At 40.4% G+C, this 57,671-nt stretch carries 48 protein-coding genes (1 of these 48 running past the window's edge); 8 read left to right on the top strand and 40 right to left on the bottom strand.

Annotated elements, in window-relative coordinates; translation table 11 throughout:
* The 15 genes from AAEZ00_RS13890 to AAEZ00_RS13820 all read right to left on the bottom strand — a co-directional run.
* On the bottom strand, positions 1 to 444 hold the 5' portion of the coding sequence (locus AAEZ00_RS13890; protein ID WP_101032186.1) for a tyrosine-protein phosphatase. It extends 291 nt beyond the left edge of the window; the window shows 444 of its 735 coding nt (coding positions 1–444); it begins with the start codon at positions 442 to 444; the stop codon falls past the left edge of the window.
* On the bottom strand, positions 441 to 2,708 hold the full coding sequence (locus AAEZ00_RS13885; protein WP_351078419.1) for a GumC family protein: 2,268 nt from the start codon (positions 2,706 to 2,708) through the stop codon (positions 441 to 443). The genes AAEZ00_RS13890 and AAEZ00_RS13885 overlap by 4 nt, the downstream gene beginning before the upstream one ends.
* Positions 2,708 to 3,244, bottom strand: coding sequence for a polysaccharide biosynthesis/export family protein (locus AAEZ00_RS13880; protein ID WP_351078416.1), 537 nt, complete (start codon positions 3,242 to 3,244; stop codon positions 2,708 to 2,710). Before AAEZ00_RS13880 ends, AAEZ00_RS13885 begins: the two co-directional genes overlap by 1 nt.
* A 7-nt stretch (positions 3,245 to 3,251) precedes the next feature.
* On the bottom strand, positions 3,252 to 4,457 hold the full coding sequence (locus AAEZ00_RS13875; protein ID WP_351078413.1) for an outer membrane beta-barrel protein: 1,206 nt from the start codon (positions 4,455 to 4,457) through the stop codon (positions 3,252 to 3,254).
* A 311-nt stretch (positions 4,458 to 4,768) separates the two neighbouring features.
* Complete coding sequence (locus AAEZ00_RS13870; protein WP_351078410.1) at positions 4,769 to 6,169, bottom strand: undecaprenyl-phosphate glucose phosphotransferase; 1,401 nt, start codon at positions 6,167 to 6,169, stop codon at positions 4,769 to 4,771.
* Between the two features lie 13 nt (positions 6,170 to 6,182).
* Positions 6,183 to 7,619: a phosphomannomutase gene (locus AAEZ00_RS13865; protein ID WP_351078407.1), complete on the bottom strand. Its 1,437-nt coding sequence runs from the start codon at positions 7,617 to 7,619 to the stop codon at positions 6,183 to 6,185.
* Positions 7,612 to 9,045, bottom strand: a complete 1,434-nt coding sequence (locus AAEZ00_RS13860) for a mannose-1-phosphate guanylyltransferase/mannose-6-phosphate isomerase (protein WP_351078404.1) — start codon at positions 9,043 to 9,045, stop codon at positions 7,612 to 7,614. Before AAEZ00_RS13860 ends, AAEZ00_RS13865 begins: the two co-directional genes overlap by 8 nt.
* Positions 9,046 to 9,506: 461 nt before the next feature.
* Entirely contained in the window at positions 9,507 to 10,244 is a 738-nt protein-coding gene (locus AAEZ00_RS13855; RefSeq protein ID WP_351078401.1) for a WecB/TagA/CpsF family glycosyltransferase, read from the bottom strand.
* Entirely contained in the window at positions 10,245 to 10,808 is a 564-nt protein-coding gene (locus tag AAEZ00_RS13850) for a glycosyltransferase family 2 protein (protein WP_124011823.1), read from the bottom strand.
* A gap of 227 nt (positions 10,809 to 11,035) precedes the next feature.
* Positions 11,036 to 12,274: an EpsG family protein gene (locus tag AAEZ00_RS13845; protein WP_351078398.1), complete on the bottom strand. Its 1,239-nt coding sequence runs from the start codon at positions 12,272 to 12,274 to the stop codon at positions 11,036 to 11,038.
* Complete coding sequence (locus tag AAEZ00_RS13840) at positions 12,275 to 13,243, bottom strand: glycosyltransferase family 2 protein (protein ID WP_164839499.1); 969 nt, start codon at positions 13,241 to 13,243, stop codon at positions 12,275 to 12,277.
* Between the two features lie 21 nt (positions 13,244 to 13,264).
* Complete coding sequence (locus AAEZ00_RS13835; protein WP_351078394.1) at positions 13,265 to 14,206, bottom strand: acyltransferase family protein; 942 nt, start codon at positions 14,204 to 14,206, stop codon at positions 13,265 to 13,267.
* A 301-nt stretch (positions 14,207 to 14,507) separates the two neighbouring features.
* Positions 14,508 to 15,827, bottom strand: coding sequence for a lipopolysaccharide biosynthesis protein (locus tag AAEZ00_RS13830; RefSeq protein WP_351088802.1), 1,320 nt, complete (start codon positions 15,825 to 15,827; stop codon positions 14,508 to 14,510).
* Positions 15,828 to 16,740: 913 nt separating this feature from the next.
* Positions 16,741 to 17,700 (bottom strand): phosphoribosyltransferase family protein, encoded by a 960-nt coding sequence (locus AAEZ00_RS13825; RefSeq protein WP_351088800.1) that lies wholly within the window; start codon positions 17,698 to 17,700, stop codon positions 16,741 to 16,743.
* A gap of 177 nt (positions 17,701 to 17,877) precedes the next feature.
* Positions 17,878 to 19,044, bottom strand: a complete 1,167-nt coding sequence (locus tag AAEZ00_RS13820) for a nucleotide sugar dehydrogenase (RefSeq protein ID WP_101032198.1) — start codon at positions 19,042 to 19,044, stop codon at positions 17,878 to 17,880.
* Positions 19,045 to 20,593: 1,549 nt separating this feature from the next.
* Between AAEZ00_RS13820 and AAEZ00_RS13815 the strand changes: the two genes are divergently transcribed.
* The 3 genes from AAEZ00_RS13815 to AAEZ00_RS13805 are packed head-to-tail and all read left to right on the top strand — an operon-like array spanning position 20,594 to position 23,781.
* Complete coding sequence (locus AAEZ00_RS13815; RefSeq protein ID WP_351088797.1) at positions 20,594 to 21,211, top strand: transglutaminase-like cysteine peptidase; 618 nt, start codon at positions 20,594 to 20,596, stop codon at positions 21,209 to 21,211.
* A 27-nt stretch (positions 21,212 to 21,238) separates the two neighbouring features.
* Entirely contained in the window at positions 21,239 to 23,329 is a 2,091-nt protein-coding gene (locus AAEZ00_RS13810; protein WP_351088795.1) for a bifunctional diguanylate cyclase/phosphodiesterase, read from the top strand.
* On the top strand, positions 23,329 to 23,781 hold the full coding sequence (locus tag AAEZ00_RS13805) for a hypothetical protein (RefSeq protein WP_164839501.1): 453 nt from the start codon (positions 23,329 to 23,331) through the stop codon (positions 23,779 to 23,781). The genes AAEZ00_RS13810 and AAEZ00_RS13805 overlap by 1 nt, the downstream gene beginning before the upstream one ends.
* A gap of 257 nt (positions 23,782 to 24,038) precedes the next feature.
* Here AAEZ00_RS13805 and megL read toward each other — a convergent pair whose 3' ends face one another.
* From megL to AAEZ00_RS13775, 6 genes are all read right to left on the bottom strand, one after another.
* Positions 24,039 to 25,223: a methionine gamma-lyase gene (megL, locus tag AAEZ00_RS13800; protein WP_124011831.1), complete on the bottom strand. Its 1,185-nt coding sequence runs from the start codon at positions 25,221 to 25,223 to the stop codon at positions 24,039 to 24,041.
* A gap of 397 nt (positions 25,224 to 25,620) precedes the next feature.
* Positions 25,621 to 26,670, bottom strand: a complete 1,050-nt coding sequence (gene oleD, locus AAEZ00_RS13795; RefSeq protein ID WP_124011832.1) for a 2-alkyl-3-oxoalkanoate reductase — start codon at positions 26,668 to 26,670, stop codon at positions 25,621 to 25,623.
* A 43-nt stretch (positions 26,671 to 26,713) separates the two neighbouring features.
* A complete protein-coding gene (oleC, locus tag AAEZ00_RS13790; RefSeq protein ID WP_124011833.1) occupies positions 26,714 to 28,411 on the bottom strand; it encodes an olefin beta-lactone synthetase in 1,698 nt (565 codons plus the stop codon).
* Positions 28,412 to 28,497: 86 nt separating this feature from the next.
* Positions 28,498 to 29,373 carry an alpha/beta fold hydrolase gene (locus AAEZ00_RS13785; protein WP_101032204.1) on the bottom strand — a complete coding sequence of 292 codons (876 nt, stop codon included), beginning with the start codon at positions 29,371 to 29,373 and terminating at the stop codon, positions 28,498 to 28,500.
* 59 nt (positions 29,374 to 29,432) lie between these two features.
* Entirely contained in the window at positions 29,433 to 30,482 is a 1,050-nt protein-coding gene (locus AAEZ00_RS13780) for a 3-oxoacyl-ACP synthase III (RefSeq protein WP_101032205.1), read from the bottom strand.
* A gap of 252 nt (positions 30,483 to 30,734) precedes the next feature.
* On the bottom strand, positions 30,735 to 32,054 hold the full coding sequence (locus tag AAEZ00_RS13775; protein ID WP_351088793.1) for a methyltransferase: 1,320 nt from the start codon (positions 32,052 to 32,054) through the stop codon (positions 30,735 to 30,737).
* A 79-nt stretch (positions 32,055 to 32,133) separates the two neighbouring features.
* On the opposite strand from AAEZ00_RS13775, the gene AAEZ00_RS13770 reads away from it, so the two are divergent.
* On the top strand, positions 32,134 to 32,385 hold the full coding sequence (locus tag AAEZ00_RS13770) for a DUF1289 domain-containing protein (protein ID WP_124011835.1): 252 nt from the start codon (positions 32,134 to 32,136) through the stop codon (positions 32,383 to 32,385).
* A gap of 956 nt (positions 32,386 to 33,341) precedes the next feature.
* On the opposite strand, the gene AAEZ00_RS13765 is transcribed toward AAEZ00_RS13770, so the two are convergent.
* The 6 genes from AAEZ00_RS13765 to AAEZ00_RS13740 all read right to left on the bottom strand — a co-directional run bounded on the left by AAEZ00_RS13765 (position 33,342) and on the right by AAEZ00_RS13740 (position 40,253).
* Positions 33,342 to 33,698, bottom strand: coding sequence for a YajD family HNH nuclease (locus AAEZ00_RS13765; RefSeq protein WP_101034699.1), 357 nt, complete (start codon positions 33,696 to 33,698; stop codon positions 33,342 to 33,344).
* A gap of 247 nt (positions 33,699 to 33,945) precedes the next feature.
* Entirely contained in the window at positions 33,946 to 34,533 is a 588-nt protein-coding gene (locus AAEZ00_RS13760; protein ID WP_124011836.1) for a DUF502 domain-containing protein, read from the bottom strand.
* Between the two features lie 144 nt (positions 34,534 to 34,677).
* A complete protein-coding gene (phoU, locus tag AAEZ00_RS13755) occupies positions 34,678 to 35,382 on the bottom strand; it encodes a phosphate signaling complex protein PhoU (RefSeq protein WP_101032209.1) in 705 nt (234 codons plus the stop codon).
* Between the two features lie 49 nt (positions 35,383 to 35,431).
* Positions 35,432 to 36,250, bottom strand: a complete 819-nt coding sequence (pstB, locus tag AAEZ00_RS13750) for a phosphate ABC transporter ATP-binding protein PstB (protein ID WP_101032210.1) — start codon at positions 36,248 to 36,250, stop codon at positions 35,432 to 35,434.
* Positions 36,251 to 36,277: 27 nt separating this feature from the next.
* Entirely contained in the window at positions 36,278 to 37,939 is a 1,662-nt protein-coding gene (gene pstA / locus AAEZ00_RS13745) for a phosphate ABC transporter permease PstA (protein ID WP_124011837.1), read from the bottom strand.
* 58 nt (positions 37,940 to 37,997) lie between these two features.
* On the bottom strand, positions 37,998 to 40,253 hold the full coding sequence (locus AAEZ00_RS13740; protein ID WP_124011838.1) for an ABC transporter permease subunit: 2,256 nt from the start codon (positions 40,251 to 40,253) through the stop codon (positions 37,998 to 38,000).
* A gap of 252 nt (positions 40,254 to 40,505) precedes the next feature.
* On the opposite strand from AAEZ00_RS13740, the gene AAEZ00_RS13735 reads away from it, so the two are divergent.
* The 4 genes from AAEZ00_RS13735 (at position 40,506) to AAEZ00_RS13720 (ending at position 43,383) form a co-directional block, all read left to right on the top strand.
* The gene (locus AAEZ00_RS13735; protein WP_124011839.1) at positions 40,506 to 41,012 is read left to right on the top strand and encodes a glycine cleavage system transcriptional repressor; all 507 of its coding nucleotides are present in this window, start codon (positions 40,506 to 40,508) and stop codon (positions 41,010 to 41,012) included.
* Positions 41,013 to 41,119: 107 nt separating this feature from the next.
* On the top strand, positions 41,120 to 41,938 hold the full coding sequence (locus AAEZ00_RS13730) for a DUF2797 domain-containing protein (RefSeq protein WP_101032214.1): 819 nt from the start codon (positions 41,120 to 41,122) through the stop codon (positions 41,936 to 41,938).
* A 267-nt stretch (positions 41,939 to 42,205) separates the two neighbouring features.
* Positions 42,206 to 42,811 carry a LysE family translocator gene (locus AAEZ00_RS13725; protein ID WP_101032215.1) on the top strand — a complete coding sequence of 202 codons (606 nt, stop codon included), beginning with the start codon at positions 42,206 to 42,208 and terminating at the stop codon, positions 42,809 to 42,811.
* Between the two features lie 29 nt (positions 42,812 to 42,840).
* Complete coding sequence (locus AAEZ00_RS13720) at positions 42,841 to 43,383, top strand: DUF1415 domain-containing protein (RefSeq protein ID WP_124011840.1); 543 nt, start codon at positions 42,841 to 42,843, stop codon at positions 43,381 to 43,383.
* A gap of 219 nt (positions 43,384 to 43,602) precedes the next feature.
* On the opposite strand, the gene AAEZ00_RS13715 is transcribed toward AAEZ00_RS13720, so the two are convergent.
* From AAEZ00_RS13715 to AAEZ00_RS13655, 13 genes are all read right to left on the bottom strand, one after another.
* A complete protein-coding gene (locus AAEZ00_RS13715) occupies positions 43,603 to 44,430 on the bottom strand; it encodes an alpha/beta fold hydrolase (RefSeq protein WP_124011841.1) in 828 nt (275 codons plus the stop codon).
* A gap of 27 nt (positions 44,431 to 44,457) precedes the next feature.
* The gene (locus AAEZ00_RS13710) at positions 44,458 to 44,823 is read right to left on the bottom strand and encodes a hypothetical protein (protein ID WP_164839502.1); all 366 of its coding nucleotides are present in this window, start codon (positions 44,821 to 44,823) and stop codon (positions 44,458 to 44,460) included.
* 159 nt (positions 44,824 to 44,982) lie between these two features.
* Complete coding sequence (locus AAEZ00_RS13705; protein WP_101032219.1) at positions 44,983 to 46,575, bottom strand: ABC-F family ATPase; 1,593 nt, start codon at positions 46,573 to 46,575, stop codon at positions 44,983 to 44,985.
* 629 nt (positions 46,576 to 47,204) lie between these two features.
* Positions 47,205 to 48,128, bottom strand: coding sequence for a M14 family metallopeptidase (locus AAEZ00_RS13700; RefSeq protein WP_124011842.1), 924 nt, complete (start codon positions 48,126 to 48,128; stop codon positions 47,205 to 47,207).
* A 38-nt stretch (positions 48,129 to 48,166) separates the two neighbouring features.
* Positions 48,167 to 49,102, bottom strand: coding sequence for a DMT family transporter (locus tag AAEZ00_RS13695; protein WP_206191816.1), 936 nt, complete (start codon positions 49,100 to 49,102; stop codon positions 48,167 to 48,169).
* A gap of 8 nt (positions 49,103 to 49,110) precedes the next feature.
* The gene (locus tag AAEZ00_RS13690) at positions 49,111 to 49,317 is read right to left on the bottom strand and encodes a hypothetical protein (RefSeq protein ID WP_101034701.1); all 207 of its coding nucleotides are present in this window, start codon (positions 49,315 to 49,317) and stop codon (positions 49,111 to 49,113) included.
* Positions 49,318 to 49,452: 135 nt separating this feature from the next.
* Positions 49,453 to 50,211, bottom strand: coding sequence for an SDR family oxidoreductase (locus AAEZ00_RS13685; RefSeq protein WP_101032221.1), 759 nt, complete (start codon positions 50,209 to 50,211; stop codon positions 49,453 to 49,455).
* 12 nt (positions 50,212 to 50,223) lie between these two features.
* Positions 50,224 to 51,123: a 3-hydroxyisobutyrate dehydrogenase gene (mmsB, locus tag AAEZ00_RS13680; RefSeq protein WP_101032222.1), complete on the bottom strand. Its 900-nt coding sequence runs from the start codon at positions 51,121 to 51,123 to the stop codon at positions 50,224 to 50,226.
* 14 nt (positions 51,124 to 51,137) lie between these two features.
* On the bottom strand, positions 51,138 to 52,256 hold the full coding sequence (locus AAEZ00_RS13675; RefSeq protein WP_351088791.1) for an enoyl-CoA hydratase/isomerase family protein: 1,119 nt from the start codon (positions 52,254 to 52,256) through the stop codon (positions 51,138 to 51,140).
* Positions 52,256 to 53,038 (bottom strand): enoyl-CoA hydratase, encoded by a 783-nt coding sequence (locus AAEZ00_RS13670; protein WP_351077059.1) that lies wholly within the window; start codon positions 53,036 to 53,038, stop codon positions 52,256 to 52,258. Before AAEZ00_RS13670 ends, AAEZ00_RS13675 begins: the two co-directional genes overlap by 1 nt.
* 74 nt (positions 53,039 to 53,112) lie before the next feature.
* A complete protein-coding gene (locus AAEZ00_RS13665) occupies positions 53,113 to 54,270 on the bottom strand; it encodes an acyl-CoA dehydrogenase family protein (protein WP_124011844.1) in 1,158 nt (385 codons plus the stop codon).
* Positions 54,271 to 54,481: 211 nt separating this feature from the next.
* The gene (locus AAEZ00_RS13660; protein ID WP_124011845.1) at positions 54,482 to 55,975 is read right to left on the bottom strand and encodes a CoA-acylating methylmalonate-semialdehyde dehydrogenase; all 1,494 of its coding nucleotides are present in this window, start codon (positions 55,973 to 55,975) and stop codon (positions 54,482 to 54,484) included.
* A gap of 181 nt (positions 55,976 to 56,156) precedes the next feature.
* Entirely contained in the window at positions 56,157 to 57,347 is a 1,191-nt protein-coding gene (locus AAEZ00_RS13655) for a thiolase family protein (protein ID WP_124011846.1), read from the bottom strand.
* Positions 57,348 to 57,671 lie beyond the last annotated feature (324 nt).

Raw genomic sequence — 57,671 nt, 5'->3', positions numbered from 1 at the left:
GGTTTGTAACTCGCGGTTACGCTCTGGGTGAGCAATCATGGGTAATACATTTTTTGCTAATAGCCAACTAATCAGCTTGTCTGTACCCGGTGGAATATGGCTGCTAGGCAGTTCTAGCAGCAACACATCTTTTTGCTGATAACGGCCTAAAAAAGGCAATTGCTGTTGCTCAATAAACAGCATGATTTCTGGCGAAATTCTTACTTCTGCGGCGGCGCGAACTTGTATTTCTAAATTTGTTAACGCCAACGCATCACACAATACACCATAGGCTGCGTTAATTGATTGTAGATTATTATCATAAATACCTAAATGAATATGAGGGGTCGCCACCATACGCGAGATCCCTTGCTCCACTGCTAGCGTAACTAAACCAATGGCTTCATCAATTGATTTAGCCCCATCATCAATATTGGGTAATATATGGCAATGCATATCAATCATGCCTTAGTGTTTTCCTTATGGTTGGCAGCAGGCTGTTTAATTGAAGAGTCTGCACCATAGGCTTGGTAGTAACCATAATCACCCTGATACCGTTGGGCATTTTTGGTATCAAAATAATTTAATACCACGCCAAACACTTTGCTCCGGGCTTGATTTAACTTTGCTAAGGTTAACTTAATGATTTCACTGCGAGTATGACCGGTTTTAACCACTAAGACCGTCGCATCGCATAATGAGGTAATAATCAGCGCATCGCTCACCGCATGAACCGGCGGTGTATCAATAATAATTTTACCGTATTGTGTCTTTAACACAGTCAACAATTCAGCAAACTGACTAGAGGTTAATAACTCTTGAGGATTTAACGGCACCGCGCCTGCGGGCATTACATCTACGTTGGGTTTGACCTCTTTGACGATACAGTTATGTATACTATCGGTACCCGATAACACATTGGCAAGCCCTGGCTGATAAGTGGCTAAACCAAAGCGCATTCCTAAGCTAGCTTTACGCAAGTCGGCATCAATAATTAACACTTTTTCCATGGTTGCGTAGGCAAATGCTATATTCATTGACGTAGAAGTTTTCCCCTCATTAGGAGTCGAGGATGTCACTTCTATGGTCGACAATTCACTGCCCATAGCCATAAGCGACATCGAAGTTCTGATGGTCCTCACGGCTTCTGCATGCAAGCGTAACTTAGGATTGTAAAAAGCAAAGTTAATATCGTCATAACTGGTGCCTCTTTTGGCTTTAGGCACATAACCTAATGCCCGTTGCGATAATAACTTTTCAACATCATCACTGGTTTTTATGGTGTCGTTTAATGTATCCAGCAACAACACCAACACCATGGAGAAACCCAAGCTGGCAATAAATGCCAAAATAATGATCACTTTCTTTTTTGGTTTTTCAGGTATTAACGGCACAACCGCGCGATCAGTAAAACGTGCTACCGGTGAGTCAAAGTCGCTGGTCACTTCGGTTTCTTTTTGGCGAGCTAAAAAGCTGTCAAATAACTGTCTATTGGTATCGACTTCACGTAGTAAGCGCTGGTAATCAGTGTCTTTGGTACTTAAGTTTTGATAAGCGCCTTTGGCTTGGCTAAATTGTGCTTCTAATGCTCTCAAGTTTTGCACCGCGGTTTGGGCTTCGTCTTCAATCCCTTGTACTAAACGGCTTACTTGCTTAAGTAGGTTTTGTTGCACCGCAGTTAATTCAGCCTGTGCGGCAATCATTTTGGGGTGTTTAGGGCCATAAACTTGCTGTAGTTCAGACACTTTTCGCTCAACTAACACCACCTCGCGCTTTACGTTTTGTACCGACTGATGCGACGTCACCTCAGGTAAGCTTTCTAGACGGCTAATGTCAGTGGCACCATAACGTCTCACTACTGCCATAAAGCTGTCAGCTTCGGCTTTACGCGATCTCGCTACAGTAATTTCATCACTTAAACGCTCTAGCTCTTTAGCATCTAATGCCGTAACCCCTTCTACGTCAATTAGGCCATTTTCAACCTTAAATAGCTCTAATTTATATTCAGACTTATCCAGATTTAGGCGTAAATCTTCTAAACGGCCACCTAACCACACATTGGCCTTTTGGGTCATGCCCATTTTGGCTTCTAACTGGCTTATAATGTAAGTATCACCCACAGCATTTGCTACCTGTGCGGCAAGCTGCGGATCTGAGTTTTCATAACTAATTTTTACTATTTGCGTTTTACGCACCGGGGAAATACTAATATTTTGGGCGAAGGTATTAATTAATAAATGTTTGGCAATATCTTGGTTAATTTGCCTATCAACTATAGCGAATTCTTGAGGGATAAAATTTAACTTTGATATAAGCTGTGACTTAAGCTCAGCAAACCAACTTGGCGGCTGGTTAAAAACCGGGTGGTTTATTAAATCCAGATGGTTAAATACCCGCTCGGCAATACTGCGCGATTTAATAATCTCAAACTGAGTTAAATAATATTCTTGCTGACCAGAATTAATACCATACACTTCATCGATTTTAATCGCTTTAGCTTGCTCAGATTCAATCAGTAACATCGATGAAGCCTTGTAAATCGGCGTCATGCTATACACCACAAACACGGTTAATGCAGTCACTAGTAACGCAAATGTAAAAATGCGCCACTTAAAAAGCAATATAGGTAGAAGCAGTTTTTTAACATCGATAAGTTGATCAATTTGCATTGCCGCAGGGCTAATTACATTGCCAGGGGAAGCACTTTGGCGTCTTTCTTGGAAGATCATTAAAAAAATCTCTGTTCAATAGTAATGGTGTCGCCGGCTAGAATCGGACTATTAATATTGCCGCGTTCAGACTCGACTTTGCTTCCCTCACGGGATATGGCAATTTTATCTTCCGAGGCTCTTTCGGTTAAACCACCTGCTAAGGCAATTGCTTGGTTAACCGTCATCCCAGGTTGATAAGGGTAACCACCAGGCTGTTTAACTTCACCATGGATATAAAATGGTCGGTATTCGACCATGCCGACAAACACACTTGGCTCAACAAAATAATCGCCTTTTAACCCCTTGTACACCAACTGCTCAACCTGTTTAATCGTGAAGCCATTTAATTTCAAAGCGCCCAAAAAAGGGTAATTAATGGTGCCACTATTGGTTATTTTGGTTTCTAGGGTTAAGGCGTCTTCACCATAAACTTTAATCACAATGGTATCCCCTGCTCCTAAACGGTAATTTTGGGTTTCAGCACTGGCCAACATAGGTTTTATCAGCAGAAACAATGTCATAACACAGAGACATAGATGAGCTACATACTTCATGGGAATCCTATAGGGTCATTTCTGCATTAATGAAATAGACGTTGCGATCAAACGTATATTGTCGATCAGTAGAATCAACTTGAGCAATATTGACACCAGTTTCTAAAGTTAACCAACGACTAACACTATAATTAACGGCAAATTGGTAAACTTTACTTTTGTCTTCGCGTTCAATACCAGTGTAATTATCGTTGACATGGCTAAAGCCAATTTTCGATCTGAATAACTCACTCCATTCATGATTCCACTTCACGCCATAGCTGGTTACCCTTACATAATCTCCTAAACCATTTGGATCGCGACTTTCGCGTCCCGTAGTGAAGTCAAATGCCGAATAAGTAAGAGGTTTCCAGGTAACTTTAGCATCCCAAGATAAGCCGCTAAAATCTTCCCGGTTTTCATTATCAAAACTTTTTTGCTGATAACCTACTTTTATACTGCCCTCTGTCGCAGCGGTAGCCTCCCACTCGACTCCCAGTCTTACTGTATTCGTTTTACTGTCACGGTCGCCTGTTGGATCAATCAAATCGTAGGTAGTGTCAACACTTTGCAAATCAATAAAAATACTGGTTGCTGAATGGGTATCATAATAAAGTGTAGTCCCTAAAGTAGTGTTTTCATAATTACGATATTGGGTAACTGTTTCAAAATTACTGTATTCCTTGCTAAAGTATTTAGCATTAACTCTTACCCTTGCTGGAGTCGTCTTTGCTCCATATTCATAATAGCCACCCGCACTGAGCACATCATAAGTATTAGGTTCATCTTGGCTGTTACCGCTATTACCCTCAAAAATACCTGTACCACGGTCTTCATGACCAGCAATGTACATTGCTTCAAGATTAAAACGATTTGATTGGTTTAGCTCAACCTCAGAACGCGCCCGAAGTAACACATCTAAATAATTGTCATCACTACTATCGAAATAATCAGCATATTCAATCCCAGCCTCTAAGGTATGGATATTGTTACCATCCAATAGCTGGGCTTGCACTGCTGGCGTAACCGTTAAAATCCAGCTGTCTTGAGTATCAGTTGTAGCACTACTGATATTATCATCATATTTCAGGCCGCTATTTAATCCTGGGATAAAATCAATTCCCGATTCAGTTTGAATCATGCCAGCGTTTTCATCTACGGCAACAGCTGGGTTAACAAGTACTATTGAAGTAACAACCGTGGCAATGCAACTTAATTTAAATGGTATTTTCATAACTTATATCCTTATAAAATAAATAGATGATTAACAGGGGAAAATGAAAAGGCTCTCATCTAGCCTGTCGATTTCAGTTTTAAACTTCTAACTAAATTGTTAATCTTTCGGCGCTCTTCTAATGGATAATCGAAAGATACAATCTAAGAACTTAGATGCTGGCTCAGATGCATTATGCAATAGCATATGATGTAGTCATCTCCGTATGCTTGTATCGGAGATCCAGCGTTTAATTTAACGTCTTATACAAGCAACAAATTACAGCTTTAAAGAGTTAGCGGAATGACGAAAATAGTAGACTTATAGAGTCATTAATAAACATTTTTACCAACAAAGCCCGTAAAGAAGGTCAAAAAGACAATTCTTACATCCCACCACAATGACCAATTACGGATATAGGCAAGATCAAATTCAACTCGTTTCTCCATCTTTTCTAAAGTATCGGTTTCACCTCGCCAGCCATTAACTTGCGCCCAACCGGTAATCCCAGGCAATACCTTATGACGTAACATGTAGTAACTCACTAACTTACGATATTCTTCATTGTGTGAAACAGCATGTGGCCTAGGACCCACTACCGACATTTCGCCTCTTAATACATTAAAGAACTGAGGTAATTCATCTAAAGACGTTTTACGAATAAATGCACCAACACGGGTAATGCGTACATCGCCTTTACGTGCTTGAGTCACTGTTTCATCATTTTCAGTCACTGTCATCGATCGAAACTTCCACACTTTAATTTTTCGACCATCTAAACCATATCGATCTTGCTTAAATAGAATCGTTCCAGGAGAGGACATATATACTGCAATTGCGACGGCAATTAACACCGGTGATATAACAATGATGGCGCATATACTGAATACAAGATCAAAACTACGTTTATAAAAACGTTTCATACCATGAACAGGTGACTCAAATACACTAATAGTATCGACCTCACCTACACTGCCAATATGAGCATGCATTAGATTTTTCAATAAGAAATCGGGCGTAATCAGTACATCTACAGTGCTGTCTCCTAAGGTAAGAATAATCCCCGCAATGCGCTTTTCGGCTAACATAGGCAAGCAAACATATAACTTTTGTATTTCCCCAGTGCGAGCAAGTTCGACAGCATCGTTTATAGAACCGGTAAGTAAAGATGCATCTAAATTTTCAATTCTGCTTGGTTCTCGATCATCGAAGAAACCAACACATTCAAAACCTAATTCATCATGTTTGATGATTTCGTCATATAAATTTTTACCGGTTTCAGTTAATCCCACAATGGCGATTTTCTGGACACTATAACCTTTTAAACGACGGACACGCTTAACCTCACGAACACAATAACGCCAACTGACTAATGCAAATACCGACAACAGATACCAAGCGGCCATGGTGAAGCGAGAATAAACTTCACTGTATTTAAATAAAAATAACACTAAGGTCATTAATAAGAATGCGATGGTAACATTAAAAAAAATCAACCAACACATGGTTGAAAAACGACCCAAGCGCCAAGATCTATATAGCCCAAGTGACTCCCCTATATAACTATAAAAAAACAGTACACCACTTAACACCAACAAATAATCTTTATTAAAGGTAATGTTATAACCGTGCATAATAATTAATAATGCACAATAAATAATGCAAATATCGATGATCCGTAACAAAAAATTATAACGGGCACCGACGAACTGAAATTTTGAAGACCGATCCATTTCATTCACCTAATTAGCTGTAAAAATTAATTATTGATAACTTGGTTAATACTTTATTAACTAATTTTTTGGCCTCAATTATTGAAACACTCTCGGCATAACATCTAAACTCAGGAGCATTTCCGGACGGACGTAAATGTATAATATTGCCATTAACAAAGATAAAGCGGAGTCCATCAATAACATTGACGCTCGACAATTCATCCCCCAAAAGGCCCAGTTGCCCTAACAGCACTTGCGAATTTTCTTGACCTATTGCAATGATTTTCTTACTGCGCTCTGTAGCAAACTCCGTCAAACGATCACTATGAGTATAACGTTGAGGTAAATCTGTCACTAAAGCGGCAACCGAACGAGAGCTTGATATTGCATGATATAACACCATCAACACAGGTAAAATCGCATCTCTCGTGGGTAGAGCTGACAATGTGTTGCCATCAACTTCAATCGTGGACCCCAATAAAAAGCCGCCATTGGCTTCAAAACCCGCGACACACTTATAAAAAGGGTTAAGTTCCTCAAAAGCCGCAATAACATAAGGTGAACCAATTTGAGTCCGAATCACGAACTGGAAAAAACCACTTTGTTCAATTGCTGTATTGCAGCTCACAGGCACTGCCAACGCTTCAATATTTAATGCTTTAGCACACAGTAATCCTAATATGTCACCACGCAACCAATGACCATTTTCATCAGCTAACATTGGTCGGTCACCGTCACCGTCAGTCGAAAACAATGCATCTAGCTGGTATCGCTGTGTCCATTCAATCGCTTTTTGGCAATCAGCTTCGGATACAGCTTCAGTATCGATTGCAACAAAAGTATCACTGCGACCAATTAAAATGATTTCAGCACCTAACTGTTGGAATAACCGCGGATATAAATCTCTCCCTGCACTGGAATGTTGATAAATACCAATACGTTTACCTGATAACCAAGGTCTGCTAAATAAGCTGCTATAACGAGTAATATAGTCATTACTAGCAGTATCATCGACACTAAGCTTTTGAAGCTGCTGGATCGGTTCATAGGTAAATTCGCCATTAATAATAGCGATTTCGTCTGATTTATTGATTTCTCCGTCGGGGCGATAAAACTTAAGTCCGTTTCGATCAAAAGGAATATGACTGCCCGTTACCATAATACAAGGAATACCTTGTGCCATCGCACAACTCGCTAACGCAGGAGTAGGAACCACGCCATAGAAAACAACATCTACATCACATTGCGCTGCTGCAGTTGCACATGCCTGAGCCATAGCCAAACTACTAGGTCGATTATCAATAGCAATCGCTATCATAGAGAAACTAAAAGAAGCTTTCATTACATGAATAAAAGACACCGTAAAAGCGCCGCACACATTGGAGGTAAAATCGCTGACTAATCCCCTTGCACCACTGGTGCCAAAACCAATATTGCTTATGGCGATAATGTTTCTCGAATCAAGCATTGGTTATGCCATTGGTATCAACGCGTCCATAACGATCATCAAAACGAACAATATCGTCTTCACCTAAATAAGAACCCGACTGCACTTCAATCAGTTCTAATGGCAATTTCCCGGGATTCTCTAAAGCATGGATTGCACCTACTGGAATATAAGTAGATTGGTTTTCTGTTAACAGTAATTCATTTTCGCCATTAGTCACTTTGGCAGTACCTGTAACAACGATCCAATGTTCTGCACGATGATGATGCATTTGAACCGATAATTTAGCGCCAGGCTTAACAGTAATTCGCTTAACTTGAAAACGACCTCCGTGGTCAATAGAATCGTATTTCCCCCATGGTCTATAAACTTCGCGGTGATGTTGCCATTCGTTTCGGTTCTCAGATTTTAACTGCTCGACCACTTGCTTAACTTGTTGAACTTCTGACTGCTTAGCAATCAAAATGGCATCTTTTGTTTCAACCACCACCACATCGTCTAAGCCGATAACGGTCACTAGTTTTTCAGTTGCGTTAACATAAGTATTTTGAGTATTGATACCAATCACATCTCCTTTAAAGACATTGCCATACTCATCTTTATCTTCAATTTCCCAGAGCGCAGTCCAACTACCTACATCACTCCAACCACAATCCATGGGTACAACAACCGCATGCCTAGTTTTCTCCATTACAGCATAGTCGATAGAATCATCTGGACATGCTTCAAAAGCTGAATTATCGATTCGAATAAAATCAGCATCATGAGTAGTATTAGTCATCGCAGCTTCACAAGCGGAAAAAATATCAGGACTATGCAAAGCAAGCTCTTGTAAATAAGCACTTGCTTTGAATAAGAACATGCCGCTATTCCAATAATATTGCCCTGTGGCAATATAGTCTTGTGCGGTTGACAAATTTGGTTTTTCAACGAAATGAGCTACATTAAAACCGAATTCGTTGGCTAATATGTCACCACGCTGAATATAACCATATCCGGTTTCGGGAGCCGTTGGCACTATTCCAAAGGTAACTAACTTGTTCTGCTCAGCTAAAGAAACAGCTTGCTTAACTGTTTCACAAAAAGCCGACTCATTTTTAATGACATGATCCGCAGCAAGCACTAACAATATAGGGTCATCACCGTCTTGAACCGCTAACATCGCAGCAAGCGCAATGGCAGGCGCAGTGTTACGTCCTACAGGTTCTAAAATTATACCGCTATTGTTTATATTTTTTAAACGAAACTGTTCAGCTACAGAAAAGCGGTGTTCTTCATTACAGATCACTAATGCGGGGGAGTGAGCAATACCTTGTAAACGATTTGCCGTCGTTTGCAACATTGAATGATTACCCAATAACGTTAGGAACTGTTTGGGAAATTGTTGTCGAGATAAAGGCCACAAACGAGATCCCGAACCACCAGCCATAATTATTGGTAAAATCATATTAAAAACCTTTAATTAAATTTAAGACATAATAATTTATAATAATCTACAAATTACGATAACTTATTTTATTTAACAAACTAGTCTGTCAAATAAAGATAAGATTAAATCAAACTGTGATCATCTAATAGACACTAAGAGTAGAGATATCGTTTTAACATTAAGATAGAGAAAACATACCCTAAAGAACGCATTAGACAGATAATTATCACTAATAAGATTGCGTTCATAAATAAGTAAGGACTACTATAAAACAGAAACAACACCAATAAAACAGTAAAAAATAACACCAACAAGATACGATTTAAAACCCTAATAATTCTAATAAAATCATGTGACGAAGTGAATATCACTTATGTAAAAAAAACCTAACAATAATGCAAAGTTAAGATAGCTACACAAAATCCAACAAAATTACATTAGATTATCAAATCATCTATGTATCAAGTACAACTCAGAAGCTAATTTTTATTTTTTATATAGCTTACAAAAATTGGAAATATTTTTACGCCGTCAATAATATAACGTTTAAACAATCTTTTCGGAGACTGGGATAACCTATAAAGCCACTCTAAAGATAAGTTTTGCAGAAAAACAGGTGCTCGTTTTTCTTCACCACTTAAAAACAAAAAAGATGCACCAACACATAAAGCCACACCAGTAGCACCTGATTCTTTTAATTTAGTAGATAATATTTCTTGTCTAGGGGACCCTACACAAATAAAAATTAATTTTGCCGGATTATCTAAAACAAAATTAACACATATATCAACTTCGTCGTCATTATCAATAAAACCCATAGGTGGATTATAATGATTCACTGAAGCCAATCTATACTTGTCAGTAACAAATCTGATTGTTGCATCGGAACAACCAATAACCGTTATGGGATATTCTTTACTTGATATACTTTCTACTATTCTTTTAGTTAGATCACTCCCTGGTATCACATTACCAATATCAACACGTGCAACTTTAGATAACAAATTTAGAACTCTGCTATCATTTACCGTTATATCAGCCTGTTCATATACTTTTTTAAAATCAGAATTTGAATTTAACCTGACTACATGGTCAACATTAGGAGTGACTACTGTAACGTATTTTTCATTGACGTTTAAAATAAGAGCAGTCAAACTTTCAATAGAAAACCTATTAAAATTAACACCTAAAAAACTTACCTTAGTTAAAGATTCCATTTAACTTTTCCCAACGAAAAAATCAGACATTTTTATTTTCCCAAATAATAAGAAAACAAAACCAACTAAAACTTTTCTTAATGTAATTAAAAATAACGAAACCGAACGTAAACAATGATTTTTCAGAACACCGAAGGAACCTTTGTAATATCTATACTTAAACTCAGCGACAGGATCTCTATGCCCAATTGCATCAGAGTTACTAAATAAAATATTTTTAGATAAAAGCATCGCTCTTATAGCGAAATCAGTATCTTCCCCACCATTATTAATACTGCCAACACCGAAACTCTCATTAAATAACTTCAGTTTCATCACAATATCACTTTTATATATAGTCGTGTTTGAAGAAGCATTTTTAACTAACTTATAGGTACTATGGCTCTCTGTTGAATTTGGAATATCTACAGGATCTGAGCAAAACTTTGTATAAAACAACTGTACATCATCATTCTTTATTAACTTATCGAACCAGCCCCAAAACTCGGTTGGGTACCAACAGTCGTCATCAGGAAAAGAAATATAATCATAATCATCTAACTCATTATAAAATTGGTTTATCAAAAAATTCCTGGCCTTTGATAATGAAATTATTTTTTTGCTATAATAGTACTTAGATAAATAATTGCTTGAACTATTAAGAATCAACTTATTCTCTAGGTGGAAATTCTGAAATAGAACTGCGTGGACGAAGGTCACTTCATTATTTTGCGAAAACAAACTATTAGTTAATCTCAGAAAATCTGAATAATTATCTTCATTGTATATACATGTAGTTAATAGCAAAATTCTCATAAATTAATTCCTAAATAAAAAGCTGGAGAGTCAAAAACAAAATCCATAAACTTACCATAGTAAGAATAAGACGTATAAGTAAGTTTTAGATTAAAATACAAAAATGATAGGGCGAAAGAAACAATAAAAATAAAAAAATCTGAATATCGATAAGCTGACAGCTTTGAACTAATAAAATTAAGCAAAATAAAATAAACCAACCATTTAAAAGAGTCGTAAAACGTCAAGAACCTTAATGGTAGAAATAAACTCGCGTGCGAAAAAAGTAAGGCGACAAAGAATAACAATAAGAACCTGTATATATTCCTATGTCTAGAATCATAAAGAAAAACAACTATTGCACTCAAAGTAAAAAGGGAAAAGTCAATTAACTTAACTATAGCCCCTCGAGACTGGTCTTCTAATTCCTCATAATTACCACTTAGGCTAAAATATGCTAATACATAAATAAATGATAAAATACTGGTAAACAAAAAAACTAATTTGTATGAAATATAATTTAGATTATATAGACAAAACAAAAATATTATGGCGACAATCAATACCGTTGAATTATGAGTTAACACTGAAACGACTGCAAATAAGAAACAAAGCTTTGGTTTTTTTATATACATAAAATAAAATGATAAAACCACTAACGAACTAGCTACTTGCTGCCGAATTAAATTATATGCATTACCAAAGTCATAAAAAACTAACATTTGAAATAAAACTAATGAAAAACAAATCAAAACCGAAACTCGTTCAATTTTGCAAATTTGTATAATGACAAAAGTGGGTATTAGGTAAATAAAGCAATGGACCCAAAAAATATAAAATGGATAATAACCATTAGTAAGTTTACTCGATATATAGACCAATAAATGATAGAAGGGTTCGGTAGGTTTTAGAGAAATATTTGCTAGATCATCCTCAAAAGCACTAGTAAATCCTAATTGATAATCAGCAAAGTTTTTAAAGTAAGAGTAATACCAGGCTAAATCGTTACCAATATGAAAAAAATCTCTGTTGAAATTTATAACAATAAAAAATAAAGTGAGAGAAATGGGAATTGTTTTTAAAAATTTATAGTCATTTGTATAAACAACTAAAAAAGTACAACATATAAAAGATAAAAAGGGTGTGACAAAAGAGAATAAAAATATAAATATATAAAAAAGATACAAATTCAAATCACTAATATCATCATTAAAATTAGCGAGTTCAAAATCATTATTATTTGATAAATTGCTCACTTAACTTTTACCCTTTAACCTATAAGCCACTCTTTTTATAATAAAAGGTAAGCCATCAATAGTTCTTAAGGCATAAAGAAATGATTTAAAAGTAACGAATAGACTACTCTCATCTTTGTTAATCGAGTAAAACAAACGTTTAGTGCCTATAAACCTTTTTATAAAAGTATTTAACCTTGGCATCACAATATAATAAAAACATAATAAGCTCTTCCTATCTGTAATAATACTTTTCAACCTAGCGTAGTCATCTCTTTCTAATTCAAGATTTTCGAGTAATTGATATTCATATTCAAATCTAAGCTTAACGGTCTGATAAGAACAAGTTTTATTAGAAATCCTGTATTCATCGTGATCTACGTGTATGAACGTAGGTTTGTTAAAATAAAATACATTTAAGTCATTTAAGTGTATTTTTAGTATTAGCACATGATCTTGATATTTTTTACAATTATCAAATCCGCCTATAAGCAACAAAGCTTCTTTTCTTGCCATGACCATCGGCGTGTAACAATTTCCATCTTCAAGTAAATCATATGATGTCACGCCTCTAAATTGACAGAAGTCTAACTGATAATTTTTACCATTAAATTTAGAGAACATATCGCTACAACAGACGTCACATTCAGTCTGCTGAGTAAAAAAATCAAGCTTATCTAAAGTTTCTTCAATTAAAAGCATATCATCGTCATCAAGAAAAGTAACAACTGATGTATTAGCAATTTCAATCCCTTTATTACGAGCTATACAAGCACCTGAGTTTATCTCTAATGCGTAATAAAGTAAGTTATTTGAAAATTCAGAAGAAATACTATCAATTAATTTCTTGGTTACAATTTGGTTAGTAGTATTTAGACCATTATCATCAATAACGACAATAAATATTCTTGGATGCATACAAGAGTATATTGATTGTAAAATCTTATCAGCTCTTCCATATGTGGGTATTACAACTGTTAATTTGTTCAAAAAACCACCTTGAAATAAAATTTACTTTCCCAATACAAAATATTTAACGTGAGTATTACTACTAAATATTTTATCAGTCACAATCGGACCTAAAACACCTAACACAAGTCCAATAAGGAATATTATTTCCATATCAAAAAAACCTATTTTATTTAAAATAATACGTGATGAAGCTGTAAAGAAAACATGAAAAAGATAAATAGAAAAAGAATACAAACCAATATATGCAAGTATTCTAACTCTTAACTTTAGTAAAAAAAGAAAAATACATGACATAAAACCTACAATAATTGTCTCAGCTCTACCATCGAAATCAATAAAGATTTTAAATATAAATACAAATGAAACAACCAATAATAACAAATACAATTTATGACTAAAAGATTGATATCGTGTAGTCATCATTCCATACAAAAAAAATGGCAATAAATAAACAAAACCTGAAAGTGAGAAGTAATTAACCTCAACGCCATACAAGTAAATTGATATGCAAATTAAGATTAAAAAACATGATATAAAGAAGTTATCAAAAGCCTTATAATACTCCAATAAAACTACAAAATAAAAAACTAAGAATATTGCTTCTAAGAACCAATAATGGCCTACTGGAATGATATGAATAAATTTTAAATCAATATCACCACCGTTTGTCCCTGGAATGTAATACTGTAAAAGCGCAAATAGCGTTCCAACTGTCAAAAGAGGATAAAGCAGTCTGCTGGTTTTCTTTTTTATAAAAACAAAATAATCAGACCTTATTGGCCGAAAGCCATATAAAACCCCAGATATAAAAGCAAACAAAGGCATTCGAATATAAACAAATAAATCATTAATTTCTCTGAGTAAACCTGTACTTATTTTCATTCCTTGCATCGGTGTTGAACCAATAACATGATAGCTGACTAATAATATACATGCGATACCTCTTAGTGTATCTATTTGCATTTTTCTATTATCTATCACAAACTAACCTTAATTTAATTAAAAATATAAACCACCCTATAAACTAAATTAAGCTTTAAACATTAATGATATTATTTACGCTCATTAAAAAAGCTCAAGTTAGTCGCCACTTTCTGATAGAATAAAGACATCACCTAGCAAATAATTAACAATTAAAAACTTATAACTTCAATGACAACCATTCACAAAATACAGGTTAGCACTTGCAGTTATTCTAATTAATTACTTATTTTAATATTTAAAATACTATGAGTATGGATGAAAGTTATTAATAACAATTTAAGGATAATAAATAAAAATTCTACTTAACAACCATAAAAAACATTAAAGCAACACCTATGAGTGTGGTTAATATTCTTTTTAAAGTGTGCCAAGCTCCTGATGGCAGCAAATATTTACCCATAATATAATAACATTGTATATAATTTACGAATGAACTAAATACGATTGCCCAGCTTAGCAATTCTAAATCGTTCATCAAAACACCAATGACTATCCCAGTTACATTTGTACAAAAAGCAAATAACCCACATTTAAGCATCAAATCAGTTCTACCTGCTGCTTGATAGAAACCGCCACTAGTACTCATAACTATTTGAATTGGAATTGATACGGATAATATTTCTAATAACGGAGTTACTCCATACCACTGCTCACCAAGCAAAATATAAACTATTTCTTCAGATAAAAAACAAATAACAACACCGACGAACAAACCTATTATTGAAATAACAATTATGAATTTATTGTGAAGCGTTTCAAATTTATAAAGATCATTTTTCAACTCCATCATAACAGGCTGTATTGCAGGTGACATAGCAAATGTGAGCAACAACAAAGGATAACGCATTAATTGATAAGCTTTATCATAAATACCTAAGCTAACTGTTCCTAAATACTTACCAACAAGAATATTATCTAAATTTCTTGAAAAATAATTTAAGAAATTAAATCCCGCCTGATGTTTTGAAAAAGCTAGTATTTTGTATGTATGCGATAACTCTTTACCAAACCACGGCATACCTATTTCTGTATTTTTTGAACCTAGAACAACTAAGATGTACTTTATAAATGCTACTGTTAAAGGTTTTAATGATAATGCCCATATAGGCTCTAAATAATACAGTGATACCAATACGACAACAATTGAAATCACTTCAGCTATAGCTTCACATCTAGCTATAGATATAAATTTTTTATCACGATTGAATGATGCTAAAGGAACAATAATAGCTGTATTAAAGATAATACTTATTGCGACAGGAATAACTAAATATTGATATATTTCATTATTATAAAACCATGAAATCAATGGTGATGCCGCAAAAAACAATATCGACACAAAAACACCTAAAATCCAAGTAAAGCTATATATACCATCACGCATTTCTTTTGGGATTTTAGCTTCATTAACCAATGCAGGCCCAAAACCCATCTCACTGACTAAAGCAAAAAATACTGAAAACACTTGAATAATAGCAAATATACCAAACGTTTCAGGGCTGAACATTCTAGCTAATATCATCATCGATAATAACTGTACAGCATAAACTAAATATCTCCCCGTCATACTATGCAATATTGATTCTATTAACTTTTTATCTATCGTAACCTCAGGCATTTATTACTCTTTTATTATTTTCAAGAACAAAATTCAAATAATAAGTAGCTAACAATCTCAATTAAATAGCGAGTTGACAACATAATACACTTGCAGCTTACAATTAAAAATTTATTAGTTCGATATTCATTTCAACTCTGTGTTGTATAATTACTTGCTAATTGACCAAGTGAAAACATGTTTTCTTTATAGCTTACTGCAATAACCCATTAATATTTTCATTTGTAAATTACTTTCGTGAGCTATAAGGGCATATTTAGTTCACTTTTGTATATCGCATTAATCATGTTTTCATACTTGCTTAACTCGAATCATTGTCAATTCTGTTAATATGATTAAGATATTTAAACGGCTCGACATTCTACTCATTGCTTTAATAACATATTGTGAAGACTAATATTGACTTTCCTGTAAGTGAAAAAATCACCTTAGACTATAAAAAGCGCTATTTGAAAGTAGCCAAAATATTCTCTCGTATCGATGGCTAATGACGGCATCTGGTGACTATTTCATTGTGATAAACAGCGGTAAATTTTGCCTATTTGGAAATTACCTATTGATATAGCCTATAAATCCACTGATCACCATCAGCTGTTAGATAACAGCTCTAGCCTCCAATCATGTTTAATCGCGAAAGATTTGGACGATATGTTGTCCTGGCAGCTTGTTTATTTTAGCCTTTGCAATACGATCTGTATTATAGGGCTGTACTGCCAGAATAACTTACCGTATTCACATTATAAATATAACAGTAAGACTATTTGACTTTAGTAAAAAACCTCTTTCTCGGCAATTGGATGACGCCAAACATCTATAATGAGTATCGCAGTTATGTTACTCATTATTGAGTGAACATTTGCTAAAATATTGATTTTATTTATTTTAATAGCACTTAGAACTTAGAACTTAGAACTTAGAACTTAAATGAATTATACAATGTACGTAACACCTGTATTTTTGAAAGTTTGTATCTAACTTTAGAAAATAAGTAACTTTTATTTTTAAACCGACTCAAACCTCCAGGGGATATCATAATATTCTCGTCCACACAAAAAACAAACTTATTAGAACGATTTGCAATTTCAATTGCTTGATTGATATCGCTCTCTACAAAAAGAGAAGAATCACTACTTTTATAGAAATTAGCTTTATGCGAATAATAATCCGGTTGAGCTAGCCGATCTTCTTTTCCTGGTAAATCTAACATAATCAAATTATTAAATTTAACACCATTTTTAGATAACCACACCTCTGTTTGTGTACGATACTTTTCTAATCTGTTAGTTACTAGATAATCAATTTTCTCAGTAGGAATAAATCGCGGCTTTGCATTACATAAAAATTCCACATATTTATCACCATCATCATTTTCTTCATTTGATGGGTCATAACAAAGTACACCATCAATATCAAAACACGAATTAGAAACTACTGGATGATGATAAATATTCCACTCAAAAACACGAGGTGGCTCAACCTCAGTAAGAACAATATCTACATTTTCATGGTTTTTATGGCTAGAATATACCGCGGCAGTAGTTATCAATCCTTGAAATTTCGTTGGGATTTGCTTTAAAGAATTCAACATTGAATTTCCAGACAAAATACTATCGTCAATAAGTAATATATTTTCTGCATCATGTGAATTTACTATATCCGTCCCTACATCACGAGTTATACCCTTGCTAAGCTTTTCATTTCTAATAAATGCAGGTAGATCTATACAATTAACATTAAGTAGCAATGAAACCATATAAGAGGGAACCATTCCACTCCTTGGAATACCAACAATCAAATCAAAATTCTGAGTATTGATCTTGTAAATATTATCACTAATATCTCTACTTAAATCACTATATGATTTATATTTCATTAATCCCTCAACAATCAAAACAAAGTCTAAATTTATTTAATTAAGCTAAATACTAATCGATCAATATATTATTTTGACTTTACAAGATAATTTAAAATCCAAGTAGACCCTATTGATTTACAACGCTGAAATTAACACTACATGTGCTAATTAATCATATATTTATTCGATATAATTTCAATCATTCCCAAACAGGTCTCTGGTATACACTTTATCGGCTACATCACTTAGCTCATCTGCAGCTCTATTAGATACAATCACATCCGCATCTGCTTTAAACTGTTCGAGATCACGATAGACTGTCGAATGATAGAATTCATCTTGCACTAATACGGGTTCGTAAATTATAACTTCAACACCTTTGGCTTTAATGCGCTTCATTACCCCTTGAATACTTGAAGCCCTGAAGTTGTCTGATCCTGACTTCATTATTAAACGATAAATACCCACTTTTTTAGGATTACGCTTTAAAATTGACTCGGCAATAAAGTCTTTACGGGTAGTATTGGCGTCGACGATTGCGCCAATAAGATTGTTGGGGACATCTGAATAATTTGCTCTAAGTTGCTTGGTGTCTTTAGGTAAGCAATAGCCACCATAACCAAAAGAAGGGTTGTTATAGTGATTACCAATCCGTGGGTCTAAGCACACACCATCGATAATTTGTTTACTGTCCAGGCAACGTGACTCCGCATAAGTGTCTAACTCATTAAAGTATGCAACACGCAATGCGAGATAAGTATTAGAAAAAAGTTTCACCGCTTCGGCTTCACTTGAGTGGGTAAATAAAACTTGAACATCTTTTTTAATTGCACCTTGCAATAGTAAGTTAGCAAAAATTCGCGCGCGCTCGCTTTGCTCACCCACAATGATACGTGATGGATACAAATTGTCGTGTAGTGCCTTACCCTCTCTTAGGAACTCAGGCGAGAACATAATGTTATTGGATGCAAACTCTTGCTTAATCCGTTCGGTATAACCTACAGGAACAGTAGATTTGATCACCATTATGGCATTCGGGTTAATGCTAATGATATCTTTAATCACAGATTCAACTGACGATGTATTAAAATAGTTCGCCACAGGATCGTAATCAGTAGGTGTGGCAATGATGATAAAATCTGCTTGTTGATACGCAGTGACTTTGTCTTGCGTTGCCGTAAAGTTAAGCTTTTTGTTAGCTAAAAAGTCTTCTATTTCTGTGTCGACAATCGGTGATATTTTATCATTAAGTTGGTTAATTTTTTCTTTAACGATATCGACAGCTACGACCTCATTATGTTGCGCCAGAAGCATGGCATTTGATAAACCTACGTAACCAGTACCTGCGATTGCAATTTTCATATAGACAAACATCCTGTTGATCTTAAATAGCTTTTTTATTCAAAACATCCAGAGCATATTGTTAAGTACATGCACTTATGAATCTCGTTAATAGTCAAAGGCAAACATTTAGAGCTGAGGTCGCCAACATAAATATTTAAAGATGACAGCGAAGAGTAAAACCGGCTCCTGCTATTTCATCAATCCATTGGAGCTTCTAATTTGTTGTTCCGGTAATATTGTTAATCCTGAATCGCCCTTTGAATAAAATGACAACAAAGTCTTCAACGAAAAACATGTGAAGATGACGGCGTAAGATTTTAACGGATAGTAAAAAAAGACACGCTACCGCCACTAGATTGCAGCTTCCAGATTGCTGTAACACCTTTTAAGTTGCTGATTATATAGCCTTTATCTTTAATAATTAAAAAGTAAAATGAATCCTTTTTATGTGCTGTATACACAATATAGTTGATGGTGAGTTTTAGGCATTATCGATACCTAAATAAAATCAGCCACCAACAATCATTTTCAGGTGAATTAACAACACGTATGACACCTAAAGTGGTGTAGTGGGATGCAGCGAAACAATAATGATATGAGATCACATCAGTAAACTAACGAAACAAATCATCTGATGATTGGCTTCAACACAGTTATCATTTCCGTCATACCTTGTTTAAAATTTCCCTTTCTACTTTCTGTTTTACGTCGATATTTCTTACGTCAATATGGTTTCATCAAGTATTAACTATAGTTTATACGTTAACTTGATGACTTTTTTTTGACGGTTATTAACGTTTAGTTATTATTCTGGCACTTTTTTATTACATATAAAATCAAACACTATCAACTTACTTCTTTAGTCGTAATTGTACTTGGAGTATGTTATTCAAATGACTTCGTTCATTAATTCGAAAATTTATCAATCAGTCGAAAGTTCTTTTTAATATTTGTTATTGTGATTTTTTTTGCACCAGCATGTAGCTTAGATAAGCAACACGCACTGTTTTTGTGCCTAATATAAACATTAATTTAACCATACAGAATGGCACCTAGTTAATGGATAGCAACATAACAAGACCATCTAAAAAATTAAGCTACTGTTTTAATTAAAAACAAAAAACATATAAAATCTAACACTTAACACTGAAACCTTCCCCACGATTCCTTTCAATCAATCGTTTTGTGGCGAATGCTCGTAACACTAATTTATAAACCTTAAAAACACGTTTCTATATCTATTACATAACAATAAGCGTGCCATTATATTGACACCATCAAAATTCAATCCTTTTAATGAGTAAACTAGGTCGTTATTTAGAACGGTGTTTTTTGTCGTACTTTCGAAGTATGCCTGCTATTAATGTTGTGCCTTTATGCACTCGTTTTGAAATTTCATCATCATTTCATTGTCGTTTAAGCAAAAACTGACTTATGATATTTCTGATTTACATCATTTTGCTAACATCATTACCCTGTAATAACTAACCATAAACTGCAGTGGGATTTGCGTATTAAATTCGTGTTGTGTTGCATCGATAGATACCGCCATTGGCTCCTAATCTCAGTGGTATCTTCGGCTGTCTGCATTGCCACAATAACGGATGATTTATTTACTGAGGATTTTTTTAAACTTATCGAGCAGCGCTATAGTTCGGACAGCGTTGAGGACTTTAGTGACTGGCGTGACACTATTAATAAAGGCAGTACGTTAGGTGATTATGAGCGCTTGCATTTAGCCAACCAGTTTGCTAATCGGCGGATCCGTTTTGTGAGTGACAGTGACCATTGGCATAAAAGTGATTATTGGGCTACACCGCTTGAATCATTAGGGACTAAAGGTGGTGATTGTGAAGACTTTGCTATTTTTAAATATTTTACCTTAAAGGCCATGGGTGTGGATGAAAATAAAATGCGCTTGAGGTATGTAAGAGCACTGTTGATTAACGAACCCCATATGGTGCTGATTTATTTTGAAAACCCTAAGGCGATGCCTTTGGTGCTAGATAATTTAAAAACTACCATTTTACCTGCCGACCAACGCCGAGATTTAAAACCTGTATATTCATTTAATGGCCAAGGATTATGGCTAGCAAAGGCGCAAGGTCTTAGTACAACCAAGCCCACCAGCGGCGGGACAAAAAATTGGACTGATTTAGTCAATCGAATTGAAAACGGCGAATAAACTGAACAAAAGGAACTGGAGTGAGCCATGTTTAAACAAGGGATGTCTTTAAGGTTACAGCTATATTTACTCATAGGCTGTTTGTCTATATTTAGTTTTAGCACAGCGATATATCACAATGTGTCGAATATGCGCAGTTATTTAAATGAGCAACTGAGTTCCCATGCGCAAGGGGCTGCACACAGCTTAGGGTTGTCTATGTCACCTTATATGGAGGAAGAAGGCTTGGTGATGGCTCAAACTATGACCAACGCCATTTTTGATTCGGGTTATTATCAACATATTTCTTTTACTGATATTGACGGGGTAAAACAGTTTGAGCGGGTCAACCCTGAAAGTAACTTCGCTGTACCTGATTGGTTTATTAGCGGGTTTACCCTGCATCCTCCAGTGATGACCAGTGAAGTCAGTGATGGTTGGCGCATTGCTGGCATACTAGAAGTACAGTCACATGCGGGAACATCGTATTATGCACTATGGGATCATGCGGTTAGCACATTTAACGTGACACTAGTGCAACTGTTAGTTGCATTATTGTTGGTATATTTTATTTTAAAAGCAGTGTTAACCCCCTTGAGCAGTATTGTTCAACAAGCTGAGTCGGTTATTCAAAAACGTTTTAGCTTAAATACTGTACGCCCTTTTACCTCTGAATTACGTACTGTTGTTAATGCAATTAACCGCATGGTTGAAAACATTCAACGATCATTTAACGAGCAAACTCAATTAGCTGAAACCTTGTCTAAACAAGTGTATATCGACCCACACACAGGCTTACCTAATCGCCGAGCATTATTGACAAAGTTTGAGTCTATTCAGGCTGAGTATGAACGGCATGGGGATCGTTTTTATTTAGGTTTGGTGTCGATGACATCATTACAAGTCATTAATGACAAAGAAGGCTACGGCTGTGGCGATGAATACATTTTACAAGGTGCTACTGTACTAAGTAAGCAAATTGAACAAATGCATGAATCGCAGTTGTATCGTATCTCTGGATCTGAATTTGCCTTTATATCATTGTTAACTGAAGAATCGGTGAAGGTAATCGACACCCAATTTGCTAACTCATTAACTATTGAGAATGGAGAATATTTTAAAAATGGCTTTGCTAAGCACGCTCTCACCCGAGTTAATCACCATGAGTCGTTTACGGATGCAGTTAAGCGATTAGATAATCAATTGGTGCATAATCAGTATTCAGAAGCAGTAAACGGGTTAGTAGACCCTGAGTCGATATATAAAAATCACTCCCGAGAAGAATGGGTGTCTATTTTAACGCGGTTCACTGAATACTTTAAAAACGAAATTAGTCACTGTGATCCAAAAGACTTTTCCATTAAATGTATTCCGTTTGATAAGATTTTTGACTTAATGCTACAACCTGTGGTGGATAATAAACAGACGATATTGTATGTTGAATCGTTTGTTCGCTTCAAAATAAAAGGTGAAACCCTATCGACGTTAGATGTCTTTGCGATGGCAGAACGGCTGGGGGTGATACAAGAGCTTGAGCAAGCTGTCATTTGTTTCATTTTTTACAAATTACAACATATAGAGCATACCCAAGTGGCGATCAATATTAGTAAGCGTGCAATGCATAACCCAGTATTTACCGACTGGTTATTTGATTTATACCAGAAATTGCATAAAACCCTTCCACCACTTTTGTATGAATTTAATGAATCTGCAGCAATGCTTTCTTTAGCCTCAACAGAATTGTTTATTCGCCGAGCAAAACAATCAAATATTGATATTGTTATCGAACGGTTTGGCTCAAATTTAAGTTCATTTTGTTACATCCGTAACTTAGACATTGATTTTGTTAAGATTGATGCTAGCTACGTTCACGATATTGCCGAAGCTGACACACGTTTTTTTGTACAAACCTTGACCCAAATTTGTCATGGTATTGGCATAAAAATCATTGCACCACAGGTTGAATCAGCCACTATAGGTGCTTATTTTACCCTGATGAACATCGATGGCCTACAAGGCAATGGATTGTATGCTGTACAAAATTTGAGTACAATCATTCCTGCTAATACACCCCAGAGTTGGACGTGCACTTTGCATCTAAACGACTTTAGCAATTCACTAGACAACGAGGCAGAATAATGAATAAGAATAAATTACCCATTTTATTAATGTCAGCATTATTGACGACAGGTATATCTGCAGGTGCAATCGCTAAAGACACCTTGTCTGCAAGTGCAATAGCTGATGAGACGTTGATGGCAGGTGAAAAGGCTGAAGAGACTTTAACTGCTAGCAATCAAAATGCACCCATATCAGCGCAAGCACAGCAATTAGCGACTGCAATTCAAGCCGCTAACGGCGATGTAGAACTCATCAAAAAAGCATTAAAAGCGGCTGTAGCAGCGGGCATGAATCCAGATGAGATTTTAGCCATTGCACTTGCCAACGGTGTTGACCCTGCCATTGTGTCTGAAGCAGTTGAAGATACTCAAACTGCAGGTGGTGGTGGATTTGGTGCTGCACCTGCGCCAGCGGGTCCAGGCTTTGGTGGTGGTTCAGGCGGCGGTGCTGGAACAATCTCTAGTAACTAATATTTAGTCTTCTTACCGTTAAATGAACAATAAAAACTCGTGACTGTAAGCTCAAAAAAACAGTGCTAAACGCACTGTTTTTTTATGTCTATAATTCGTCATCCACAAGAGCTGAAGTCCCAGCTCAAAAACGTTACCAGGACGGATCCCGCTGTTATAGCAGCGCAGCGATCTAGCAGGACGAAGTCCGCCCTAGTCTCTAGGCTTTAATCGCTTGCGATCGTTCTTCAAAGATCTTCAGCTATGACTGCCCGTCTTCACTCTAACGCTTGTTCAATATCTGCAATCAGGTCTTGAACATTCTCTAGGCCAACTGAGATGCGCAGTAAGTTGTCGGTGATGCCTGCGGCGAGTCTGGCTTCTGGGCTGTAAGGTGAGTGGGTCATTGAAGCGGGATGTTGAATAAGTGATTCGGCATCACCAAGACTTACAGCGATAGTGAACAGCTTGAGACGATTAACGAAGTTCATCGCATCTTGCTTATCCCCTTTTAGCTCAAATGCAATGACCCCACCAGCACGCTTCATTTGATTGCCGATGAAACGATGGCCTTGGTGGTGTTCTAAACCTGGGTAAAACACTTGGCTAAATTTTGGATGTTTATCTAAATATTCAGCTAACACTTCGGCATTGTCGCAGTGGCGTGCTAAGCGGACATCTAAGGTTTTTAAGCCGCGTAAAATAAGCCAAGCATCATGTGGGGATATAACCCCACCAAAATCTTTCAATATTTCATATTTTAATCTGTGCATGTGCTCTGCATTGCCGCACACAATACCTGCAATCACGTCGCCGTGGCCATTAAGATACTTGGTGGCACTGTGGATCACCATATCGATACCCATTGCCAGCGGTTGCTGCAATAAGGGCGTCATAAAGGTGTTATCGACGATTGAAACTAGCTTATGAGCCTTAGCGACTTTTGCTATGGCTGCTATGTCGAATACTTGTAGATGTGGATTGACTGGGGTTTCGCAAAATATCACTTTGGTATTGGGCTTAATAGCAGCTTCGATTGCAGCAATATCGGTAAAATCGACCAATGTGGTGGTAACGCCTAAACGGGTTAATTGGGTGGTCATTAACGCAAAAGTGCAACCATATACCGCTTTTGATGCCACTAAGTGATCGCCTGCATGTAAATGGGTTAACAATGCACTGGATACGGCTGCCATGCCAGATGCCGTGGCGGCAGCATCTTCAGCGCCTTCGAGTAGCGCCATTTTACGCTCTAACTCTGCAGTGGTCGGGTTTCCTAAACGAGTATAAATATAGCCAGGCTCTTCTCCGGCAAAACGCGCTCCGCCCTGTTCTACGTTATCAAATACAAAGGTGGCGGTTTGATATAGTGGTGTGGTGAGTGAGCCAAAGGCTTCACGCTGATGGCCGCCATGAATGGCTAAGGTCGCTAAATTCCATGTGATGTGCTTGTTATCTTGCATTGCTTCTCCCTGCACCACTTTGTTATGAGTTGTTACCCTCTGTGGGGTGATTTTATGGTGGTCGGGATTTAAGATACAGCGGAATAAAATTTAACCAAGTGATTGTTAAAAAATAACTAAAGTAATTGATGTAAAAACAATGTTACAAACAATTGTTTACATCATTTTTTTAGAGACAGTAGTGAAGACAAATTTTGTGTTATCTACTCGTGTGACTAAGTTAAGTCATTAACTTAGGTCGTTAATATTAGCCATTAGCAAAGACAGTTAATAAAAGCGGTTAAAGTCTATTGCTAACTTAAGTCGCTACCTTAAGTCGCTATCTTAAACCCTAATCGTTAACGGCTAACTTGAATAACTAATGCAAACCGCTAGCTTAAACAGCTAATCAGCACAATTAGCGTGAAAGCGATAACTTCAGCTTTTGCATACCTTGTTCGATACTCATAAGCGGTTGATAGCCTAAGTCTTGTTGAGCTGCGCTAATATCAAAGTAATGACTGGTCGATAATTGCCTTGCTACAAAGCGAGTCATGATGGGTTCTTGCTGTATATTGAGCCAGCCGTAAAGTGTTTCAAGTACCACGCCTGCGGCATAAGCAACACCTGCGGGTACTCGCTTAGTCACTGGCGGTAAGTCTGCACAGGCTAAGATTTTATTGAGCATAGCGGCCATCGTTATAGGCTTATCATTACTTAAAAAATAGGCTTTACCTGCGCACTTAGCCGCGGCCACTAAATCCACTGCAGCCAAAATATGGGCGTAGGCAGCATTGTCGATATATATGGTATCGACCAGTTTATCTTGATATCCCACCAGCTTTAGGCGCCCTGCTTTGGCACGCTCTACCACTCTAGGGACAAGGTGTGGGTCGTTTGGCCCCCAAATTAAATGCGGCCTTAAGGCTGTGGTTCGAAGCGAAGCAGTATTAGCTGCAAGGATATTTTTTTCGGCAATGGCTTTAGACTCACCATAATAATTAAGGTATTGACTGGCGTAAGGGGCTGATTCGTTAATGCCATTTTCATCTGCACCGGCAAACGTCACACTTGGGGTGCTGGTATAAATAAGGTTATGAATATCAAGCGCTTTACAAGCGTTAACAATATTAGTCGCGCCATCAACATTGGGAGAATAAAAACTTTGTTTGCTGCCCCACACGCCGGCTTTTGATGCGACATGGAACACCAGATCACATCCAGTCATAGCCTGCTTGACGCTGTCATAGTCACTAATGTCGCCTTGACGCATATCGACGCCCAGTTCGACAAGCTTGGGATAATGACTTCTGGCAAAGCCAACGACCTCAATACCGGCTGCCAATAAACGCTGACAAATAGCACAACCTAAAAAGCCACCTGCGCCGGTAACAAATACTTTACTAACCGATAGCGCTAATTGCTTCAGTGCGGTTTGCTCTAGGGGGTGTAAATCTGTCAGCGTCATTATTATTGCCTTATAATTACCTTAGTCTCACTTAAGAACGACTTTATTCTTGCCATTGCTTTTGGGCCCATACAGCGAGTTTTTCTCTGAAAATTTTAGCATTATGGCGCACATCGACCGGGAAATCGGGATGAATTAAAAAGCGCCCGATACCTTGAGTATGTGGGTGCTGTTCAGCTAATTGGGTTAACTCTTGAAATAGCGCTTTAGAGGTTGAGCAAACAATACCTTTATGTAATTCGATACACATAACCGGCACTATATCACCGCCCACATCCACGCCAACAATGGCAGAACGTTTAACTTGCAGATGGGTATTAAATACTCGCTCGCACGGCAGTGTATAAAAGCGTTTTAGCCGTTGCTTACCGCGAGTGGCATCAACAATATGACCTTTACGACCGCACATCCACAGTAAGCCATTATCATCAAGATACCCCACATCACCCATGCGATGTTTAACGTGATCACCGTGGTGAATTTTAACGAGTTGGGTGGCTTGCTCACGCTGATAATAAGCCTGGCTGACCATAGGACCGCTCACCACAATTTCGCCAATCTCATTAGCGCCAAGCTTATTCACATCAGCCCATTGTGGTTTTGCCACGTCAGTAACGGCAATAATATCCACACTCACCGACGATATCGGCTTACCAACACAAATACCTTTACCTTGATCGGTTAAGTCACTGGTAGCAAACAACGCATGGCTGCCAATCATACTAATAGGCAGTGATTCAGTCGCACCGTAAGAATTGAGCACTTCAACTTGTGAATTGAGCATCTGACTAAAACATTTAATTGAGCTGATGGTCGCCGGCGCGCCAGCTGATATAACTCGCTTAACGCTAGTGAGTTTATGTTGGGTTTGTTCGCCTGCTTGGCCTAAACGTTCCAACAAGGCGGGATTAACAAACATATTAGTGCATTGATATTGCTCGATAGCAGCAAACAAATTAGCCGGATTGGCGCTGATGGGTTTACTGGCATCCATGTCGGGTACAATTGATGCCATGCCAAGTGCCGGGCCAAACAAGGAAAACAGCGGGAATGTGGCTAAGTCACGTTCGCCTGGAATAATACCATAATCGTGTTTTAGCGCACTAATTTGCGCTTCAAACATCCCATGGCTGTATACCACGCCTTTTGGGGTACCTGTGCTACCACTGGTAAATAAAATGGCTGCCATATCATCATGGTGAAGCAATGCCATATCAAGAGGTTGAGCCACATTACGGCCAAATTCAATAATCGTTTCAAGGCTCGTGGCATTGGCTAACCAACGCTGTAAACCTGAGCCGCCCACATTAATAACGTGTTTGACACTGCCTTTACCCCAACCAAGAATGCGCCTTGCGATGTGGGCCTTAGGTATACCGATAAAGGCGTCAGGTTGTGATTCTTCGAAACATTGCTTAAGGTTTTTTACGCCCATACCTGGGTCGACTAAAATCGGAATAATACCGGCTTTAAATAAACCAAAGGTTAATGAGAAAAATTCGATACTTGGCGTCACCATCAACACGGCTTTCATGCCACGCGTAATGCCGTACTGAATTAGCCCTTTAGCAATCATATCAGATTGCTGATGCAAGCTAGCAAAATCGATTTCTTGGTAATCAAATTGGCCTTGCTTTGCCTGCTGAACGGCCACGGCAAGAGAATCTGGAGTATGCTGAGCAGCATATTGTAAGTGCTGGCAAATATTGGCGTTAGCGTGCTTGTCTTTGAAGTTCGTCATGATTAACCATTATTGGCTCAGGTTGAAATGAACAAAAAGGCTCAAAAGAGCCTTTTATTTACTTTTATTAAACCTAGCACATTAGCTTAATTTGTCGCGATGAAATCTTTAATTAAGCCAATCACTTCGTCGCTGGCATCTTCAAGAATGTAATGACCACAATCGGCAAACTCGTGCACTGTGGCATGAGGCATTCGCAGTCGCCATTCCTCTAAAAAATACTTATCAAATACAAAATCTTGTAAACCAAAGCAAATAAGCGTTGGCACGTTAGCAAACTGGCTTAAGCTATCGCCAATGCTAGTGATTAAGTCGTAATTACGATCGCCAGGCTTAAGTGGAATATCTTGCACGAAGCGCAATGTCGAAATACGGTTTTTCCAAGAATTAAATGGCGCAACATAGGCTTCGCGGACATCTTTAGCCATCGGCTTACGTTTAACGCCAACATACGACGCCGCAGATGAAAATGCATTCAAACCGCGCACTAACAAGGTGCCAAGTAAAGTGTCGCGGCAAACCCATAATGCCCAAGGAAACGGTTTGGTTTTAGGTAAATGAAACGCTGCAGTGTTTAAACACACAATGCGCTTGATGCGCTCAGGGTGGCGCGCCGCAAAGCCCATACCAATCATGCCGCCCCAGTCGTGAACCACTAGCGTAATATTTTGTTTTACATCAAGGCTGTCGAGCAAGGCTTCTAAATCATCAATACGGTTAACTAAGGTGTAATCGTATAGTGGATCATCCGGTTTATCTGATAAGCCACAACCAATATGGTCTGGCACAATACATTGGTGCTGACCGCTCAGTGCGCTGACTAAATTACGGTAGTAGTAACTCCAACTAGGATTACCGTGCACCATCACCACGGGCTCGCCTTGGCCTTCGTTTATGTAGTGCAATTTATTGCCGTTACGATCTAAAAAGTGACTTTTAAATGGCAGCAAGTTGTCTAGCATGATGCATCCTGTTAATGATTTTTATAATGAAATTCAAAAAACTTAGCGCAGCCAATGGCTTACCACTTAATTCCTAGCATCATGCAGTTTAAACCACTGCCAATCCCTAAAAAGCTGACTTGGTCGCCAACACGTAAAAAACCTTCATCATGTGCAATGGCAGCCGTAACAGGCAATGATACCGAGCCCATGTTGCCCAATGTTTGATAGGTGGGATATTCTTTTATGTGGGGGATATTTAATGCATTTAGCACTTGCCGACGGTTAGAGGCACCCACTTGGTGACAAATGACTTTATCGACCCGTTCGACGACCCAATCTCGTTGTTCTAAAAAATGCTCCCAAGTGTGCTTGGCAAGCTCTACTCCTTCTTTGAGTAAAGTCACGGCATCGGTACGCATAAACTCGCGATACAATAAGTGCCCAGCTTCTTGTAAGCCCCATTGACACAATTGGTGATGTTCTGGTGCAGACAAATGACTTGCACCCAACAGCTGATGTTGACGAGTGGTTTTAAGCGGCAAAGTCCCATCGGTTAAAATCACCGCTACAGCGCCTGAACCACCGGTTAATGTGGCCAATGACTGAGCAAAATTTTGCATGGTCGGCTCGGCTAGCATGTGGTCAATGGTTGCATCCACAATGTCTCGAGCCGATTCGCACGACACAACCATACCCGCTTTGATTTGACCAAGCTCGATTCGGTTGGCTATATCTAAAATACCCGACAACACCCCTAAACAGGCATTACTGATGTCATAAATTGCCGTGTCTTTTGACACGCCAAGTTCAGCAGCAATACGGCAAGCGGTCGCAGGTTCGTGTTGATCGCGGCACACCCCCGTGTAAACCACGGCACCTAAGTCGCTGACATCAATACCGGTTTCATTTAAGGCTTTTTGCGCAGCGGCAATGGCACCGTCAGATAAACGATGACCTTTTGGCCACCAGCGACGCTCGGTAATCCCGGTTAATGCGGCAAGTTGCCCCATAGGAATACGAAACTTTTGATATAGCGGTGCCAAACGAGATTCTAAATCGCTACTCGACACTACTTGCGGTGCTAGCTCATAAGCCAGACTATTGATAAAGACGCGTGAATATTTCATTAAACCGTATAATTCGCTTCGCTCTAGCAAGCCAAAAAGGCACTAGAATAGTTGATATTCGTTATTAACCCGCCATTTGAACAAGAATGGCTTAATTATTCAATCAAAAACAGCAAGCCAATGCGGTAATTTGGATGATTTTTTATGGTTAAACTCTATTGTTTAATTAACCAGTTTGTTAATTCTTACAGTTTTAATAAAAATAAACCAGTGTAAACAATGGCTTAATTTGTAAATCTGTGACCAAGACTACTATTCGATTATTTTAATTGCTTGGATCAAGGCATTTCGTGGCGTAACACTGTTTGCACAAAATTCAGTCAGCGCAACTTGATATCCCTGCTCTTGTAAAAAACAGACACGATCGAGCAATAGCCAATGCTCTATCGTGCGGCGAAATAAATGTGCCACTAAAGCGATCCGCTTGGTGAGACGTTGTCGCTCAATCCCAAGGTGAAAATAATGGCTCAAATTAATAGCATTAGGTAGTAATAATTTCTTTTGATTTGCAGCCCATTGGCAAAAGTCGCTAAAACTGCCGCTAAGCTGACTTTGTTTAATGGTCGGCACCGGCAAATAAGCATCTATGCCCCGAATATCACGCTGCAGGCTGTCAAAACCCAAACGCCATGCCACTTCTTGATGGCGCGATACTTGTTGCTTGGTGCTGGCAATCACACTTTGCTGTGACGGTAGTTGTAAATTATGACGCGACAAGCGTAACTCACTGACCTTTGCTAAGGCCGATAGCGGTTGATAATGTGAATGCTCAATTAAATGATAACAACAGGGTGAAATAGAAATCACCCGCGTACCTGCCGATGCTGCTAGTTTGAGTAAACGAATGTGTAAATCACCACAAGCGTGCAATGCAATGGCATGTTGATCAATTAACAATAGCGGTTTACTCGGGTCGATTGGCGCAAAAGCATCGGCACAAATAAAGGTTTGTGGTAATTGCCATTGTTTGGCAATAAATTGGCCTTGTCTGCATAAACTCGCTTGCCACTCAAGACTTGTCACCTCAATGTGTTGCTGCTTAGCCACCAAGCGGCCTAAGTGTCCTTTACCTGCGCACCACTCTAAGATAGGTAACCTAGGTAACTTAGAGTGATGCTGTGGATCAACTTGATTCGCAAACATGATGATTTGTTGCCACTTTCGGCCTTTAATATGGGCACTGAAATGGGCTAAATCATTATTCTGGCCTTTGCTATGTGGCTGTTCACCGCTAGGCAAAGATTGAGAGTTTATTGGGTCAATAGCACTTGTAGGCGAAGTGATGACTAACAAGCTTAATTGACTAATTAATTCATCAACCTGTGGAAGTTTGCTCTGTTTAATGTCGCTAATCAAGCTTGGCAATAACATTTCGACAAGCTGTTGCTGATCCATATCAAGGATATCTATTTCAGTATCATCAAGCTGCCACACCTTTTGAGCTAAATGTGGATATTCCTGCTGCCAAGGTAAGTGGTTACACTCAAATGCAACGAGCTGCCACAAGGGTTTTAGGGCATTCAAAAGTGAGTCGACTTCGTTAAAGGTGTGTTGATAATCGATTGCTGACATATCGTTGCTTATTATTAACCTTCGCTCATTGAAATGATAGGATGCGGGTCTTTAGATACTCGTATTGGAATTGTAAACTATGCACTCACCTTGTGTCGCCCGCTGCGGCTTAAATGATGACAATTATTGTATGGGCTGTTTTCGCCACGTCGATGAGATTGTGATTTGGTCACAAGCAAGTGATGCGCAGAAAAAGCAGATTGGGGATAGCCTAGCCGCCAGAAAACAACAGTTTTTGGGTGACAGCAACAAGCAAACTTTATCACGGGCTAAATGGTTGGAAGCTGAAAAGCGCTTAAATGAAAACGTTGAGATAAAGCACGGTGACTAGCGGTGACAGGCGATTACGAGCGATACAAGCCTAGATGCTAGGATGGACTGCGTCCAGCTAGTGCGCTTCGCTTCTATAACAGCGTTAAAGCGACCAGCTGATCCCTGCTCAGAAGTATTACCACAACGGAACCAGCCTCTAGCCTTCTGTCTTTTGAATTTGATTGTATAGCATCTCGCCGCGAAGTGTCCTAGCGTCTAGGCGGTTGCAAGTGATGGCGAGCGGTGACAGGCGATTACGAGCGATACAAGCCTAGATGCTAGGATGGACTGCGTCCAGCTAGTGCGCTTCGCTTCTATAACAGCGGTAAAGCCTCAAGCAGATTTCTGCTCAAAAGTATTACCATGATAGAACAAAACCCCTAAGCTTCTATCTTTTGAATTTGATTGTATAGCATCTCGCAGCGAAGCGTCCTAGCATCTAGGCGGTTGCAAGTAATAGCGAGCGGTAACAGGCGATTACGAGCGATTACGAGCGATAACAAGCCTAGAGTCTAGGATGGACTGCGTCCAGCTAGTGCGCTTCGCTTCTATAACAGCGTTAAAGCGACCAGCTGATCCCTGCTCAGAAGTATTACCACGGCGGAATCAGCCTCTAGCCTTCTGTCTTTCGAATTTATAGTATCTCGCAGCAAAGCGTCCTAGCTTTTGACTTTGCCTGTATAGCATCTCGCCGCAAAGCGGACTAGCTTCTAGGCTGTTTCTCGCCCGTTATCGATTTTCATCAATCTATCCAGCTTTTGACTTTGCCTGTATAGCATCTCGCCGCGTAGCGAACTCGCTCCTAGGCTGTTTATCGCCCGTTATCGATTTTCATCAATCTAGCCAGCTTTTGACTTTGCTTGTATAGCCTCTCGCAGCGCAGCGTCCTAGCTCCTAGGCGGTTTCTCGCTTGTCATCGCTTGTTACCGCTTGTTACCGCTTGTCATCGTTCTTACCGCTTCTACCGTCTCAGCTCTACTTCTTCATCATTGCTTTTAAATCTGCAAATGGATTGAACGTAGCAGCGTCTTGTTTGGATTCTTTAGTACTGCCGTAACGGATCAGCTCTTCAAAACGCGAATGTTCATTGTCGTGACAATACAGGCACAATAACTCCCAGTTCGTCCCATCTGATGGATTATTATCGTGGTTGTGATCGCGATGATGAACCGTTAACTCAGATAAATTTTTATGGGTGAATTCGCGAGTGCAGCGACCGCATACCCAAGGGTATAACTTAAGCGCTTGTTCTCGATACCCTTTCTCACGAGAGGCTTTATAATCCCTAGCTTCAGCTAATACTTTATCTAATTTACTTTCGTTGGCCGACATTGATTTATCACTCATATAAAGAATTACCTCAAGGATAATCACTGTTATCGCTTTGGGCAATTGTTTGGTCGATCTTATTTTACGATTATTCTGCTAATGGTACAGATTAACAATAGCAACGCTTAAACCTAGCTGCCAGTTCGCTCTCGCACCGAGTCTTTCATCGCTTTTTTTCCGTAGGCGCAGCATTCGCTGTTATCGACTGTTGTCAGCTTTTATCGCAACTACCGGCGGTTACCCGCTTTACCTAGTTCTTGGCAACATTACTGTTGGTTATGCCGGCGGTTAAATTAAAGCGCATGGCATCTTCGAAGGACCAATCAACGATAATTAAGTCTTGGCGTTTAACTAAACTGGTCACGCCTGCCACTTGGTAACTTAATTGAAATAATACTGGCACCCAATCACCTTCAGGTAACGCATCAGCAAGTGGCTGTGGTACCGATTCGCTCATGATAAACCCGACGACAAAGCCGCCGTTAGCTTGTTTGACTAATACAGTTTTTTGAGTTTTCGGCTGACCGTCACGATTCATCAAACTCGCGATGTCGCGAATACTACCGTAGACAGATTTAAACAGTGGAAACTTCATCAGTTGGCTTTCAATCCAACCATACACCCACGCAATGGGGCTAACTGAAAATAGCAGTCCGGCAATAAACACTAAACTTGCGACCAAACAAAAACCGGCACCAACAAAAACAGATTCTACCCCCACAATATTGAGCAATAATTTACCTAAGCCATCGAGTGAGATGAACAATGACCAAAATAGCCAAATGGACAGCACCATAGGCAATAAATTAGTTAAACCACGAGCAAGGGTGTTTTTCATAAAAAGATTCTTCAACAATAGAGCAAATTAGCTAGCCAGCAAAGATAACAAATATCCATCAAAACCCCTAAACAAAAACGCCCTAATTTGGGCTGTTTATTAAATAAACAGTACAAATTAGGGCGTTTTAAAAGCCGTTATCTTTTATAGTTCTTTTTCCATTTCTTCATAAGAAATATGACGAACGTCTTTGCCTTTAACATAGTAAATCACGTATTCACAAATATTCTTACAACGGTCACCTACACGCTCAACCGCACGCGCAGCCCATAATACGTCTAACACATCAGGGATTGAGCGAGGGTCTTCCATCATATAAGTCATTAATTGACGGATGATACCTTCATACTCTTTGTCTATTTTCGCATCTTGTTTATGCAACTCAAACGCTTCATCGGCATCCATACGTGCTAATGCATCTAAGGTTGAGTGCAACATGCGGGTGGCGTGACGGCCCATGTTTTCAATACTGACCAATAGGGGTTGTTGACTGTTAGCGCGCTTTTCTACCGCCGCTTTGGCGATACGTACACAAGCATCACCTATACGCTCCAGATCAGTAATGGTTTTCGAAATGGCAATGATTAAACGCAAATCACTGGCGGCTGGTTGGCGTTTTGCAATAATACGAGTGCACTCTTCATCAATAGCGACTTCCATACCATTGACTTTGTGATCGCCTTCGATCACCTGTTGAGCTAATTCTGAGTCAAGCGTTGCTAACGCATCCAATGCTTGTTCAAGCTGGCGTTCAACTAAACCGCCCATAGCCAATACCCGATTCCGAATGTCATCAAGTTCGGCATTAAACTGGCCTGATATATGTTTACTTAAATTCATTTTTTCCATGATACCCACCTAATTTATATCTGTTAATTAAAAGCTTTTTTAACAAAGATCAACCGTAACGGCCGGTAATATAATCTTCAGTTTTACGCTTTTTGGGGGTCGTGAAAATGGTATTAGTATTAGCATATTCAACCAATTCGCCCATGTACATAAAGGCCGTTTGATCTGACACCCGTGCTGCTTGTTGCATGTTATGTGTCACAATAACAACGGTATATTTTTCCTTTAATTCTGTAATCAACTCTTCAATAATTAAGGTTGACATTGGATCCAGCGCCGACGTTGGCTCATCGAGTAATAAGACTTCTGGCTCAATGGCTATGGCACGTGCAATCACTAGACGTTGTTGCTGACCACCCGATAATCCGAATGCATTGTCGTGTAGACGGTCTTTCACTTCGTCCCAAATAGCTGCGCCACGCAATGAACGTTCAGCCGCTTCATCTAATTCACGACGGTTACTCAATCCTTGTAAACGTAAGCCATAGACCACGTTTTCATAGATTGACTTAGGAAACGGATTAGGACGCTGAAAGACCATACCTACGTTACGACGTAATGCTGCTACATCGACTTTCTTATCATAAATATTTTGACCATAAAGCAAGATTTCACCGTCAATTTTGCAACTATCAACCAAATCATTCATACGGTTAATACAACGCAAAAGAGTTGATTTACCACAGCCACTTGGGCCAATAAATGCGGTAACTTGTTTTTTAGGGATCTTCATCGAGACATCAAATAATGCTTGTTTATCACCGTAACGTAAATCAAGATTACGGATCTCAAGGGCGGTATCCTGTGCCGGTAAGTTAACTAAATCAACGGCTTCTGTTTGCATTGCTGAACTATCAATTGAAATCATTTTTATCTTTCCTCAGGATATCGCTAATTAATGTTCTAGCGAACGGAATTTTTCACGTAAATGGTTGCGCACGCTAATAGCGGTTAAATTAAGGGCAACAATTACAGATACTAATAAGAACGAAGTTGCATACACTAAGGGACGTGCAGCCTCAACGTTAGGGCTTTGGAAGCCTACATCGTAAATATGGAAACCTAAGTGCATAAACTTACGTTCTAAATGCACAAACGGGAAATTCATATCAATCGGTAATGTTGGCGCTAATTTTACCACACCAACCAACATTAACGGCGCCACTTCACCGGCAGCACGTGCTACAGCTAAAATCAAACCAGTCATAATCGCTGGGCTCGCCATTGGGATGACAATACGCCATAAGGTTTCGGCTTTGGTGGCACCTAAAGCCAAACTGCCTTGACGAACCGCACTTGGAATCCGGCTTAAGCCTTCTTCAGTTGATACAATCACCACTGGCAAGGTTAAAATAGCTAAGGTCAATGCAGACCAAAGTACCCCTGGAGAGCCAAATGTTGGTGAAGGCAATGCTTCTGGAAAAAATAATTGGTCAATTGAGCCACCCATCATGTAGACAAAGAAGCCTAAACCAAAGACACCGTAAACAATTGACGGTACACCGGCCAAATTGATAACCGCAATGCGGATCAGCTTGGTAATAGGGCCTTTCTTAGCATATTCATGAAGGTAAATCGCGGCAATGACTCCAAATGGCGTTACAATAACCGCCATTAGCATCACCATAAAAACGGTACCAAAAATAGCGGGGAACACCCCACCCTCAGTATTGGCTTCGCGGGGATCGTCACTGACAAAGCGGCCAATACCAACAAACCAGTGGCCAACTTTACTGAGCAAGCTCATGTGATTGACATAGCTGACGTCTAAAATAGAGTCCAGTTGCAAGGTGACTTCAACGCCACGCATATCTTTGACGACAACAGAATCGCGGGCGGCTTTAGCGCGTAAGGCAAACAAGTCTTTTTCAAGGACTAAGTAGTTTTGGTGAAGCTGTTCAACTTGCGCTTCCACCTCAGCTTTAAGCTCATCAGTTAATTCACCCTCTAGCTCATAACCACGCTCTTTTAAACGTAGACGCTCCATTTGATAATTAATTGAGCCAATGTCACTTTTTTGCAACGCTAATGCTTCATCAGCAATTGCAACCGCACGATCTATATGACCCATCAATGACGTTTCAATCGCAGCTTCATCATTGAGCGCTAAACGCTTACCGTCTTCAATAACCGCAACGGGGTAACCGTAAAAATTACCATTTTGTGTGCGCTCAAGCTTAGCAACATCTGCAGGCATTGAACGGCTAACGATATCTGTTGCTAAAATCCAACGAAAATCTAATCCCACAAACTCACGGTTACCTGTTTTAACCAAGTAACGCGTCACAAACTCACCAGGGTGCTTGGTAAATTTATGACCTGCTGAAATTAACCGTTCCGTAGGCACTTCTTCGCGGTTATAAATTTCACCAATAAGGGTGCTTTTAACGCCATTATTGTTTTCAAGTTGCCATTGGTAAACATCAGCAGGCCAGAAGTAACTCAAGCCACGCCACGCAATTAACAGTAATAAGCCTAGAACGGCAATTAAACTGATACTAACGGCACCACCGGTCATCCAAATCCACGGTGAACCTGATTTAAACCACTTACCCATTACACAAACCTCTCAAGGCGATTGGCGAAATAATCATTAATTGAGTCATCATCTTTCCTTACAGTGAGCTATAACGTTCGCGTAAACGTTGGCGAACAACTTCTGCAATGGTATTAAAGAAGAAGGTGAACACGAACAATACAAAGGCGGCTAAGAACAATACACGGTAATGCGTACTGCCAATGGCCGACTCCGGCATTTCTACGGCAATGTTTGCCGCTAAGGTACGCATACCCTCAAACACACTCCACTCAAGGATTGCGGTATTACCGGTTGCCATTAACACAATCATGGTTTCACCCACTGCACGGCCTAAGCCCATCATGATGGCCGAGAAAATACCCGGACTGGCGGTAAGCAATACCACCTTGGTCAGGGTTTGCCAGTTTGTTGCACCCAATGCCAAACTGCCGTTTGACAAATGACGTGGTACGGAGAAAATAGCATCTTCAGCAATCGAAAATATTGTTGGAATAACCGCAAAACCCATGGCAATCCCCACAACAAGCGCATTACGTTGGTCAAAGGTGATGCCTAAATCGTTGGTAATAAACTGGCGAGTATTACCGTCAAATAATGCCACTTCAATGACAGGGCTAATCGTAAATGAGAACCAACCGACAAATATAATCACTGGCAATAACATCAGTTCTTGATATGTTTCTGGTAGGCGATGCTTCCACGTTTGTGGCAATTTACTCCAAGCAAATGCTGTGATGAGTATTGATATGGGCATTGACAACAACAACACCACTATGCCGGGTAAGTTATCTTCAATCAGTGGCGCTAGCCATAATCCTGCCAAGAAACCCAAAATAACCGTGGGTAATGCCTCCATAATTTCAATGGTAGGCTTTACCACGTTGCGGACTTTTGGCGTCATAAAGTAAGCGGTATAAATGGCACCGGCAATCGCTAATGGCGCCGCAAACAACATGGCGTAAAAAGCGGCTTTCATGGTACCAAATGCTAACGGCATTAAACTCAACTTAGCTTCAAAGTCGTCAGAACCAGACGTCGATTGCCATACATATTGTGGTTCAGGGTAACTTTCGTACCACACTTTCTCCCACAGCGCGCTCCATGATATTTCTGGGTGGCTGTTTTCAACAGAGAAAAGGTTAAGTTTGTTATCGGCTTCAATCACCAAGGCATTTGAACGCGGGCTAAAGCTCATTTCCCCAGGGTTAGTTAACTGAAACTTCTCGTCGAATAACTCTCGTTCACTGGTAGTATAAAGCAGGGTTAACTCACCTTCAGGGCTTAAGACTGCAAAGCTTTTACGATAAAACTCTGTCGCCATAACACTCACTGGAGCAATATCATCAAACTCACGAATTTGCTCATATAAACGCCCTTTTTCGCTATTTACTTGGAAGTACTGACTCACAATGCCACTGTCATAACTGACTAAAATCGAGCTGGCACCCGCAAGCAAATTCACTTGCTTAACATCAGCATTAACTTTTTTTACATCAACGACTTGAAGCAACTCTACAGAGTGTGCATTACGAGTGTTGTAAATAAATAGTTTGTTATTCGCGCTCAAAATAAGCTGACGATGATCTGGAGTCATTAATACTGATACGACATCGTTTGGCGCATCTTCAATAAAGACTTCAACCGATGACCATTCAACTTCTTCAGTCATCATGTTTTCTTCGCCTTCTTGGCGATTTAGCTTCCAAGCACCATTTTTGTCTTGATAAGCAAAGCTCATGCGACTATCGCTATAATCAAACACCAGATTATACACAGCACCATCGCGATTAATGGTTAATGGCGCTTCCCCCATTGGATAACGTAAAGAAGGGGTAATCAGACGTTGATTGTCTGGGTAGGTCAAACCAAACTCAATCCCGACAACAATCACTTGACCGTTGCTTAGCCCTAATGCGAAGCGTTGCTCGCTTGGACTTGATTTGGTACTGCTAGTTACCGTTGCACCTTGAGGAAGTTTAGGAGTAAAAGACGAAATTAATTCACCGCTCGCGGCTGAATAAAAATCAACAGTACCCAATTTGGTCACCCGATATAGCACTTCGTTTTGTTCATCACTGCCGACCATTAAGGTTTTAGCATCAGCATGTTGATAGCTGACACTCGTAACAGGTTCTATATCTGCACCATCAAAAATGGGCTTGATGACATACAGCAAATAGAAAAATATTAATAACAAAGTGACAAACACTAAGGTGCCACCGATGGTTACCCCAATCTCAGCTGCTTTATCCTTAAATGCTCTGCGGGTTGCATGTCTATCAACGAGTAGACTTTTTTCAGCAGAACCAGGTTGATTGACCTGACTTTCCATTAAGAACCTCTAATAATTAATCGATGCCATAATTAGCGCTTTGATTGTGCAGTCTACTATGCTAACAATAAATATTTATGACTAAATAACTGTCTATTAGTTATCCATTAGTCTCTAAATAAATTGTAGTAACACAACAGTAAACCTGTTGTAAGACAGCAATAAAAACATAACACAACCTTAAGTGGCTGAGATTATATGACGTAAAGATGACAGTTGTGTTACAGACATTATTTATAGGAGAAATATCGAATGATGCGTTATATTATTACTCTTCAAGCACCTGATAGAAAAGGCTTAGTAGAACAAATAGCCAATGTAGTAAGCCGACATAATGGCAACTGGCTAGACTCGGAAATGCGCCATATAGACGGCGTTTTTGCCGCGATATTACAATTAGAAGTCCCAGCACTAAAATGGGATGCATTAGTTGACGCCTTAGAATGCATTGACGGCTTAGCCTTAACCTTTGCTAAAACCACCTTAAGCACGAAACCGATTAAGCATCTGTATTACAACTTAATCGCATACGATCGCCCCGGGATTGTGTTGCACATCTCTAATAAAATGAATGCGTTAGGCGTAAACATTGAACAGTTTAGTAGCCAATACGAAACGGCCAGCCACACAGGCATTGCGTTATTTAGAGCGACAATGGCATTTGGCTTAACCGACCCCGCTCAAGAGGAGCAAATCACGGCATCACTTTATGAAATGGGTGATGATGTTGTATTAGATAAGCTCAGTAAATTAGCATAAGTTGAATTTAACGTTTAAGGCAAAAACAAACGAGGCAAATTAAGGCTAAAATCCGTTTTCATCATCTGCTAAACTGCCACATAATAATGACGATAAATGGATTAACCATGTTTGGAACGCTATCAAAACTAAAAACCCACCTCAATGATGATCATGAGGTGGAGTATCATTTACCTGTCGGAGAAGCGCGTTTAGCGCTTAACCCGCTTATTGGTAAGTCATTAACCATGACTCATACGGGTAATATTTTTTGCAGCAACTGCGGTAAAAAAACCAAGAAAAGTTATTCTCAGGGCCATTGTTATGTATGCATGACAAAACTGGCCAGTTGCGACCTGTGTATAATGAAACCAGAAACATGCCACTTTGATCAAGGCACTTGCCGCGAACCAGAATGGGGCATGTCAAATTGCTTTGTGCCACATTATGTCTATTTGTCTAATACTTCAGGCATTAAAGTAGGTATTACCCGCCATACTCAAATCCCAACCCGTTGGATAGATCAAGGCGCGACTCAAGGCTTACCTATTTTTAAAGTGTCTACCCGTAAAATGTCGGGCTTAATTGAAGTTGAACTGGCAAAATTCATTAATGATAAAACCCATTGGCAAGCGATGCTAAAAGGTCATAATGATGATGTCGATTTGGTAGAGCAAGCTGCGCAGCTTATCCCGTTAATTGAAGATAAACTGCAAGCCCTCGCGGCCGAACATCAAGATATTGTCATTGAACGCCTAGACGCTAATATTCAGGCCATAAGTTATCCGATCACGCAATTCCCAGTTAAAGTAAAGTCGCATAATTTCGATAAAATTGCTGAAGTTAGCGGTATTTTACAAGGCATTAAAGGCCAATATCTTATTTTTGATACAGGGGTGATTAATATCCGTAAATTTTCATCTTACGAAGTAGATGTCAGTTATTAACCTACCTGGTTATTATCGAAATGCTCAAGTAACGAGCTCAGAGAGAAACTCTGGCCTTGTTGCTTGATAGTAACGATCTACGATTACACTGAGTCACTAATAATTTACTTAACTTATAACAACAGCTTAATGAATAAATAGCCGTTGTGTTAATATTAAAACGATATATTTAAGCAAGCGTTAAAAAAATCATTATGGTGAATCATTCATTTCCCCTAGAATTCGACTTATCAAAATAGCTTATTAATCCACTACAGAGACCCTTTCATGGAGTTAGTATTCGCCATTGCGTTATTTGCTTTTTCTGCCGGCATTACTCCTGGCCCGAACAACATTATGTTAATGACCTCTGGAGTGAACTTTGGTATTAAGCGAAGTATTCCTCACTTAATGGGTATAAGCTTAGGTTTTCCGACCATGATATTGGCCGTCGGGCTTGGATTAAGCGCAATATTTAAAGCTTATCCCTTCATCCATATTGTGATTAAAGTGATTGGTATCAGCTACCTACTTTACCTATCATGGCTCATTGCCAATAGCAGCAGTAAAATGGAAGGCAAACCGGTGAGTAAACCGTTTAGTTTTTTGCAAGCGGCTGCGTTTCAATGGGTGAATCCAAAAGGTTGGATCATGGCTGTCGGCGCCATTGCAACATTTACCTCAGTGCAGCAAGAGCTCAATGGCCAAGTGATTACCATTGCCAGCGTATTTTTGTGTGTGGCATTTCCCTGTGCAATTGTCTGGCTTGGATTTGGGGTGGCGCTAAAACGGCTACTTAAAAATGAGCGCCAACAACGTATTTTTAATGTCACAATGGCTTTATTATTAGTAGCATCGATTATCCCAATGATGTTGCCACCCACAACTCACTGAACCATTAAATAGGGTTAAAAGGTTACGTAATGGAACCACATGAATGCCTCACTCACACTGAAAAATGGGTGAAAGATGTCATTATGAAATACAACATTTGCCCGTTTGCCCGTCGAGAGGTGGAACGTGCCAGCATTCGTTATGTTGCCATTGAAGAAACTAAAGTAGCAAAAGTGCTTAATGCGTTAATACAAGAATGCCAATACTTGGACAATCATCCTCAAACTGAAACCACACTGTTTATTCTGCCTCGTGGGTTTGAAGGTTTCTACCCTTATTTAGACATAGTCGATTATGCAAATGATGAATTGATTGAGCAAGGTTATGAAGGCATTTACCAACTCGCCAGTTTTCACCCAGACTATTGCTTTGAAGGTGAACCCCAAGACAGTCCGGCTAATTTTACCAATCGTTCTCCCTACCCTTGCCTGCATATTATCCGTGAAGCCAGTATGGAAATAGCGTTAGCAAGTTATACCGACCCCGAATCCATTCCTGAGCGGAATATTGCTTTTGCAGAGCGTAAAGGCAGCGATTTTTTTGTGGCCTTATTGCAAAACTGCACCAAGTAGCCTTGGTACTCGGGTAAGAGCGATGCTGGGGTGACAAGCAATTAAAGCCTAGAGGCTAGAGCGGACTTCGTCCTGCTAGATCGCTGCGCTACTATACAAGCAAGTAACAGCTAGATGAAACGATCTAGCATCTAGGTCCATTCAATCTTTCCGCTTTTCTAGCCTCTAGCAGCGAAGCGTTCTAGCCTCTAGTAGCGAAGCTATTTAACATCTAGGTTCTTATCGTTCTTTCCCATTGTTGTCGTTATTGAGACAAAATTCACTGATCAATTTTGGCCATTCATTGACATCATCTATCGAGTGAGCAATGTGTAACGTCGAATGTGGTAATATTTTATGCAACTCAATGGCGGTCTCAATGGGGTGAGCCTTATCACCCTCCCAGGCTAAAATCAGGGTTGGCATAGTCAATGTGGCAATGTGTTGTTTATTTGGCAGATCATTGAGGGCGGCTGCGCGAAACAGTCGGTCAAGCGTTTGACGTGTCATCAATTTTAATCCGTCTAACGTGCCCAGCACACTGTGTTCGTGGCCATTAATCAGCCAACTTGGTAGCATTTTTCCCCAATGTTTGGCGTTTATCCTGGCTAACCCTTTACCGCCAAAAATACGCGCTGCTTTGGCCATTTTAGGGTAAATATCCACTTGTGCCGCCCGTGCATCCCATGCTGTGGGCGGGTTCATCAGGATCAATCCTTTTACTTTTTCTGGATACTTCAATGCAGCATATAAGCTCGTGACACTGCCCATTGATTGACCGCCTAAAATAAGCTCTGATGGCGCGCTTAAATGCGTGGCGATGCTTATCATGTCATTCGCCAGTTCTGGCCATAAATAGTCTTCAACGCACTTACCGGCTGAAGACAAGCCATGACCAACGGCGTCATAACGAATAAGCTGTAACTTTTTGGGAAATCGATGCCAGGCATATAAACCAATCGCATCTTCACTTTGAATGCTGCCGGTTGAGCCATGGGCCCAAATAAGGGTCTGTCCCATACCGCTAATGGAACAATTAAACTGATTAATATTAAATTGCTCTGTCATGGCCTATCGCGCTCCTAATGAGTCAACTTATCCTTTTACAATTTCAATCAGTCTATTGATAAATAGAATAACTGCATCTGTGGTATCAAACCGAAATGCTAGACCATAGTGAATTTCATTTAAGCCTTTGTTTCGACGGGTTGGAAATCGGGTCATTTGCGCATTATGGTAATAATCATATTTTGCGTGTACGCCATCTATGGTCGCCAATTCTGTCGAAAAAATTTCAAATGCCGGACGGATAATCAGTAATGGCGTTTGTCCTTCCACATGCAAATAAACCGGTTCTTTTAACTCAGGGAGCATGTATTCGGTAACATTCTTAATATTAAAATTAGTACGACATTTGAGTTCATTCAAGGTTGATGCGGCTTGTTCGAGGGTGATGCTCATAAAATAGATGCCTGTGCTGGGTAATACCATTGATTTATAACACTAGAGTATATGACTTAGGCAGGTAAATAAAAACAAAAAGCCCCGAACATTTGTTCAGGGCTAATGATGTTAATTCGTTAGTATTGGCTATAAACGATACTGGCTATAAAACCACAATTAAGCGTCGATACCTTTACTCGCCAATAACTCGTCGTAAGTGCCTTTGAAATCATTAATACCCTTGTCGGTGATTTCAATAATACGTGTGGCCAATGATGATACAAATGCACGGTCATGGGAGACGAAAATCAATGTGCCTTCGTACTTTTCAAGCGCATTATTTAATGACTCGATTGATTCCATATCCATGTGGTTGGTTGGTTCATCGAGTAACAAAATATTGGCTTTTTGCATGATAAGTTTACCGAAATACATACGGCCTTTTTCACCACCGGACAACACTTTAACGGATTTTTTAATGTCATCTGCGCCAAACAACATACGGCCTAAAATACCGCGAACAGATTGATCGTCATCGTTTTCTTTACGCCATTGACTCATCCATTCAAATAAAGTCATGTCATTAGTAAAATCAGCTTCATGATCCTGGGCGTAGTAACCAAGATTGGCATTTTCAGACCAATTAATAGTCCCTTCGTCTTGTGGAATATCGTGCACTAAAGTACGTAGTAAGGTGGTTTTACCAATACCGTTCTGACCCAAAATAGCAATACGTTCACCCACTTCAACCATTAAGTTCAGTTTGCTAAATAAGGGTTTGTCGTAACCTTTAGTTAAATTTTCGACGACCAGTGCATTTCGAAACAATTTCTTGTCTTGCTCGAAACGAATAAAGGGGTTGACGCGACTTGATGCTTTAATGTCATCAAGTTTAATTTTATCAATTTGCTTAGCGCGTGATGTGGCTTGTTTCGCTTTCGATGCGTTAGCCGAGAAGCGTGCTACGAAGGTTTGTAATTCAGCAATTTGCGCTTTTTTCTTCGCGTTGTCATTCATTAAACGTTCACGTGATTGCTGTGCAGCCATCATGTATTCGTCGTAGTTACCAGGGAACACTCGCAGTTCACCGTAATCTAAGTCAGCCATGTGGGTACACACTGAGTTTAAAAAGTAACGGTCATGGGAAATAATAATCATGGTGCTGTTACGTTGGTTCAACATGTCTTGTAACCAGCGAATAGTATCGATGTCCAAGTTGTTGGTCGGTTCGTCAAGTAACAATAAATCTGGATTTGAGAATAATGCTTGCGCCAATAACACCCGCAATTTGAAACCAGGAGCGATTTCGCTCATTAACCCAAAATGTTGCTCAGTGGCAATACCCACACCAAGCAATAAATCGCCTGCACGAGCGTCCGAGGTATACCCATCCATCTCAGCAAATTCCATCTCAAGCTCAGACACTTTGATACCGTCTTCTTCACTCATTTCAGGTAAAGAATAAATACGGTCACGCTCTTGCTTCACTTTCCACAACTCTCTGTGGCCCATGATCACAGTATCAATGACTGAAAAACTTTCGTAAGCAAACTGGTCTTGGTTTAATTTACCCATGCGCTCGTTAACATCTATCGAGACGTTACCGCTTGAAGGCTCTAAATCACCGGCAAGGATTTTCATAAAGGTGGATTTACCACAACCATTCGCGCCAATTAAACCGTAGCGATTACCGCCACCAAATTTAACTGATAGGTTTTCAAACAGTGGCTTTGCGCCAAACTGCATCGTGATGTTAGCTGTTGTAATCAAAATGAAATTCCAAATCGTGTTGTGTGTTAAAGCCCATATCAAATTATCGTGTAATCGTTTGAGTTGACGTCTAGACGACCCAAGCAAGCAAAAAATGATATTGAAACTGGCATACGGCAAAGCCGAGGTAAATACGAAGCGCAATATTGTAAGGATTTTCGGGCTATTTATCAACCTAAAATGGACCGATATCGATAACAACACAAAAGCAAACACTAACCCGGCGTTGACGGTAAAAGCTTCAACAGCCTAGAGGCTATAAAATCTATAGCAAGAGCCTAGAGCGCTGCACTGCTAGGACGCTGCGCGGCTAGATGCTATAAAATCTTAGCAGCGAAGCGACCCTAGCAGGACGCAATAAAACAAACAGCCTAGAGCGCTGCGCTGCTAGGACGCTGCGCGGCTAGATGCTATAAAAGCAAACAGCACAGCGAAACGACTCTAGCAGGAAGAAGTCCGCCCTAATCTCTAGGCACTGCCAGCTTGTCATCGATTGTCATCGCCGGCTATCGCTTGTCATCCCGCTCTTCTCCGCTTTTATAGCAGCGCAGCGATCTAGCAGGACGCAGTCCGCCCTAGTCTCTAGGCTTTGACCGCTTGTCATCGCTTGTCATCGCTTGCCATCGTTTTTAAAGCTTCAAATAACCAACAATATAATCCAATCCACCAATGATGGCAGCGACTTGAGCGTCGTTACATTCTTGAACGGTGACAAGTGGGCTATCGGGATAGACTTCGGTGGTGGTGTTAAAGTGATTGACTGTAATGCCGGCGCATAAACTGAGTTTTTTAACCGGATAGTTAACCACCCCAAATTGTTCAATCGGCACTTCGATAAGTTGGTTTTTATCATCTGCTGGAGCAATATGAGTCACTTTTAAGACCGAGTCGATAACCGCTTTTTGAAATGCGGGTGTTGGGTTGTCACTGTCACCGACAAGGTAGAAACCGTCAGGAATAATACCTTTGTCGTATTCAACACCATCGCGAGCAGATAATACCGGTCTGAACTCCAGCTCGTCAGTATCGGTAGTTTCATGTAGGTCAATATGCGCATAAATATCGCCCAGTGTTGCGACAAATGCCATCAGTGCAGCAGACTCTTCTGCTGGGCTATTAGGATAAAAAGAACGATTAGGGTCGATGGCTTTAGGATTCCAACGATTAATAGTTTCATAACCCCAAGGACTGATGCAAGGCGCTACGACTACATTGAAATATTGAGCATAGTGTTGTGCTTTCGTGGCTAAGAATTGAATCGCACCTTGTACACCGCTGGTTTCATATCCATGCACACCACCCGTCACGAGAATGGTTTTTTTATTGCTATCCCACTGCTGAGATTTAAACGCAAACAGTGGGTATTTGTCGGCATCATAAGATAACGCGCCGTATTGTACTTGTTCAAACTGAGCGGCCAGCGGGGTTAATTTACTCACCACTTCATCTTGATATGAACGTTTTATCGTCACTTGTGCTAACCATTGGCTTTTGTCAGCATCGGTCCACTTTTGCCCTGGAGTACCAATAGGATACGCTGTTGAATTGCTCATATAACCTCGTTAATCGTTTGTTTTATTGAGTTAATCTATTAAATTTTGATTTGTTTTGGCTTAGCTAAAATGACTAATGCTATGCCTAAAAAAATGATGCAGGCTGAGATACTAAGATGAATACTGATCGTTTCACCTAAAAACAACACGCCACCTAAGGCTGCAATGACGGGAACGGTCAGCTGTAATACCGCGGCATGGGTTGATGTTAACCCACGTAATGCTTGATACCATAATGCATACCCGACACCGGATGCCGCCCCGCCTGACAAGATGGCCAGTAGGATCCCTAATGGTGATAATATGAAGTGGCTCATTGGTTCGGTAACGGCAAACACGGACAGCAACCATACTGCGCCTATCATCACCATAACCAACGGCAAGGTCCGAATAAAATTATATCCAGTGTCGAATAGCGGTTGGCGAGACTGTTTACCCAATAAAGTGTAGCCCCCCCATGCACAGCCACTGATGGCCATTAACACTAAGCCGGTGAGTGAGGGAGCACTAACCCCAGGTAACACTAAATAGCCAAAGCCAGCAAAAGCCAATAATGCCCCAATGAACTCGAGTAACGTCAGTCGTTGACCTTGAATATGGCTGATGACCATCATGCTAATTTGCACTGCGGCAAACAAAATCAACGCACCAGTAGCGGTGTCGAGCAGTACATAAGCGTATGAAAACGCCACAGCATAGATAAACAGTAATCCCGCAGCAAACAAGCTACCTCGGCGAGTGGAGTTATTAGTGTCGGTTTTACTTGGTCGCAATAACATTAATAACCACAACACCAAGGCACCTGTGGTCAAACGAATGGCCGTAAAACTGCTTGGGTCAATTAATGGCGTTGTTTGCTGGGTCGATGATAACGCCATGCGGCACAATACTGAGTTAGCCGCAAATGCAACCAAGGCTATCATGGTATACAGGGGAATAGAAAACCGCGATAAAAACGCTGATAGAGCAGACATAAACGGGGCTACTTAGCGTTGTTTTTAAAGGTGAATTTATTGACAAACCATTGTATTACAGCCACTTGCTGCACATGTGTTAAACCAAAGTAGACGCAAATCCAAGGTGAGATAAGTAAAAACCACGGTAAAGCAGCCGTTGAACGATCGGAAAAGAATAAATACAAAAAACCGCCATAGATGATTATCACCCCTAGCACTCCAACAATTAACATGATTTTTTTGATCAGAAATTCTAATTTGGCCACGTAATAGCATCCCTAAAGAGTGAAAAAATAACGCCAAGCTAATACGAATAGTATTAGCTTGGCGTGACAGCATCATAACAAACTTAAAGCAGATATCATCGCTTATAAACGAATACCACCATCAATTTCGAACACTCGGCCATTCACATAATCATTTTCAATGATAAAACGCACCGTTGAAGCAATTTCTTCTGGCTGACCTAAACGGCCAACTGGAACCATTTTTTCAAGGCGTTCTAACGCTTCTGGTTTCATGGCGGCGGTCATTTCAGTAGCAATAACACCTGGGGCAACGGCGGCACTGCGAATGTTATAGCGCGCGAGTTCTTTGGCCCAGCCTACGGACATGGCTGCTACGCCCGCTTTAGACGCCGAATAATTAGACTGCCCCATATTACCGGATTTAGCTAAGCTAGAAATATTAATGATCACCCCAGCTTGGCCCGTTTCAATCATGGCTGCAGCCGCTTCGCGACCACACAAAAAAGTGCCGGTTAAGTTTACGTTGATCACCGATTGAAATTGCTGATACGACATGCGGTCGATCACTTTGCCTTCTTTGGCTTTGACCATTAACCCGTCACGTAAAATACCGGCGTTGTTAATTAACACATTCACTTGACCAAAATCTTCAACAATATATTTAAAGCCAGCGACGACATCTTCTTCATCAGTAATGTCTAAGGCGTAGCCTTGTACTTCAGTTGTTGAACCTAAATCAGCACAGGCTTCTTCAAGCTTGGTTTGATCAACATCGATAAGCGCCAATTTAGCCCCTCGAGCAGCTAAATCGTGCGCCATTGCCAGACCTAGTCCACCTGCTCCGCCAGTAATGACGACAACCTTATCTTTTAATTCCATCAACTGAATCCTTTATTTTTTCTTTGAAAATTGTTCAAAAATACTCGAAAAATCGCGACGACCATGGCCTTGACGAGCATGATTAACATATAAGCTACGAGCCAGAGAACTCATTGGTGTGCTTGAATTAGAGGCGACTGCCGCTTCTTGCGACAAGCCTAAATCTTTGACCATCAAGTCAACCATAAAGCCACCTTGATAATCGTTAGACGACGGTACGTTTTCCATCACATCAGGGCATGGATTATACTTTTCTAAGGTCCAGTTACCGCCACTGCTGACTTTCATGATATCAGATAGCACTTTAGGATCTAAGCCATTATCCAAACCTAATTGTAATGACTCACTGGTACCGACCATTAACACAGACAACAGCATGTTATTACAAATTTTGGCAATTTGACCTGCCCCTACCGCGCCAGCATGGAAAATATTGCCGCCCATAACCGTCAACACCGTTTGCGCTTGTTGATAAGCTTGGTCAGTCCCGCCACAGATAAAGGTTAAGGTGCCTGCTGCAGCGCCTGCCGTGCCGCCAGAGACTGGTGCATCCATAAACTCAATCCCTTTCTCGGCGGCTTTAGCACCCACTAAACGGGCACTATCGGCATCGATGGTAGAGCAATCAATTAATAATGCCTGTTTTGACACCACCTCTAGTAGGCCTTTATTGTTGTCATCACCTAAATACAAACTGCGCACATGCTTACCTGCAGGTAGCATGGTAATCACAAAATCGGCCGATGCCGCTGCACCACACGCCGTTTTGGCGCTTAATGCACCTTGTGCAGTTAAGGCTTCTACTGCCGCCGGATTTAAGTCAAACACCTTAACGGTTAAGCCGGCTTTAACTAAGTTGGCCGCCATTGGGCCGCCCATGTTACCTAAACCAATAAATGCTACTGTTGCCATATTGCTCATCCTTTTTAATTAAAGCTTGCTAATGGGTGTTTATCTGCAGCCCAAGGCGATGCAACTAACTGGGCAATCTTGTTTGCGTCCACAGCCTCTACATCAGTAAACAACCATTGTGGGCTTCGGTCTTTATCTATCAATAATGCTCGAATGCCTTCGCAAAAATCACCCATGGAGCAACAATTAACGCTCACGCCTAACTCCCATTTAAAGCATTCTGCCAAGCTAAGATCGGTACCCAATGCTGCCTGAGCAAAAATTAAATGCCAACTAATCGGGCTGCCAGCTAATGCGGTTTTTTGTGCTCGTTTAAGCCAATCAAGTTCAGTATTTAGGGTTGATAATTGGTGATGTACATCAAGAATGTCACCGGCCATTAATAAATCGATTTGGCTTTGAAATTGTTGCAAAGCACTGGTTGGCAGCGATGCTAAATGCGGCTGAGTCATGCCAGTGAGCAAGTCACTCAATAAGTGATGATTCTGCTCACTATCTTGACTCCAAGCCAGTTCAGCCATGGCATCGAAAAATGGCTCTTTTTCATCGCTATTAAGATAATGATTACCCAAGCCAACATACAGCGCATCTGCTGCCCCCATGTTGTAAGCCGTTAAGCCCAAAAACAGCCCAGTTTTACCCGGCATACGATTTAAAAAGTAGCTAGCGCCTACATCAGGGTATAGCCCAATGGTGACTTCTGGCATCGCAATACGGCTGCGTTCAGTGACAACTCGATGACTTCCACCCGCCATTAATCCTAACCCGCCGCCCATCACAATACCGTCGCCCCACACCAATACGGGTTTACCGAATTGATGCAGTAAATAATCAAGCTGATATTCTTGGGTAAAAAAATCACCGGCTTCTGCGGTCAAGTTATTCGGGTTTGCCACTGCAGCATGATAAATCGCTCGCACATCCCCCCCCGCGCAGAAGGCTTTGTCGCCTGCACCATCCATTACCACACAAGCAATACTATCGTCCTGCTGCCACTGAGTTAGCTGCGCTTGCATGGCTTGCAACATGTCGAGATTCAATGCATTAAGCGCTTTTTCGATATTGAGCGTGACCACACCAATTGATTGGCCTGATAGCGTCCCTAATGTTTGAAATATTACATCTTGAGTCATTAGCCGTTCTTCCATTTTGGGGTGCGTTTTTGAAAAAAGGCATTCACACCTTCAGTTTGATCTTCAGTATCAAATAAACCAATAAACCGCTCACGCTCAAGCGGCAGCGCTTGTGTACGCGCCATTGTGCGCCCAGCTTGAATAAGAGGTTTACATACGTTAACACTGCAAGGTGACTGTCTAGCTACTTTAGCTGCCAGAGCAACAGCGGCATTCAATGCTTGACCTTTTTCGACCATTTCTTCAACTAAACCGATTTTCTCTGCTTTAGTGGCATCAATAAGTTCACCACACAAAATCATCCGCTTAGCCCAACCTTCGCCAACTAATGCGGTTAAGTTTTGGGTTCCACCGGCGCAAGGCGATAATCCTACTGATGCTTCAGGCAATGCCATTTTCGCTTGCGCTTCAGCGATACGTAAGTCGCAAGCTAACGCCACTTCTAATCCACCGCTAATGGCAAAACCATTAATGGCAGCAATCGACACACCGCGAAACGCACTTAAGGCTTCAAACGCTTCACCAAAATGTTCCGCCATGGAAGCTGCATTGACTTTATCGCCGTCGGCAAACAAATTTAAATCTGCACCTGCTGAAAAAAATTTATCCCCTTGACCTGTGATCACCAAAGCATAAATAGTTTTGTTTTGGTTTAGCTTAAGCACTGTGTGTTTCAGCGCTTGTAAACTGTCAGCGGTCCAAGTATTGGCTGGCGGATTATTCAGGGTCAAAATAGCCGTGTGGCCTATAATATGTTCAAGAATATCGGGTTGTGTAGTCATAACCTTATGTCCTTATGCTAGAAAATCAGTTGTGGATCATTCAGTTGTAGAATAGTCAGTAGTGAACCTGTTTGTTACAGGATAGGATGAGCATCGCTGGCTAACAAACGACGGGCAATAATTAAGCGCATTATCTCATTGGTGCCCTCTAAAATTTGGTGCACGCGTACATCGCGGAAATGACGTTCTAATGGATATTCGCGGATGTAACCGTAACCACCATGAATTTGCAACGCACTGTCACATACTTGAAAACCGACATCGGTGGCAAAGCGTTTTGCCATGGCACAATAGGCGCTGGCTTCAGGGTCTTGGGTATCTAATTTAAATGCCGCTAAACGCACCATTTGACGCGCAGCAACCAGTTCAGTCGCCATATCTGCAAGTTTAAACTGCAATGCTTGAAAAGCCGCTAATGGCTTACCAAACTGTTTACGCTCATTCATGTATTGGGTGGCGTGGGTTAATGCCGCTTGAGCGGTACCAATTGAACAGGTGGCAATGTTAATCCGTCCGCCGTCTAAGCCTTTCATCGCAAACGTAAAGCCTTGGCCTTCTTCACCGAGTAAATTGGCCGCTGGCACACGTACGTTTTCAAAACTTATCATTTTTGTTGGCTGAGCGTTCCAGCCCATTTTATCTTCTGCTTTACCATAGGTTACTCCAGCGGCATCAGCTGGTACCGCAATGGCTGAAATGCCTTTAGGGCCTGGCTCACCAGTGCGGCACATCACCACCAAAAGCTCGGTTTCTCCGGCGCCTGAAATAAACATTTTCGATCCTGTGATCAGGTAATCATCACCGTCACGCACGGCTTTAGTTTGCAGTGATGCAGCATCACTGCCAGCGCCAGACTCAGTTAAACAGTATGAAGCCAATAATTGTCCGGTAGTTAAGCCTTCAGACCACTGTTGACGTAGGGTTTCAGTGCCCCAAGTAGTGACCATCCAAGTGGCCATATTATGAATGGTTAACATCGCCGTAGTGGTGGTACAGCCATGGGCTAATTCTTCAAAAATAATCGAGGCGTCTAAGCGAGATAAGCCCATGCCACCTTCAGATTCAGGCGAATACAATGAACAAAACCCTAGCTCGCCGGCTTTTTGAATCACGTCTTTAGGAAAATGATGCTCTTCGTCCCACTTGGCGGCGAATGGCGCGAGTTGTTCTGCGGCAAATTGACGGGCTAAATCAGCAAACTGACGCTGATCTTCATTTAAATTAAAATCCATGCTGGACTCCTGTTATTGTCTTGGATGACTCTTGGGTCATTTGATCTTTTGCCCGCCTGCAGCTTAAGCTGCTTAACCATTATAGTGTCTGGTCTTGCTACACCATCATAAAATGGCGCGAGTCAACATTGTCTTGTTGTGTTGGCAGATAAATGTTGCCGCGATAAATCAATAAACTATCGCGACAAATGGATACTAACCCCAGTGGAGCTTATTTGAGATCAATGCTCATGTTAGGGCCGCTAACGGCTTCTGCATCAAACCAGCGCGAGGTAATGGTTTTAGTTTCGGTGCAAAAACGCACAGCTTGTTTGCCATAAGCGTGTTGATCACCATAGAAACTGCCTTTCCAACCGGTAAATGAAAAGAAGGGTAATGGCACTGGAATTGGCACGTTAATGCCCACTTGGCCAACTTCAATTTCGTGTTGATATTTACGGGCCGCGCCGCCCGAGGCGGTAAAGATTGAGGTACCATTGCCATAAGGGCTATTGTTCACCAGCTCGATAGCATCGTCTAAATTTTCGGCTTCCATACAACACAGGACGGGGCCAAATATTTCTTCTTTGTAAATGCTCATGTCGGTGGTGACATTGGTAAACATGGTTGGGCCAACCCAGTTACCTGACTCATACCCTGCAACCGTAAAGTCACTACCATCGAGTAAACATTCAGCGCCTTCGGCTTTACCTTGGGCAATTAATTTCAGCACCCGTACTTTAGCTGCTGGGCTAATGACAGGGCCATAGGCTGCGTCTTTGTCATCCCATAAACCCGGACGGACCTTGGCTAACGCTTGTTTTAATTCTGGGATCCACTCTTTGGCTTTACCGACAAAAATCGCTACTGAAATCGCCATACAACGCTGACCAGCTGCGCCAACAGAGGCGCCAACCATGTTATTGATCACTTGCTGCTTGTTCGCATCAGGCATGATCACGCAGTGGTTTTTAGCCCCCGCGAAGGCTTGCACGCGTTTTAGGTTGTCAGTACCGGTTTTATAAATATATTGGCCAACCCCCACTGAGCCCACAAACGAAATCGCTTTAATGACTGGGTCTCTTAGCAAAATGTCGACTGCTGTCTTGTCGCCATGGATAAGTTGTAATACGCCTTTTGGCGCACCAGCTTCAACAAACAATTCCACTAAACGTTGTGGCGTCATAGGATCTTGTTCAGATGGTTTTAAAATAAAGGTATTACCACAAGCAATCGATAACGGGAACATCCATAACGGGATCATTGCGGGAAAGTTAAACGGGGTAATACCGGCGCATACACCCAAGGGTTGAGTGTAGCTATAGGTATCGATATTACGGGCGACGTTTTCAACGGTTTCGCCCATCATTAATGTTGCAACACCACAAGCATGTTCGGCCACTTCAATACCGCGCCATACATCACCTTTAGCATCTTCAAAGGTTTTACCTGTCTCTTGAGCCAAAATCGTCGCCAATTCGTCGTGATGTTCTTTAAGTAAATGTTGGTAACGCAACATGACCCGCGCACGTTCAGACACGGGGACTTCTTTCCAGGTTTTAAACGCTTCTTTGGCACTGTGAATGGCCTGCTCTACTTCGGCAGTAGTAGCGCAGTTAATTTTTGCGATAACCGTATTGTTGGCTGGGTTGGTGACGTCAATATTGCGATCGCCGCAACCATGAGTGAATTCGCCATCAATATAATGCTTAACTTGTGTGATCATGTTGCTTTCCTCGATCCTTGAATATCTTGTGAGTGAATAACATCACTCGTATTGAGTTACTGCACAGGTAATGCGGATTATTATGGTTGTCAGTATCACATTTAATGTGGCTGCGTTTGCTTCTACCTGTGCGGTAGTGTTGTTGAACTAATGCCTTGTTGAGCTTAGCTAATGTTGATTTTTACACTTCTATAGCCATGGCGGTGGCTTCACCGCCACCAATGCATAACGATGCCACACCACGTTTTAAGCCACGAGCTTTTAAGGCATAAATCAGTGTGACTAATAAACGCGCACCAGAACAACCAATAGGATGGCCTAACGCACAGGCACCGCCATTAACGTTGACTTTGTTGGCATCTAAGCCTAGTTCTGAAATCGCTAACATGCTCACCATGGCAAAAGCTTCGTTGATTTCATATAAATCGACATCGCCTTTATTCCACTGCACTTTTTCGAACAATTTTTGCATCGCGCCTACAGGTGCGGTGGTAAACATTGATGGTTCTTGTGAATGAGTGGTGTGGCCTTTGATGGTGGCTAATACGTTTAAGCCAAGTTGTTGTGCTTTGTCTCGGGTCATCAACATTAATGCTGCTGCGCCATCTGATATTGAACTTGAATTGGCTGCGGTGATGGTGCCGTCTTTGGTAAAAGCGGCACGCAGTGTTGGGATTTTTTCTGGCCGCGCGTTACCGGGCTGCTCGTCAGTATCAACGGTGACATCGCCGCGGCGAGTGCTGATATGAACGGGTACCACTTCGTCTTTAAATGCGCCTGACTGAATCGCACGATTGGCTTTTTCTAGTGAAGCCAAGGCAAACGCGTCCATTTGTTGGCGAGTTAAGCCAAAGTCGTCGGCCGTTTTTTGCGCAAACGTGCCCATAGCGCCGCCAGTGTAAGCATCTTCAAGACCGTCTAAAAACATGTGGTCGATGACTTTACCGTGGCCCATACGCATCCCACTGCGCGCTTTGTCGAGTAAGTATGGTGCCTGGCTCATGTTTTCCATGCCTCCCGCAATAACCACATTATTGCTACCCGCTTTAATTAAATCGTGGGCTAACATGACCGCTTTCATGCCTGAACCACAGACTTTATTGACCGTAGTTGCGCCTACGCTAAAAGGTAAACCAGCCCCCAGAGTGGCTTGGCGAGCGGGCGCCTGTCCAAGACCTGCTGGTAATACACAACCCATTAATACTTCGTCGACGCTATTGTCACTCACACCCGTTTGGGCTAATAAGCCTTTAATCGCGGTAGCAGCTAATACCGGAGATGCCACTTCAGATAACGCCCCTTGAAACCCACCCATTGGTGTACGCTTCGCAGCAACAATAACGATATCTTGACCTGTTTGCTCTGTACTCATAACCACTCCAATTTACTGCGCGTAAAAATTAACATCAATAATATGAATATCACTCTGACGTTGACGCGAACGTAAAGCAAGTAAAAAATGGTCTAAACTGTGATGTTAATCTCACTGAGTTGTCATTGAAGATTTACACTTGATAAAAACAGATCGGAATTGATAACTAATTAACTGTTTGTAATAGCGTTATTAGCTATAGGTGTTACTGAGGATAACTGAATTAAACTTTAGTCTATGAGGTATATCTATACCCGTGATCATTGAAAATGCTTGATTTTGTCCCAAATGGGATCATCATAGCCCCATGAAACAAATTACACT

The sequence above is a fragment of the Shewanella sp. S1-49-MNA-CIBAN-0167 genome (assembly GCF_040310145.1).
GTDB lineage: Bacteria > Pseudomonadota > Gammaproteobacteria > Enterobacterales > Shewanellaceae > Shewanella > Shewanella psychromarinicola.
This window is presented reverse-complemented; position numbering and strand designations above follow the sequence as displayed.

Coding starts and splice junctions, on each gene's coding strand:
- AAEZ00_RS13885 (WP_351078419.1), bottom strand. CDS start 2,708: ATGATCTTCCAAGAAAGACGCCAAAGTGCTTCCCCTGGCAATGTAATT.
- AAEZ00_RS13880 (WP_351078416.1), bottom strand. CDS start 3,244: ATGAAGTATGTAGCTCATCTATGTCTCTGTGTTATGACATTGTTTCTG.
- AAEZ00_RS13875 (WP_351078413.1), bottom strand. CDS start 4,457: ATGAAAATACCATTTAAATTAAGTTGCATTGCCACGGTTGTTACTTCA.
- AAEZ00_RS13870 (WP_351078410.1), bottom strand. CDS start 6,169: ATGGATCGGTCTTCAAAATTTCAGTTCGTCGGTGCCCGTTATAATTTT.
- AAEZ00_RS13865 (WP_351078407.1), bottom strand. CDS start 7,619: ATGCTTGATTCGAGAAACATTATCGCCATAAGCAATATTGGTTTTGGC.
- AAEZ00_RS13860 (WP_351078404.1), bottom strand. CDS start 9,045: ATGATTTTACCAATAATTATGGCTGGTGGTTCGGGATCTCGTTTGTGG.
- AAEZ00_RS13855 (WP_351078401.1), bottom strand. CDS start 10,244: ATGGAATCTTTAACTAAGGTAAGTTTTTTAGGTGTTAATTTTAATAGG.
- AAEZ00_RS13830 (WP_351088802.1), bottom strand. CDS start 15,827: ATGCCTGAGGTTACGATAGATAAAAAGTTAATAGAATCAATATTGCAT.
- AAEZ00_RS13825 (WP_351088800.1), bottom strand. CDS start 17,700: ATGAAATATAAATCATATAGTGATTTAAGTAGAGATATTAGTGATAAT.
- AAEZ00_RS13820 (WP_101032198.1), bottom strand. CDS start 19,044: ATGAAAATTGCAATCGCAGGTACTGGTTACGTAGGTTTATCAAATGCC.
- AAEZ00_RS13810 (WP_351088795.1), top strand. CDS start 21,239: ATGTTTAAACAAGGGATGTCTTTAAGGTTACAGCTATATTTACTCATA.
- AAEZ00_RS13805 (WP_164839501.1), top strand. CDS start 23,329: ATGAATAAGAATAAATTACCCATTTTATTAATGTCAGCATTATTGACG.
- megL (WP_124011831.1), bottom strand. CDS start 25,223: ATGCAAGATAACAAGCACATCACATGGAATTTAGCGACCTTAGCCATT.
- oleD (WP_124011832.1), bottom strand. CDS start 26,670: ATGACGCTGACAGATTTACACCCCCTAGAGCAAACCGCACTGAAGCAA.
- oleC (WP_124011833.1), bottom strand. CDS start 28,411: ATGACGAACTTCAAAGACAAGCACGCTAACGCCAATATTTGCCAGCAC.
- AAEZ00_RS13785 (WP_101032204.1), bottom strand. CDS start 29,373: ATGCTAGACAACTTGCTGCCATTTAAAAGTCACTTTTTAGATCGTAAC.
- AAEZ00_RS13780 (WP_101032205.1), bottom strand. CDS start 30,482: ATGAAATATTCACGCGTCTTTATCAATAGTCTGGCTTATGAGCTAGCA.
- AAEZ00_RS13775 (WP_351088793.1), bottom strand. CDS start 32,054: ATGTCAGCAATCGATTATCAACACACCTTTAACGAAGTCGACTCACTT.
- AAEZ00_RS13770 (WP_124011835.1), top strand. CDS start 32,134: ATGCACTCACCTTGTGTCGCCCGCTGCGGCTTAAATGATGACAATTAT.
- AAEZ00_RS13765 (WP_101034699.1), bottom strand. CDS start 33,698: ATGTCGGCCAACGAAAGTAAATTAGATAAAGTATTAGCTGAAGCTAGG.
- AAEZ00_RS13760 (WP_124011836.1), bottom strand. CDS start 34,533: ATGAAAAACACCCTTGCTCGTGGTTTAACTAATTTATTGCCTATGGTG.
- phoU (WP_101032209.1), bottom strand. CDS start 35,382: ATGGAAAAAATGAATTTAAGTAAACATATATCAGGCCAGTTTAATGCC.
- pstB (WP_101032210.1), bottom strand. CDS start 36,250: ATGATTTCAATTGATAGTTCAGCAATGCAAACAGAAGCCGTTGATTTA.
- pstA (WP_124011837.1), bottom strand. CDS start 37,939: ATGGGTAAGTGGTTTAAATCAGGTTCACCGTGGATTTGGATGACCGGT.
- AAEZ00_RS13740 (WP_124011838.1), bottom strand. CDS start 40,253: ATGGAAAGTCAGGTCAATCAACCTGGTTCTGCTGAAAAAAGTCTACTC.
- AAEZ00_RS13735 (WP_124011839.1), top strand. CDS start 40,506: ATGATGCGTTATATTATTACTCTTCAAGCACCTGATAGAAAAGGCTTA.
- AAEZ00_RS13730 (WP_101032214.1), top strand. CDS start 41,120: ATGTTTGGAACGCTATCAAAACTAAAAACCCACCTCAATGATGATCAT.
- AAEZ00_RS13725 (WP_101032215.1), top strand. CDS start 42,206: ATGGAGTTAGTATTCGCCATTGCGTTATTTGCTTTTTCTGCCGGCATT.
- AAEZ00_RS13720 (WP_124011840.1), top strand. CDS start 42,841: ATGGAACCACATGAATGCCTCACTCACACTGAAAAATGGGTGAAAGAT.
- AAEZ00_RS13715 (WP_124011841.1), bottom strand. CDS start 44,430: ATGACAGAGCAATTTAATATTAATCAGTTTAATTGTTCCATTAGCGGT.
- AAEZ00_RS13710 (WP_164839502.1), bottom strand. CDS start 44,823: ATGAGCATCACCCTCGAACAAGCCGCATCAACCTTGAATGAACTCAAA.
- AAEZ00_RS13700 (WP_124011842.1), bottom strand. CDS start 48,128: ATGAGCAATTCAACAGCGTATCCTATTGGTACTCCAGGGCAAAAGTGG.
- AAEZ00_RS13695 (WP_206191816.1), bottom strand. CDS start 49,102: ATGTCTGCTCTATCAGCGTTTTTATCGCGGTTTTCTATTCCCCTGTAT.
- AAEZ00_RS13690 (WP_101034701.1), bottom strand. CDS start 49,317: ATGTTAATTGTTGGAGTGCTAGGGGTGATAATCATCTATGGCGGTTTT.
- AAEZ00_RS13685 (WP_101032221.1), bottom strand. CDS start 50,211: ATGGAATTAAAAGATAAGGTTGTCGTCATTACTGGCGGAGCAGGTGGA.
- mmsB (WP_101032222.1), bottom strand. CDS start 51,123: ATGGCAACAGTAGCATTTATTGGTTTAGGTAACATGGGCGGCCCAATG.
- AAEZ00_RS13675 (WP_351088791.1), bottom strand. CDS start 52,256: ATGACTCAAGATGTAATATTTCAAACATTAGGGACGCTATCAGGCCAA.
- AAEZ00_RS13670 (WP_351077059.1), bottom strand. CDS start 53,038: ATGACTACACAACCCGATATTCTTGAACATATTATAGGCCACACGGCT.
- AAEZ00_RS13665 (WP_124011844.1), bottom strand. CDS start 54,270: ATGGATTTTAATTTAAATGAAGATCAGCGTCAGTTTGCTGATTTAGCC.
- AAEZ00_RS13660 (WP_124011845.1), bottom strand. CDS start 55,975: ATGATCACACAAGTTAAGCATTATATTGATGGCGAATTCACTCATGGT.
- AAEZ00_RS13655 (WP_124011846.1), bottom strand. CDS start 57,347: ATGAGTACAGAGCAAACAGGTCAAGATATCGTTATTGTTGCTGCGAAG.